The organism is Stenotrophomonas sp. NA06056, from assembly GCF_013364355.1.
In the GTDB taxonomy this organism is placed as follows: domain Bacteria; phylum Pseudomonadota; class Gammaproteobacteria; order Xanthomonadales; family Xanthomonadaceae; genus Stenotrophomonas.
The window spans coordinates 285,686-340,348 of record NZ_CP054931.1; the positions used below are offsets into that span (position 1 = coordinate 285,686).

General features: G+C 66.5%; 58 protein-coding genes and 1 tRNA gene (2 of these 59 only partly in view). 29 read left to right on the forward strand and 30 right to left on the reverse strand.

Annotated features, from left to right (window positions below; all coding sequences use genetic code 11):
* Positions 1-42, forward strand: the 3' end of a protein-coding gene (locus HUT07_RS01225) for a sensor histidine kinase (protein WP_176019372.1). The gene continues 1,383 nt to the left of window position 1, outside the view; only the last 42 of its 1,425 coding nucleotides appear in the window; its start codon lies beyond the left edge, outside the window; the stop codon is at positions 40-42.
* An 88-nt stretch (positions 43-130) separates the two neighbouring features.
* Here HUT07_RS01225 and HUT07_RS01230 read toward each other — a convergent pair whose 3' ends face one another.
* Entirely contained in the window at positions 131-922 is a 792-nt protein-coding gene (locus HUT07_RS01230) for a M90 family metallopeptidase (RefSeq protein ID WP_176019373.1), read from the reverse strand.
* Positions 889-1,161, reverse strand: a complete 273-nt coding sequence (locus tag HUT07_RS01235) for a hypothetical protein (RefSeq protein WP_176019374.1) — start codon at positions 1,159-1,161, stop codon at positions 889-891. The genes HUT07_RS01230 and HUT07_RS01235 overlap by 34 nt, the downstream gene beginning before the upstream one ends.
* Positions 1,162-1,304: 143 nt before the next feature.
* On the opposite strand from HUT07_RS01235, the gene birA reads away from it, so the two are divergent.
* From birA to HUT07_RS01260, 5 genes are all read left to right on the forward strand, one after another.
* Complete coding sequence (birA, locus tag HUT07_RS01240) at positions 1,305-2,270, forward strand: bifunctional biotin--[acetyl-CoA-carboxylase] ligase/biotin operon repressor BirA (protein ID WP_176019375.1); 966 nt, start codon at positions 1,305-1,307, stop codon at positions 2,268-2,270.
* A complete protein-coding gene (locus HUT07_RS01245) occupies positions 2,267-2,998 on the forward strand; it encodes a type III pantothenate kinase (protein ID WP_176019376.1) in 732 nt (243 codons plus the stop codon). Before birA ends, HUT07_RS01245 begins: the two co-directional genes overlap by 4 nt.
* Positions 2,999-3,007: 9 nt before the next feature.
* The gene (locus tag HUT07_RS01250; RefSeq protein WP_176019377.1) at positions 3,008-3,841 is read left to right on the forward strand and encodes an SPOR domain-containing protein; all 834 of its coding nucleotides are present in this window, start codon (positions 3,008-3,010) and stop codon (positions 3,839-3,841) included.
* Positions 3,842-3,882: 41 nt separating this feature from the next.
* A tRNA-Thr gene (locus HUT07_RS01255) sits at positions 3,883-3,958 on the forward strand.
* 223 nt (positions 3,959-4,181) lie between these two features.
* Positions 4,182-5,483 (forward strand): hypothetical protein, encoded by a 1,302-nt coding sequence (locus tag HUT07_RS01260; RefSeq protein ID WP_176019378.1) that lies wholly within the window; start codon positions 4,182-4,184, stop codon positions 5,481-5,483.
* Between the two features lie 29 nt (positions 5,484-5,512).
* On the opposite strand, the gene HUT07_RS01265 is transcribed toward HUT07_RS01260, so the two are convergent.
* Together HUT07_RS01265 and HUT07_RS01270 are read right to left on the reverse strand one after the other, a co-directional pair.
* The gene (locus HUT07_RS01265) at positions 5,513-5,917 is read right to left on the reverse strand and encodes a hypothetical protein (protein WP_176019379.1); all 405 of its coding nucleotides are present in this window, start codon (positions 5,915-5,917) and stop codon (positions 5,513-5,515) included.
* Positions 5,918-6,416: 499 nt separating this feature from the next.
* On the reverse strand, positions 6,417-7,352 hold the full coding sequence (locus tag HUT07_RS01270) for a hypothetical protein (protein ID WP_176019380.1): 936 nt from the start codon (positions 7,350-7,352) through the stop codon (positions 6,417-6,419).
* A gap of 164 nt (positions 7,353-7,516) precedes the next feature.
* Here HUT07_RS01270 and HUT07_RS01275 point away from each other — a divergent pair, with 164 nt between their 5' ends.
* On the forward strand, positions 7,517-8,287 hold the full coding sequence (locus tag HUT07_RS01275) for a DUF3011 domain-containing protein (RefSeq protein WP_176019381.1): 771 nt from the start codon (positions 7,517-7,519) through the stop codon (positions 8,285-8,287).
* A gap of 31 nt (positions 8,288-8,318) precedes the next feature.
* Here the strand turns inward: HUT07_RS01275 and HUT07_RS01280 are convergent, their stop codons facing one another.
* On the reverse strand, positions 8,319-8,666 hold the full coding sequence (locus HUT07_RS01280; RefSeq protein ID WP_176019382.1) for a hypothetical protein: 348 nt from the start codon (positions 8,664-8,666) through the stop codon (positions 8,319-8,321).
* A gap of 131 nt (positions 8,667-8,797) precedes the next feature.
* On the opposite strand from HUT07_RS01280, the gene rocF reads away from it, so the two are divergent.
* The 3 genes from rocF (at position 8,798) to HUT07_RS01295 (ending at position 10,456) form a co-directional block, all read left to right on the forward strand.
* Positions 8,798-9,718 (forward strand): arginase, encoded by a 921-nt coding sequence (gene rocF, locus HUT07_RS01285; protein WP_176019383.1) that lies wholly within the window; start codon positions 8,798-8,800, stop codon positions 9,716-9,718.
* A 167-nt stretch (positions 9,719-9,885) separates the two neighbouring features.
* Complete coding sequence (locus HUT07_RS01290) at positions 9,886-10,023, forward strand: entericidin A/B family lipoprotein (RefSeq protein WP_019661832.1); 138 nt, start codon at positions 9,886-9,888, stop codon at positions 10,021-10,023.
* A 211-nt stretch (positions 10,024-10,234) separates the two neighbouring features.
* Complete coding sequence (locus HUT07_RS01295) at positions 10,235-10,456, forward strand: CsbD family protein (protein ID WP_176019384.1); 222 nt, start codon at positions 10,235-10,237, stop codon at positions 10,454-10,456.
* A 79-nt stretch (positions 10,457-10,535) separates the two neighbouring features.
* Here HUT07_RS01295 and HUT07_RS01300 read toward each other — a convergent pair whose 3' ends face one another.
* Positions 10,536-11,348, reverse strand: a complete 813-nt coding sequence (locus HUT07_RS01300) for a hypothetical protein (protein ID WP_176019385.1) — start codon at positions 11,346-11,348, stop codon at positions 10,536-10,538.
* Between the two features lie 108 nt (positions 11,349-11,456).
* On the opposite strand from HUT07_RS01300, the gene HUT07_RS01305 reads away from it, so the two are divergent.
* From HUT07_RS01305 to HUT07_RS01320, 4 genes are all read left to right on the forward strand, one after another.
* Positions 11,457-12,752, forward strand: coding sequence for a tryptophan--tRNA ligase (locus HUT07_RS01305; RefSeq protein WP_176019386.1), 1,296 nt, complete (start codon positions 11,457-11,459; stop codon positions 12,750-12,752).
* Positions 12,753-12,888: 136 nt separating this feature from the next.
* Positions 12,889-13,185, forward strand: a complete 297-nt coding sequence (locus HUT07_RS01310) for a hypothetical protein (RefSeq protein WP_176019387.1) — start codon at positions 12,889-12,891, stop codon at positions 13,183-13,185.
* A 159-nt stretch (positions 13,186-13,344) separates the two neighbouring features.
* A complete protein-coding gene (locus HUT07_RS01315) occupies positions 13,345-14,277 on the forward strand; it encodes an MBL fold metallo-hydrolase (RefSeq protein WP_176019388.1) in 933 nt (310 codons plus the stop codon).
* A 132-nt stretch (positions 14,278-14,409) separates the two neighbouring features.
* Positions 14,410-16,062 (forward strand): M28 family metallopeptidase, encoded by a 1,653-nt coding sequence (locus HUT07_RS01320; protein ID WP_176022455.1) that lies wholly within the window; start codon positions 14,410-14,412, stop codon positions 16,060-16,062.
* A gap of 217 nt (positions 16,063-16,279) precedes the next feature.
* Here the strand turns inward: HUT07_RS01320 and HUT07_RS01325 are convergent, their stop codons facing one another.
* On the reverse strand, positions 16,280-17,614 hold the full coding sequence (locus HUT07_RS01325; protein WP_176019389.1) for an MFS transporter: 1,335 nt from the start codon (positions 17,612-17,614) through the stop codon (positions 16,280-16,282).
* Between the two features lie 222 nt (positions 17,615-17,836).
* Here HUT07_RS01325 and yedA point away from each other — a divergent pair, with 222 nt between their 5' ends.
* Both yedA and rarD read left to right on the forward strand, forming a co-directional pair.
* A complete protein-coding gene (gene yedA / locus HUT07_RS01330; RefSeq protein WP_176019390.1) occupies positions 17,837-18,742 on the forward strand; it encodes a drug/metabolite exporter YedA in 906 nt (301 codons plus the stop codon).
* A complete protein-coding gene (gene rarD / locus HUT07_RS01335; protein WP_176019391.1) occupies positions 18,739-19,638 on the forward strand; it encodes an EamA family transporter RarD in 900 nt (299 codons plus the stop codon). The genes yedA and rarD overlap by 4 nt, the downstream gene beginning before the upstream one ends.
* A gap of 115 nt (positions 19,639-19,753) precedes the next feature.
* Here rarD and HUT07_RS01340 read toward each other — a convergent pair whose 3' ends face one another.
* The 5 genes from HUT07_RS01340 to HUT07_RS01360 all read right to left on the reverse strand — a co-directional run bounded on the left by HUT07_RS01340 (position 19,754) and on the right by HUT07_RS01360 (position 27,608).
* On the reverse strand, positions 19,754-22,612 hold the full coding sequence (locus tag HUT07_RS01340) for a TonB-dependent receptor (protein WP_176019392.1): 2,859 nt from the start codon (positions 22,610-22,612) through the stop codon (positions 19,754-19,756).
* A gap of 439 nt (positions 22,613-23,051) precedes the next feature.
* On the reverse strand, positions 23,052-24,368 hold the full coding sequence (locus tag HUT07_RS01345) for an ABC transporter permease (protein ID WP_176019393.1): 1,317 nt from the start codon (positions 24,366-24,368) through the stop codon (positions 23,052-23,054).
* 13 nt (positions 24,369-24,381) lie between these two features.
* Positions 24,382-25,539 carry an FtsX-like permease family protein gene (locus tag HUT07_RS01350; protein ID WP_176019394.1) on the reverse strand — a complete coding sequence of 386 codons (1,158 nt, stop codon included), beginning with the start codon at positions 25,537-25,539 and terminating at the stop codon, positions 24,382-24,384.
* Between the two features lie 14 nt (positions 25,540-25,553).
* Positions 25,554-26,243 (reverse strand): ABC transporter ATP-binding protein, encoded by a 690-nt coding sequence (locus HUT07_RS01355; RefSeq protein WP_025878346.1) that lies wholly within the window; start codon positions 26,241-26,243, stop codon positions 25,554-25,556.
* A gap of 117 nt (positions 26,244-26,360) precedes the next feature.
* The gene (locus tag HUT07_RS01360; RefSeq protein WP_176019395.1) at positions 26,361-27,608 is read right to left on the reverse strand and encodes an efflux RND transporter periplasmic adaptor subunit; all 1,248 of its coding nucleotides are present in this window, start codon (positions 27,606-27,608) and stop codon (positions 26,361-26,363) included.
* A gap of 202 nt (positions 27,609-27,810) precedes the next feature.
* On the opposite strand from HUT07_RS01360, the gene HUT07_RS01365 reads away from it, so the two are divergent.
* From HUT07_RS01365 to HUT07_RS01380, 4 genes are read left to right on the forward strand one after another with little or no spacing between them, the layout of a single operon-like run.
* Positions 27,811-28,707: an ABC transporter ATP-binding protein gene (locus HUT07_RS01365; protein WP_176019396.1), complete on the forward strand. Its 897-nt coding sequence runs from the start codon at positions 27,811-27,813 to the stop codon at positions 28,705-28,707.
* Positions 28,704-29,486, forward strand: coding sequence for an ABC transporter permease (locus tag HUT07_RS01370; protein ID WP_176019397.1), 783 nt, complete (start codon positions 28,704-28,706; stop codon positions 29,484-29,486). The genes HUT07_RS01365 and HUT07_RS01370 overlap by 4 nt, the downstream gene beginning before the upstream one ends.
* A 6-nt stretch (positions 29,487-29,492) precedes the next feature.
* Positions 29,493-30,710 carry a sensor histidine kinase gene (locus HUT07_RS01375; protein WP_176019398.1) on the forward strand — a complete coding sequence of 406 codons (1,218 nt, stop codon included), beginning with the start codon at positions 29,493-29,495 and terminating at the stop codon, positions 30,708-30,710.
* Positions 30,707-31,309: a response regulator transcription factor gene (locus HUT07_RS01380; protein ID WP_176019399.1), complete on the forward strand. Its 603-nt coding sequence runs from the start codon at positions 30,707-30,709 to the stop codon at positions 31,307-31,309. Before HUT07_RS01375 ends, HUT07_RS01380 begins: the two co-directional genes overlap by 4 nt.
* A 702-nt stretch (positions 31,310-32,011) precedes the next feature.
* On the opposite strand, the gene HUT07_RS01385 is transcribed toward HUT07_RS01380, so the two are convergent.
* The 10 genes from HUT07_RS01385 to HUT07_RS01430 all read right to left on the reverse strand — a co-directional run bounded on the left by HUT07_RS01385 (position 32,012) and on the right by HUT07_RS01430 (position 40,537).
* Entirely contained in the window at positions 32,012-32,548 is a 537-nt protein-coding gene (locus HUT07_RS01385; protein ID WP_176019400.1) for a cytochrome b, read from the reverse strand.
* On the reverse strand, positions 32,545-33,651 hold the full coding sequence (locus HUT07_RS01390) for a catalase family peroxidase (RefSeq protein WP_176019401.1): 1,107 nt from the start codon (positions 33,649-33,651) through the stop codon (positions 32,545-32,547). The genes HUT07_RS01385 and HUT07_RS01390 overlap by 4 nt, the downstream gene beginning before the upstream one ends.
* Before the next feature lie 135 nt (positions 33,652-33,786).
* Positions 33,787-35,154, reverse strand: a complete 1,368-nt coding sequence (locus tag HUT07_RS01395) for a M17 family metallopeptidase (protein WP_176019402.1) — start codon at positions 35,152-35,154, stop codon at positions 33,787-33,789.
* 3 nt (positions 35,155-35,157) lie between these two features.
* Entirely contained in the window at positions 35,158-35,886 is a 729-nt protein-coding gene (locus tag HUT07_RS01400; protein WP_176019403.1) for an HAD-IA family hydrolase, read from the reverse strand.
* Between the two features lie 64 nt (positions 35,887-35,950).
* The gene (locus HUT07_RS01405) at positions 35,951-36,421 is read right to left on the reverse strand and encodes a hypothetical protein (protein ID WP_176019404.1); all 471 of its coding nucleotides are present in this window, start codon (positions 36,419-36,421) and stop codon (positions 35,951-35,953) included.
* 111 nt (positions 36,422-36,532) lie between these two features.
* The gene (locus tag HUT07_RS01410) at positions 36,533-37,639 is read right to left on the reverse strand and encodes an AI-2E family transporter (RefSeq protein ID WP_176019405.1); all 1,107 of its coding nucleotides are present in this window, start codon (positions 37,637-37,639) and stop codon (positions 36,533-36,535) included.
* Between the two features lie 67 nt (positions 37,640-37,706).
* On the reverse strand, positions 37,707-38,162 hold the full coding sequence (locus HUT07_RS01415) for a protein sip-5 (protein WP_176019406.1): 456 nt from the start codon (positions 38,160-38,162) through the stop codon (positions 37,707-37,709).
* Positions 38,159-38,629, reverse strand: coding sequence for a phage holin family protein (locus HUT07_RS01420; protein ID WP_089241379.1), 471 nt, complete (start codon positions 38,627-38,629; stop codon positions 38,159-38,161). The genes HUT07_RS01415 and HUT07_RS01420 overlap by 4 nt, the downstream gene beginning before the upstream one ends.
* A gap of 8 nt (positions 38,630-38,637) precedes the next feature.
* Entirely contained in the window at positions 38,638-39,000 is a 363-nt protein-coding gene (locus HUT07_RS01425) for a hypothetical protein (RefSeq protein WP_025878359.1), read from the reverse strand.
* Between the two features lie 103 nt (positions 39,001-39,103).
* Positions 39,104-40,537 carry a Do family serine endopeptidase gene (locus tag HUT07_RS01430; RefSeq protein ID WP_176019407.1) on the reverse strand — a complete coding sequence of 478 codons (1,434 nt, stop codon included), beginning with the start codon at positions 40,535-40,537 and terminating at the stop codon, positions 39,104-39,106.
* 489 nt (positions 40,538-41,026) lie between these two features.
* Between HUT07_RS01430 and HUT07_RS01435 the strand changes: the two genes are divergently transcribed.
* Both HUT07_RS01435 and HUT07_RS01440 read left to right on the forward strand, forming a co-directional pair.
* Positions 41,027-41,908, forward strand: a complete 882-nt coding sequence (locus HUT07_RS01435; protein WP_176019408.1) for a histone — start codon at positions 41,027-41,029, stop codon at positions 41,906-41,908.
* 138 nt (positions 41,909-42,046) lie between these two features.
* A complete protein-coding gene (locus HUT07_RS01440) occupies positions 42,047-42,733 on the forward strand; it encodes a hypothetical protein (protein ID WP_176019409.1) in 687 nt (228 codons plus the stop codon).
* A 15-nt stretch (positions 42,734-42,748) separates the two neighbouring features.
* On the opposite strand, the gene HUT07_RS01445 is transcribed toward HUT07_RS01440, so the two are convergent.
* Entirely contained in the window at positions 42,749-43,108 is a 360-nt protein-coding gene (locus HUT07_RS01445; protein WP_176019410.1) for a DUF1428 domain-containing protein, read from the reverse strand.
* A gap of 278 nt (positions 43,109-43,386) precedes the next feature.
* On the opposite strand from HUT07_RS01445, the gene HUT07_RS01450 reads away from it, so the two are divergent.
* Positions 43,387-43,959: an Ax21 family protein gene (locus tag HUT07_RS01450; RefSeq protein WP_176019411.1), complete on the forward strand. Its 573-nt coding sequence runs from the start codon at positions 43,387-43,389 to the stop codon at positions 43,957-43,959.
* A gap of 190 nt (positions 43,960-44,149) precedes the next feature.
* Complete coding sequence (locus HUT07_RS01455; RefSeq protein ID WP_176019412.1) at positions 44,150-44,827, forward strand: response regulator transcription factor; 678 nt, start codon at positions 44,150-44,152, stop codon at positions 44,825-44,827.
* Positions 44,828-44,832: 5 nt separating this feature from the next.
* Here the strand turns inward: HUT07_RS01455 and HUT07_RS01460 are convergent, their stop codons facing one another.
* Complete coding sequence (locus tag HUT07_RS01460; protein WP_176019413.1) at positions 44,833-45,222, reverse strand: DUF6165 family protein; 390 nt, start codon at positions 45,220-45,222, stop codon at positions 44,833-44,835.
* Positions 45,223-45,387: 165 nt separating this feature from the next.
* Between HUT07_RS01460 and HUT07_RS01465 the strand changes: the two genes are divergently transcribed.
* Positions 45,388-46,086: a TorF family putative porin gene (locus HUT07_RS01465; RefSeq protein WP_254898793.1), complete on the forward strand. Its 699-nt coding sequence runs from the start codon at positions 45,388-45,390 to the stop codon at positions 46,084-46,086.
* Here HUT07_RS01465 and HUT07_RS01470 read toward each other — a convergent pair.
* Positions 46,083-47,231, reverse strand: a complete 1,149-nt coding sequence (locus tag HUT07_RS01470; protein ID WP_343203038.1) for an MFS transporter — start codon at positions 47,229-47,231, stop codon at positions 46,083-46,085. The two genes, HUT07_RS01465 and HUT07_RS01470, sit on opposite strands and share 4 nt — an antisense overlap.
* A gap of 144 nt (positions 47,232-47,375) precedes the next feature.
* Here HUT07_RS01470 and HUT07_RS01475 point away from each other — a divergent pair, with 144 nt between their 5' ends.
* Positions 47,376-48,263: a LysR family transcriptional regulator gene (locus HUT07_RS01475; protein ID WP_176019416.1), complete on the forward strand. Its 888-nt coding sequence runs from the start codon at positions 47,376-47,378 to the stop codon at positions 48,261-48,263.
* Here HUT07_RS01475 and HUT07_RS01480 read toward each other — a convergent pair.
* A complete protein-coding gene (locus HUT07_RS01480) occupies positions 48,232-48,699 on the reverse strand; it encodes a DUF1456 family protein (protein WP_176019417.1) in 468 nt (155 codons plus the stop codon). The genes HUT07_RS01475 and HUT07_RS01480 overlap by 32 nt on opposite strands.
* A gap of 85 nt (positions 48,700-48,784) precedes the next feature.
* Between HUT07_RS01480 and HUT07_RS01485 the strand changes: the two genes are divergently transcribed.
* Both HUT07_RS01485 and HUT07_RS01490 read left to right on the forward strand, forming a co-directional pair.
* Entirely contained in the window at positions 48,785-49,279 is a 495-nt protein-coding gene (locus tag HUT07_RS01485; RefSeq protein WP_176019418.1) for a hypothetical protein, read from the forward strand.
* 88 nt (positions 49,280-49,367) lie between these two features.
* Positions 49,368-50,120 (forward strand): SDR family NAD(P)-dependent oxidoreductase, encoded by a 753-nt coding sequence (locus HUT07_RS01490; protein WP_089241353.1) that lies wholly within the window; start codon positions 49,368-49,370, stop codon positions 50,118-50,120.
* Positions 50,121-50,254: 134 nt separating this feature from the next.
* Here HUT07_RS01490 and HUT07_RS01495 read toward each other — a convergent pair whose 3' ends face one another.
* The 4 genes from HUT07_RS01495 to HUT07_RS01510 all read right to left on the reverse strand — a co-directional run bounded on the left by HUT07_RS01495 (position 50,255) and on the right by HUT07_RS01510 (position 54,369).
* The gene (locus HUT07_RS01495; RefSeq protein ID WP_176019419.1) at positions 50,255-51,142 is read right to left on the reverse strand and encodes an SPOR domain-containing protein; all 888 of its coding nucleotides are present in this window, start codon (positions 51,140-51,142) and stop codon (positions 50,255-50,257) included.
* Positions 51,143-51,163: 21 nt separating this feature from the next.
* The gene (gene argS / locus HUT07_RS01500) at positions 51,164-52,852 is read right to left on the reverse strand and encodes an arginine--tRNA ligase (RefSeq protein WP_176019420.1); all 1,689 of its coding nucleotides are present in this window, start codon (positions 52,850-52,852) and stop codon (positions 51,164-51,166) included.
* 114 nt (positions 52,853-52,966) lie between these two features.
* A complete protein-coding gene (radC, locus tag HUT07_RS01505; RefSeq protein ID WP_176019421.1) occupies positions 52,967-53,671 on the reverse strand; it encodes a DNA repair protein RadC in 705 nt (234 codons plus the stop codon).
* A gap of 71 nt (positions 53,672-53,742) precedes the next feature.
* On the reverse strand, positions 53,743-54,369 hold the full coding sequence (locus HUT07_RS01510; protein WP_176019422.1) for a response regulator transcription factor: 627 nt from the start codon (positions 54,367-54,369) through the stop codon (positions 53,743-53,745).
* 224 nt (positions 54,370-54,593) lie between these two features.
* Between HUT07_RS01510 and coaBC the strand changes: the two genes are divergently transcribed.
* Positions 54,594-54,663 carry the start of a bifunctional phosphopantothenoylcysteine decarboxylase/phosphopantothenate--cysteine ligase CoaBC gene (coaBC, locus tag HUT07_RS01515; RefSeq protein WP_176019423.1) on the forward strand. 1,193 nt of this gene lie beyond the right edge of the window, so 70 of the gene's 1,263 nt are visible here — the first part of the coding sequence; the start codon lies at positions 54,594-54,596; the stop codon falls past the right edge of the window.

Below are 54,663 nucleotides of genomic sequence, written 5' to 3' on the forward strand. Positions count from 1 at the left end.
GGCGGCGCCCGCTTCGAAGTACGCCTGCCGCCGGGCCCGTAAAAATCCGCTGCAACGGGTAGTGCCGGCCGATGGCCGGCAACCTCATGATCTTCGGTGGCATCGCCAGGTTGCTGGCCAGCGGCCGGCACTACCGTATTTCGATCTTCGGCGGCTCGCCATAGAACCGCCGCAGATGCGCAGCCACCTCCGGCAGCGCTTCGGCCAGCAGGTCCGGCGCAGAGAAGTGGTACTCGCTGGCCACCGCGAAGAACTCTTCCGGTGCTTCCGCCGCGTACGGGTCGATCAGCGTTTCCTCGCCCGCATCCACCTGCGCGCAGAACGCGTCGTACGATTTCTGGAAAGCCGCAGCCCACTCGCGTTGCCATGCGCGCGGCAACGGTGGCGTGCCGTCCATTGCCCCATCCAGCGCATCCAGCTTGTGCACCATCTCATGCACGGCCACGCAGTAGCCCTCATGCGGCGCAGCCAGGTCGGCCTGCACATCGGCCCATGAAAGAATCAACGGACCGCTGTCCCACGACTCGCCGATCAGCTCGTCATCCCACTCGTGCAGAACGCCAGCGGCATCCATGTGGCTGCGATGCACGCGGAACGCGTCGGGGTAGACGATCAGCTGCGACCAGCCTTCCAGTCCGACCTCGCCGAACTCCAGCAGTGGCAGGCAGCACAGTGCGGCCAGCAGCACGCCATCGGCCGGCTGCAGTTGCAGCTCGCCAATCGGGGAGATCGTCTTCTCATGCAGGAAGCGCGCGGTCAGCGCGCGCAGGCGTGTACGCCGTTCGTCGTCCAGGCCACGCACCCACGCTGCACGGCGGCAGGCATCGTTCCAGTGTGCGTCTTCGATCGGCCGCGGCGCCGGCCGCAGCCACTGCAGCAACGACTTGATCAGCGGAACATGCCCGGCAGGTAGCTGTGCCACTTCGGCGCACGGATGCGCTGCAGTACGTCGTCGTCACCGCCACCACCGCTGCTGGTAGCGGCCGGGCGTACCGGTGCCGGCTTGGCGGCAGCTGCGGCAGGCGCCGTGGTCGGTGTGCGCTGCGAGGCCGCATCGCTCGCCGAGTAGACGCAGGCGCCACGGCTGTCATCAAGCGCTGCTGTGGCAGACGCCGCGAAGGGCATCGTCAGCAGGATCAGGCAATGGGCATAACGGCGCATTGACGACATCCACGTTAAGGGAAGGTGAGCTCTCGATTCTAGCCCGAACCCGGCCCCAGATTGGAAGCCCGCCGGAACCGGCCCCGGCGGGCGTCGCTGGCGGCTTTCCAGCATAATTCCGTCCTGACTTTGTGGAAGCTGCCGTGGACGATCGCCAACTGCTGGCCAAACTCGCTGCCGGTCGCCTGTCCGGCGACGCCCTGGCCCGTGAGCTGGGCCAGACCCGGGCCGCCATTTGGAAGCGTATTCAAGGGCTTAGGGCCGCCGGTGTCGATGTGGAAGGGCGCGCGGGCGAGGGCTACGGGCTGACCCGGCCGGTCGACCTGCTGGAGGCCACGACCATCCGTGCCGGCCTGCCCAAGGACGCCGCCGCGCTGCTGCACGACCTGCAGGTGGCCTGGACGGTGGACTCCACCAACGCAGAATTGCTGCGCTGCAGCGCGCCCCAGCGCGGTGTCAGCGTCCTGCTGGCCGAGCGCCAGACCGGTGGCCGTGGCCGTCGCGGCCGCACCTGGGCCTCGCCGTTGGCCGCGCACGTGTATCTGTCGGTACTGCGCCTGTTCGAGGGTGGCCTGGGCCGTCTGGCTGGCCTGAGCCTGGTCGCCGGCGTCGCCGTGGCCGAAGCGCTGCATGATCTGGGCTACGCGCAGGCGCAGCTGAAATGGCCGAACGACGTGCTGGTGGATGGTCGCAAGCTGGTCGGCCTGCTGGCCGAGGGCGGCGGCGAATACGCCGGCCCGGCGCGTGCAGTGATCGGTATCGGCATCAACGTGCACATGCCGCCGGCCTTCGCCGAACAGATCACCCAGCCCTGGGTGGACCTGGACACGCTGGCCGGTGCATCGGTGGATCGCAACACGGTGGTGGCCGCAGTGCTGACACGCCTGCTGCCGGCGCTGGAGGAATTCGATCGCGAAGGGCTGGCGCCGTTCCTGCCGCGCTATGCAGCGTTCGACATGCTGGCGGGGCGCGAAGTGCGCGTGCAGCTGGATGGCCAGTGGCAGCACGGCACCGCGCTTGGCCTGGCCGATGACGGCGCGCTGCGCGTGGACATCGATGGCCGCGAGCGCCTGCTGCATGCCGGCGAAGTCAGTGTGAGAAAAGCATGAGCGACTGGTTGTTCGATCTGGGCAATTCACGCTTCAAGTTTGCCCCTCTGCACGGCGACCGCGCCGGCGACGTACAGGCCTGGGCGCATGGCGCCGAAGGCATGGCCGGACAACCGCCGCACAGCCTGCCCAGTGGGGGCACCGCGTTTGTCGCCAGTGTCGCCGCGCCGTCGTTGACCAGCGCCATGCTGGATCAGCTGCAGCGCCGCTTCGAGCACGTGCATGTGGTGCGTACCAGCGCCCAATGTGCAGGCGTACGCATTGCCTACGCCAAACCGGAAAAATTCGGTGTCGACCGTTTCCTGGCCCTGCTGGCTGCCGCCAAGGCGCAGCGGCCGGTGCTGGTGGTCGGTGTCGGCACCGCGCTGACCATCGACCTGCTTGATGCCGATGGCCAGCATCATGGTGGACGCATTTCCGCCTCGCCGACCACCATGCGCGAGGCATTGCACGCGCGCGCGGTGCAGCTGCCGGCCAGTGGTGGTGACTACAGCGAATTCGCCAACGACACCGCCGACGCGTTGGCGTCGGGCTGCGATGGTGCCGCCGTTGCATTGGTCGAACGCAGTGCCCGCCAGGCGCAGGCGCTGCTGGGCGTGATGCCGGCGTTGCTGGTGCATGGCGGAGGTGCACCCGCGCTGATGCCGCTGCTGGACGGTGCCGACTACCACCCCTCGCTGGTGCTGGATGGCCTCGCCCGCTGGGCGGTGCACCAGCCCGCAGGCTAGTATCGGCGCATGCTGACCCGTGCCCTGATCGTCGTGCTGGCGATCCTCAATCTTGGTGTCGCCACCTGGTGGCTGCTGCGCGATGAACCTGCGCGTGCGCCGTTGCCGCCGCCCCCGACCGGCGTGGCCGAACTGCGCTGGCTGCCCGGCGGGACCGATGCGGCCGTAGCCGCGCAGGTCTCGGCAGCGGCACCCACTGAAGCGCTGGTGGAGCGTGAAGCTGCCCCAGCTACCGCAGTGGCTGCTGCGCCCGCACCGGTAGCCGCGACACCTCCAGCACCCAGCAAGCCCACCGAGCCGTTGAAGGCACCTGAGCCGGTCGCCGCCATCGCCAAGCCAGCGCCGGAACCGGAGGCCGAGAAACCCGCAGCCCCGGCTGCACCGCCGCGCTGCCTGGCACTGGGCCCGTTTGCCGACCGTGCCGCCGCCACCGCTGCGCAGGGCCGTGCAGGCAACCTGCTGAGCCAGGTACGCCTGCGCGAGCAGCCCGCCGCCAGCGGCAGCGCCCGTTACCGTGTGCTGCTGCCCGCCGCCGCCAGCCGCGATGACGCGCAGGCCACGGTCAAGCGCATCGTCGCCGCTGGCCTCAGCGACTACTACATCATCAGCCAAGGCGAAGAGACCAACGCCATTGCGCTTGGCCAGTACCGCAACCGTGAGGGTGCCGAGCGGCGCATTGCCGCTGTGCAGGCCGCCGGCTTCCAGCCGCGTCTGGTGGCCAGTGGTGACGCGGGCCAATGGTGGCTGGAAGGGCAGCTGGCGGCTGCCGCCGAACCGGCCCAGGCACAGCAGCGCAGCGGTGCCGCGCAGCAACGGTCGCTGGAATGCACGCGACTGCGCTAGAATTCCCAAACCACGGCGCTGCCGTCGGCGTTTCACCCCGTGCCGCTTTAGCTCAGTTGGTAGAGCAACTGTCTTGTAAACAGTAGGTCATCCGTTCGATTCGGATAAGCGGCACCACTTCGGAAACGCCGAAACACCTTGAAATCAGGGGTTTCAACGAAAAAGGCCAACGCGGTGCACTGGCCTTTCTGCGTCCGCCGGGAAACTACCCGGATACCCAGCGACTCTTTTCCAAACATGGTTACCGCCACTCTGCGACGTGGCATGACGTCAGCCGCATTGCTGGCTGGCGCCCGCCAATGCTATGACTGCCGGCACGCCAGCCACGTACGGATACGCCATGGACGCGCGATCTTTCTCCCTGCTTGCCCTCCTGCTGACTGCCGCAGGGTCCGCGCCTGCGCAGGAGGCACCCATCAGCGATGGCGCGGGTAGGGCGTTTCAGCAGGCGCAGTCACTCTGCCAGGCTGATGCAGGGCATCTGTGGGGCGCCTCATTGTGCGGTCCGATGATGCTGGTCGATCCCGCCACGCGGCGCGTGGTCGCCTCGGAAGCCGACGCAGCGGGCGCACTGCAGGCCCAGGGCGGCCTGTTCGTTGGTCAGCTTCCGCCTGGGGCCATCATGGCCAATACGGCTGTGGAATGGTCCGGAACCCGCTGGACCCAGCTGCTTTGGCCGCTGCCGGAGGATACCGGTCTGCGCGCAATCCTGATGGCCCATGAAATGTTCCATCGCGTGCAACCCACGTTGCCGATCACGAGTCCGCCCGCTGCAGAGAATGCGCACCTGGACACTCTCGAAGGTCGTTACACCCTGCAGCTTGAGTGGCGGGCGCTCGCGGCGGCACTGCAGGCCAGCCATCCCAGCACCCGGGATGCTGCAATCATGGACGCGCTCGCCTTCCGTGCCGAACGGTACCGGCGATTCCCATCGGCGATGCAGGAAGAGGCCGCATTGGAGTTGAATGAGGGGCTGGCCGAGTACACCGGCGTCATGGTGGGTGGCGCAACACCCGAGGCGCGGATTCTGGCCGCCCTGCATGATCTGCGTGCGCACGTCGATGACCGCAGCTTCGTACGCTCCTTCGCCTATGCCACGGGTCCGGCTTATGGTCTTCTGTTGAACGAGACCGCTCCGGGCTGGCGGGACCGCCTTGCGCAGAACCCGCGAGACCTGGGAACGCACCTGCGCGAAGCGATGGGGGCCGATCTCCCGGCTGGTGCCGATGCCGTTCCGGCGGCCGCAGCGCGGTGGGGTGGTAAAGCACTGCGCGATGCCGAGGTCACCCGTGAACAACAGCGTCTGGCAGACCTTGATCGTCTCCGCGCGCGGTTCGTGGTCGGCCCCGTGCTGAGGCTGGACTTGCGCAGCATGCGTATCCAGTTCGATCCCAATGATCTTCAACCACTGGAAGGCGTGGGCACGGTCTATCCCAAGATGCGTCTCACTGATGAGTGGGGACGTCTGGAGGTGACCGGTGGCGCCGTGATGCGCAGCGACTGGAAGGCGGTGATCGTCGAAGCGCCACATGACGTCCGTTCACTGATGCAGGGGCACGGCTGGTCACTGTCGTTGGCGCCGGGGTGGTCGATATCCGCAGGGCCCCGGCCCGGCGATTACGTACTGGCGCCACCTCGATAGCGGGGCCGACGATAGCGACGCGTTCATCCTCAAGTGCCGCGTACCTGCAGCGCCACATACTCCGCCAGCCCCCGGCAGGCCAGCAGCAGTCCTTCGCGCGAGCCGTCGCCGATATCGTCTTTCTCCTCGCCATCCACGCGCACGCGCTCGGTCGCGTGATAAAGCTCCAGCAGCGACACCAGGCCTGTGGCGGCGCGATCCCGGCGCGCGTTGGCGACGGCCTCGCCGGGCGTGCGGACCGGGCCATGCCATGGCTGGCCGTCGGCCGCATCGCCGGCTGCAATCTGCTGCAGGCAGCTGCGCAGGGTGATGGCGGAGGGCACTTCGTTCGCGGCAGCGAAGGCGGCTTCCAGCGGCTGGGCCAGCTCGGGCGGCAGGCGGGTGACAGCGTCGCCGAGCGTGGCGGCCAGATACGGGTGGCGGGATTTGGACATGCGGGCATCCTCGACAGGAACGGAGGTGCCACCGGCGAAGGGTGGCGGACGATGCGTGGCTTCCAAGACCGTGTCAATGAGCCGGCGGGTACGAGACCCCCACGCACCGCCCGCCATACAGCAGCGACGGATTGTCAGCCGGCGCCGCCCACACAGGCGCGACGCCGGCCAACAAGCGTAAACAACATTGACAACGCGGGCTTGGAAGTCCCGGCTACCCGATGCAGGTAGCGATTCATCTTGGGCACGCGAAGTCGTGACGCACCAATCAATTGTTCCGATGAATTCGCTGTTCCCGAAAGGAAAATTGAATTATCGCGATTGGCTTGTTTTGCCTGCCATCTAGGCAAAAGCGACACCACGCGCAGGCCTGATCACGGCGCTCTGTCGCGAGCGCCTGCATCGCAACATCGCAGGCCACGCGCTGCCTGCACTGCAAAGCTGGCTTAACCGCTGCACCGAGCCATGCACACCCTCAGCGCAGCGCCAAGCAACGCCCCTATCGCAGCCCGCTATCGCCCGGCACCAGATGCCGCCACGGGAACACGTTCTTCTCGAAATGGCTGACGTAACCGCCCATGCCCGCCTGGATGACCATGAACTGCAGGCCCGGCCGCATCGCCTGCAGCGCCTGCAACTGCTCCGTCGACAGCGCGCTGTTACGCAGGCGGAAGCCGTGCACCGGTTCGAAAGCGTCACTAGCGAACAGACGCTCGTACGCCGCAAACGACGTCACCGCGTCGGCCTCGCGGACATCGGCCCAGCTGAACTGCAGTTCGGTGGACTCGCTGAAATCCAGCAGGCCCAGTGCAGGCAGGTTGCGCGATGCAGCCAGGTGCTCGATGAATCGCTGGGTGTCGCAGCCACCGCCAATCCGCAGCATGTTCAGATGCGGCAGCGGCACCTCGAAGAAGCTGGCATCGGGCGCATTGGGTACCACCAGTTCGGTCAGGTAGCGCGCGCGGCGGGCGAAGCGGGCGATCTCTCCGCTTTCTTCCATGATCGTGCCCGCGCGCTGGACCAACGAGGTGTTGTGGTGTTCCGGCGCAGTGGGCGTGATCACCAGCGAGCGCAGGCGCGGAAACTGCACCGGGCTGTCCAGCAGGGGAGTGAACTCCCATTCGCGCGTGCCGTTGGCACCTTCATCGCCGCCAGTGAAACACAGCGACATCACGCTCGACGCCACGGCCGGCTCGGACAGGCAGGCCAGCGTCCATTCGAATGGCGCGTCCCACGGGTTGCCGAAAAATTCCACATGCAGGCCACCGTACAGCGGGGCCACGGTCAGCCGCGTCTGCAGTGCCGACCACAACGGCCCGGCGGGGTCGTCGATATCCAGGTCGTACTCGTCTGCCTCTTCCAGGCTGAATGCATGGATGCGCTGCTGCAGTTCCAGCAATGACTGTTGCGTGTGGGGAGAGGCGGGCGAGGCCATGCGGTGGTCCGATCATCCGTGGGGTGTGGGAATGATAGCGCCCGCCCGTGGCAGAACCGGAGGCGATCCAGCTGCGGGAATCCTGATGCTCCTCACGACCTGCCCCCGTTGCTGCGCTGCATACTATCGCCCTCTGCCCCTAGGGGCCGTTTCGGGAACCGATCATGCGCCGCCACGCTGTTTCCCTTGCCGCTGCACTGGTGTGTACCGCTTTCGTCGCCCCGGCCATGGCCGCCGTACCGTTCTTCAACGCCACCTGCCCGGGTGGCCTGGATATCCACGCCGACGAGGGTGGGCCGGTCTACGTGCAGGGGCGCGAAGCGGCATTGAAGCGCTTCAATGATCGCTACTTCGAAGCGCGTGATGCGCAGAGCGGGGTGACGGTGTCGATCACCACCGCCGACGATGGCGCGCCGCAGATCAGCTACACCGGCCGCGACGGCGCCAACGGCATCTGCCAGGCCAGCGCCGCTGGCGCGCCGGCATCATCTGGGCATCGCGAACATCGTGGCAACGCTGACGACAGCGATGCGTCGCTGCCCAGCGAAGTGACCTGCGAATCCACCGACCAGCGCCAGGTATCCTGTGACATGGACACGCGTGGCAACGTGGAGATCGTGCGCCAGCTCAGCCGTACCCGTTGCGACCAGGGCAGCAACTGGGGCCTGTCGCGGCATTCGGTGTGGGTCAACGGTGGTTGCCGTGCGACGTTCCGCAACGTGTCAAAGGCCGCAGCCAACGCGCCAGCCGGCGATACCGCGCTCGGTTCGTGCAACGCAAGCAAAGGCGCACAGGGCACGCTGGTGACCCAGGTGCCGGTCGGAACCGACTACCAGGAACTGATCATCGATTATCCCGACGGCCGTTTCCTGTGCATGATGAATAACAACGGCCGGGTGCAGAGCGTGACGCCGATTCGCCGCCGCGGGAGATGAGCGTTCAGCGTGCAGCGGGCTGGGTCCGGCTTCAGCCGCAGGATCCATACAGCAGCACCCACGCCAGCGTCAGGGCGAGCATGCCGACGAAGGTCAGGCCGAACCATAGCGCCGCCAGCTTCACGTTGCCGATCAACGCCGTCAGCATACGGTTCAGCTCGCTTTTCAGAATCGGATATTCGGCGTGTGCCTTGCGCAGACGCTGCCAACCAAACCCGAGGAATACCAGGGTCGAGAACGGCACCAGCAGGAGCGTCGCCTGCATCAGCCAGCCATTCGGCGACGCATCCATCGAGCTGCTCAACAGAATCGCAAAAACGGCAATGGGCAGCGCCCCGATGAAAAAGCGCGGCCAGGCGGTGTTGATGAAGGGCGACATCGCAATCTTCCATGAGGGGCGGTCGGGTCCCGCGCAGCATCATGCCATGCGATGGCCCTGCTGCACCGCCGCGAGTGGTGTCACATGCGTCTGGCTAGACTGTGCTTCTTTTTCGTTCGCAGGAGGCACCCATGGCCCATCATCCCGCCGTTACCCTGATCGGCGTCCCCACCGACATCGGGGCGGGCCATCGCGGCGCCCGGCTGGGGCCGGAAGCTCTGCGCGTTGCTGGCCTGCCTGAAGCCCTGGAAGCGCGTGGCGTGGACGTGCGCGACCTCGGTAACCTGGACGGCCCGCGCAACCCGTGGACCGCGCCGGTGCAGGGCTACCGTCACCTGGACGAAGTGGTGGCGTGGAACCACGCGCTGATGGAAGCCAGCTACGCCGAGCTGCAGGCCGGGCGCATGCCGATCATGCTCGGTGGCGACCACTGCCTGGGCATCGGTTCGATTACCGCTGTCGCACGCTGGTGCCGCGAGCAGGGCAAGGACCTGCGCGTGCTGTGGCTGGATGCGCATTCGGATTTCAACACCAGCGATGTGACCCCGTCGGGCAACATCCACGGCATGCCGGTGGCCTGCCTGTGTGGCCTCGGCCCGGATGCGCTGACCAAGCTGGGCGGTACCTCGCCGGCCATCAAGCCTTCGCAGATGCACCAGATCGGCATCCGTTCCGTGGATCCGGACGAAAAGCGCCTGATCAAGACCCACAAGGTCGATGTCTACGACATGCGCTACATCGACGAGAACGGCATGAAGCGCACCGTGGAAGCGGCGCTGGCCGGCATCGATGAGAACACCCATCTGCATGTCAGCTTCGATGTCGATTTCCTCGACCCGAGCATCGCCCCGGGCGTGGGCACCACCGTGCCGGGCGGGGTGAACTATCGTGAAGCGCAGCTGGTGATGGAGATGATCGCCGACAGTGGCCGCATGGGTTCGCTGGATATCGTCGAACTCAATCCGTTGCTGGACAACCACAACAGCACCGCCGAACTGGCCGTGGATCTGGTGGAAAGCCTGTTCGGTAAATCGACCCTGATGCGCGACTGAGAAGGTCTTGCCTGAACGGTTGGACGAACCGTTCACACGCGCTCCACGCCCCTGCCGCCAGATTGCACCTCACGCGGCAGTGTTGGCTTCGCACCAGCCTGCCGCCCCGATCAATACAACCGAACCCCGTGATTGAGCGGTGTAGCGGCAAACCCAAGGAGAAGCCCATGAAGCGCGTAGTTGCCCTGATGCTGTTGTCGATGTTCTCGGTGGCCCTGCTGGCCGGTTGCAACACCGTTGCCGGTGCCGGCAAGGACGTGCAGAAGGCTGGTGAGAAGGTTGAGGATGCTGCCAAGGGCAACTGAGCCTGAGGTGGTGCGCACAACGGAAAAGGCCGGGATCTTCCCGGCCTTTTTCATGCACGATTGCCGGGTGTGGAAGCGGCATGTCGATACGTAGTGAACCATTCAAGCAGGTGAGCAGCGTTTTCATGGTCGGTTGACCGTGCTTCAACAGCCATTGCGGGAAGCTGCATGCACGGTAACAACGCCGTTGCATTCCAAGGAAGCCTCAGCAATGAACAAAGACATCATTTCCGGCAAGTGGTCCCAGCTCAAGGGCAAGGCCCAGGCGAAGTGGGGCGATCTGACCAACGACGATTTCGATGTGGCCGAGGGCAATGCCGAATACCTGGCGGGCCGCCTGCAGGAACGCTATGGCTGGGCCAAGGACCGCGCTGAGAAAGAAGTCCGTGACTTCCAGGACAGCGTCAGAAAGGACTATCCGGACTACAAGTAACCGGGCGACGCTCGCCCACGTTCTGCCCCCAACAGACAACGCCCGCGCCGGAAGGTGCGGGCGTTGTGCTGTGCGGCGGTCAACGTGCCGGCGGATCAGGCACGTAACGGTTGGGGAAGGCCTGCGGCTGACGGTCCAGGCGTGAGGGCGAATCGAGCAGGATGCCGCGTGCGCGCAGGTTGCGGGCGCTGTCGTAGCGCAGCTGAAGCACCTGTGCCGGACTGCGGGTGGCGCGTTCGAAATCGGTGTCACGCACCGATGAACTCTCGCGTGCGCCATGGCCGGTGCCCAGCGCAGGTGCCTGCGACTTGGCCGAGTAGCCCTCGATGCGGCTGGCGCTGGCGTCGGCGGCCGCCGAGGCTTCGGCCGCTGCCGCTGCCGGTGCCGGGCCGGCACGATCGCGCAGGATCGGCTGCGGACGCGGGTACCAGCGGCGCGCCTCTTCGAACACCGCTACGCCCACCACGCCGACGTTGTCCGGGCGGCCGGTGCGGCTGGCGTAGCTGCCGCTGGGGCTGCTGAAGACGAACTGGGCCACTTCGTCCTGGGTCTTGCGCCAGCCGGTGATGTCCGCGCGCTGGCCTGGATTTAGCACGTAACCGGTCTGCGAGGGATCGGCATCTTCGCCGGAGATGGCGTTGACCCCGTCCACCGACAGCACCACCAGCACCCGGCGCGGGCTGTCGTTGTACAGGCGCACCGCATAGCGGTGGCCGCGCTCACCGGCCACCCAGCGCTGGCCGTCGGCCGGGTAGCTGCGCAGCTCGGTGCCGCGGTCACGGTCGACCAGGGCCACGCGCACCGGCCCGTCCTGCGGCATCGGCGGGGGCAGCGGGGCCGGGCGGAAGCCGGCCAGGGGCAGGATCAGCAGCAGGGGCAGCAGGCGTTTCATCGGGCGTCTCCAGCGGGGTTGGGTGAATGAACGCGCCGAAGGCCCTGACGGGGTTGACCGAGTGCACGGTAAACTGGCTCCGTTCATAGAAGGTTTCCGCACGCAGTCATGACGACCCGAGTCCTTACCGGCATCACCCCCTCCGGCACGCCCCACCTGGGCAATTACGTTGGCGCCATCCGCCCGGCCATCGCGGCCAGCCGTGCGCCGGACATCGAGAGCTTCTTCTTCCTGGCCGATCTGCACAGCCTGATCAAGTCGCAGGACCCGCAGCGCACCCAGCGCGCGACCCTGGAGATCGCGGCCAGCTGGCTGGCCTGCGGCCTGGACCCGGAACACGTGTGGTTCTACCGCCAGAGCGACATCCGCGAGACCACCGAGCTGATGTGGTTCCTGACCGCCATCGCCAGCAAGGGCATCCTCAACCGCGCGCATGCCTACAAGGCGGCGGTGGACAAGAACCGCGAGGAAGGCGTGGACGAGGACGCAGGCGTCAGCGCCGGCCTGTTCATGTACCCGGTGCTGATGGCCGCCGATATCCTCATCTTCAAGGCCAACCAGGTACCGGTGGGTCGCGACCAGATCCAGCACATCGAGATGGCGCGCGACTTCGCCCAGCGCTTCAACCACGTGTACGGCAAGGAGTATTTCCCGCTGCCGGACGTGGTGATCGACGAGCAGGTGGCAACGCTGGCGGGCCTGGATGGCCGCAAGATGAGCAAGAGTTACCACAACACCATCCCGCTGTTCGTGCCGCGCGAGGAGCTGAAGAAACTGGTGTTCTCGATCCTGACCGACTCGCGTGCACCGGGCGAGCCGAAGGACACCGAAGGCTCGGCGCTGTTCCAGATGTACCAGGCCTTTGCCACCCCGGAACAGACCGCTGCCTTCGCCAAGGCCTTCGCCGACGGCATCAGCTGGGGCGATGCCAAGCAGCAGCTGTTCGAGCGCATCGACAGCGAACTGTCGCCGTTGCGCGAGCGCTACAACGCGCTGATGGCCGAGCCGGAAAAGATCGAAGCGCTGCTCAAGCGCCGTGGCCAACAGCTGCGTGAGCAGCTGGCGGCACCGCTGCTGGAAGAGCTGCGCCATGCGGTGGGCCTGCGTGATCTGTCCGATGCCGGCGACATCGCCAGCGAAGACGCCGGCGTGGCCCGCGTGGCACCGCCGCTGTTCAAGCAGTACCGCGAGAAGGACGGCCGCTTCTACTTCAAGCTGACCGCCGGTGACGGCACGCTGCTGATCCAGAGCGAAGGCTTCGACTCGCCGCGCGATGCCGGCCAGCTGATCGCTGTGATCAAGCAGGCCGAACAGGGCGACCAGCTGCAGAGCGAGCTGTTCAAGCTGGAAGCCGAGGTGGATGCGGTGCTGGCCGCTCTGGCCGCGCTGCGCGAAGAGGCCTGACCGTACGATGTTGTAGAGCCGAGCCCACGCTCGGCTGTTTTTCCCGCCAGCCGAGCATGGGCTCGGCTCTACAGGGCAGCCCACCACCCATGGCATGATGTCCGCGCGCCCCTGGCGCGATGACATGGAGTCTGCAATGGCCTGGTTGTCGCTGCTGCTGTTCCTGCCCTGGTTCATTCTGCTGGGCAGCCTGTACTGGCTGTTCCCGCGCCAGCCGCGTACCGCGCGGCGGCGCCTGTTCGATGGCGCCACCCTGGCGCTGGCGCTCGCCCTGAGCATCGTGGCGATGCTGTGGGGCCACCATATCGGTCTGGTACAGCCGGGCGCCGGGCCGATCTGGCCGCAGGTGCTGGCGGTGCTGTATGCCTATGGCGCATTCCTGGCGGTGTTGGTGATGGCCCTGCTGCTGCGTCCGCGCTGGCTGCGGCCTTGATGTAGAGCCGAGCCCACGCTCGGCTGCCTTCCTGCCAGACATCAGCCGAGTATGGGCTCGGCTCTACAGGATCGTCCCTCCGACCAAAGCCGCATCGATCACGCCATGCCGGCGCGCCTACCATGTGGGTCTGTTCCCGATCCTGCCAGGTGCGCGTCGATGACCGCCGATCCCAGCATCCACACCATCGATACCGGATTCCAACGGCCTGATTTCGATGCTGCTTACCTGATCATCGAAAACGGTCGTGCCGCATTCGTTGACTGCGGCACCGGCCTGTCAGTGCCGTCGATGCTGCAGGCCTTGACCGACAACGGGCTGGGCGTGGAGGCGGTGGACTGGTTGCTGCTGACCCACGTGCATCTGGATCATGCCGGTGGCGCTGGCCTGCTGATGCAGCAGCTGCCAAATGCGCGTGCGGTGCTGCACCCACGCGGTGCGCCGCACATGATCGATCCGACCCGGCTGATCGCCGGTGCCACCGCCGTCTATGGCGCCGAGGAAATCGCCCGCAGCTATGGTCGCATCGAAGCGATTCCCGAGCAGCGTGTGGTGGTGGCTGACGACGGTCGACGCATCGATCTGGCGGGCCGCGAACTGGTGCTGCTGCATACGCCAGGCCATGCGCTGCACCACTACTGCGTGTGGGATGCGCGCAGCCGCAGCTGGTTCACCGGCGATACCTTTGGCATCTCCTACCGCGAACTGGACAGTGCGCAGGGCGCTTTCATCTTCCCCACCTCATCGCCAGTGCAGTTCGATCCGGACGCGATGAAGGCGTCGATCCAACGCATGCTCGGCTACGCGCCGCAGGCGATGTACCTGACCCACTTCGGTCGTGTCGAACAGGTCGAAAAGCTGGCCGAGGATCTGTTCGAACAGATCGATGCGATGGCCGCAATCGGCCGCCAGTGCGACGGCCGTCCCGACCGTCATCGCTGCCTGCTGGCCGCGCTGCAGGCACTGTACCTGGAGCGTGCACAGCAGCATGGCTGCACACTGGACCAGGCTGCAGTGACCGAGGTGCTGGCGATGGATATCGAACTCAATGCACAGGGACTGGCCTGCTGGCTGGACCGCATCCGTCAGTAGATCCTCGCCATGCGTGGATGATCTGGACCCACGCCACGCGTGAATGACACCGTGCGCAACCCGCGCCGTCATTGCACTGTCACGTTACACTCTGGCTATTCCCAAGCCTGCCGTGGTACTGCCGTGAACCCGATGCGCGTGTTGCTGCTGTCGTCCTGCCTGTTCGTCGGTGGCCTGGCCCATGCGGCCAATGACCTGCCCGGCGGCGGCATCGATCCGCAGGCGCTGTCGCGTCATGTGCGCGTGCTGGCATCGGACGAATTCGAAGGCCGTGCACCGGCCACCGAAGGCGAAGAACGCACGGTGCAGTACCTGATCGAGCAGTTCCGCAGCTACGGCCTTCAGCCGGGTGGCGTGGACGGCAGCTGGGTGCAGCCGGTGCCGCTGGTGCGCGCGCAGCTGGATGGCCCGGCCAAGGCCAGTCTTGCCCTGAAGAGCGGCAAGCGGGCACTGGCCAATGGCGTGGACGTGACCCTGCAGAGCCTGCAGCCACGCAAGCGCGTGCAGATCAAGGATGCGACGCTGGTGTTCGTCGGCTACGGCATCGACGCACCCGAGCGCCACTGGAACGACTACAAGGACGTGGACCTGCACGGCAAGATCGCCGTGGTATTGATCAACGACGCCGATTTTGAAGCCGATGCACCGGGCGCGTTCGATGGCAAGGCGGTGACCTATTACGGCCGCTGGACCTACAAGTTCGAGGAAGCCGCGCGCCGTGGTGCCGAAGGCGTGCTGATCGTGCATGAGACCGCACCGGCCGCCTACGGCTGGGCCACGGTGAAGAGTTCGGGCACCTCGCCGCTGTTCGACATCGAGCGCGGCCAGGCCGAAGCGATGGCCCAGCACACGCCGCTGCGTGGCTGGATGCAGCGTGAGCTGGCCGAACAGATCTTTGCCGACGCCGGCCTGGATTTCGATGCCGAGAAGCGCAAGGCGATGAGCGCGGACTTCCGTCCGGTCGCGCTGGACAACGCCAAGCTGAGCGTCGATTTCGCGCTCAAGCGCGAGCAGGTGGTGACCCGCAACGTGGTGGCCAAGCTGCCCGGTGGCGAGCATGCCGATGAGGCAGTGATCTTCTCGGCGCACTGGGATGCCTTTGGCATTGGCCAGGCCGACGCCAAGGGCGACCGCATCCGCCGCGGTGCGATCGACAACGCGACCGGCGTGGCCACCGTGCTGGAACTGGGGCGGGTGTTCGCCGCCGGCCCGCAGCCGCAGCGCACGCTGTACTTCGTCGCGCTGACTGCTGAAGAGAAGGGCCTGCTGGGCGCCAGCTACTACGCCGCGCACCCGCTGGCGCCGCTGGACAAGACGGCTGCTGTGCTGAACATCGAGATGTTCAGCCCGGATGGTGCCACCCGTGACATCGCGTCGTGGGGCAAGGGCCGGGTGTCGCTGGAAGGCGACCTGGAACGCGTGGCCAAGGCCCGTGGCCGCAGCTACAGCCCGGATCCGAACCTGGAAGCCGGCTTCTTCTACCGTGCCGACCACTTCGCCTTCGCCCGCCTGGGCGTACCGGCCATCACCATCGGCCCTGGCCTGGACAAGCTGGACGGTGGTGTTGAAGCCGGCCGCGCGCTGCGCGAAAAGTACTTCGCGGACTGCTACCACCAGGCCTGCGATGCATGGACGCCGAGCTGGGATCCGGCGGGTCACGCGGCCGATACGCTGCTGGTCTACGACCTGGGCGCCGAGCTGGCCAACAGCCGCCGTTGGCCGACGTGGGAGAAGGAATCGGAGTTCCACGGCGCCCGCGAGAAGAGTGAAGCCGCCCGCCGGTAAGCGGTATCGCCGGCCGCTTGCCGGCAATCTCCAAGCAAACAGTAGTGCCGGCCGCTGGCCGGCAATCTCCGAACGCACGGGTAGTGCCGGCCGCTGGCCGGCAACCTCATGAACCTTCCGAAGGGATGCGCAGTTGCCGGCCAGCGGCCGGCACCACCACGTCTTCAGCCGCGCGGCCACCGGCATTGCACCGGTGGCCGCGATCACTACGGCGCGCTTACTTGCGGGTGCCGTCGAGCCAGTTGGGGCCCTTGTTGGTGAGGAAGAACACGTAGACCACCAACGATACCGCGATGGTCGCGGTGACGTAGATGGCGAACCAGTCCACGTGGCCCGTCTTCAATGCGCCCTGGTACAGCAGCGGCGCGGTGCCGCCGAACAGCGAGTTGGCCAATGCATAGCCGAAGCCCACGCCCAGCGCACGGATGTGGGTGGGGAACAACTCTGCCTTCACCACGGCATTGATGGAGGTGTAGCCGGTGAGGATGACAAAGCCCAGTGCCAGTGTGAGGAAGGCGAGGGTGGCATCGTGCTGGTGCGGCAGCTGGGTGATCAGGTACCAGCTGTACAGCACACCGCCCACGCCGAAGAACACCAGCAGGCTCTTGCGGCCGATGATGTCCGACAGCCAGCCGCCTACCGGCTGCAGCACCATCAGGAAGGCCAGCACACCCAGGTTGATCAGCGTGCCGGTCATCGGATCGTTGCCGGCGAACGCACTCTGGATCATCTTCGGCCCGTTCACCGAATAGGTGTAGAAGGCGATCGTGCCACCGGCGGTGATCAGGAAGCACAGCAGCAGCGGACGCCACTGGTGCACGAACAGTTCGTACATCGAGCCGGACTTCTTGTCCTTGCCCTCGCGCGCGGCTTCGATGGAGGATTCCGACAGCGACTCATCCATGCCGCGGCGCAGCCAGAACACGACCACGGCGGCGATGCCACCGATGCCGAAGGCGATGCGCCAGCCGAACTCGGAGATTTCCGGCTTGGCCCAGAACGTCAGCATCACGAACAAAGTCAGCTGGGCCAGCACATGGCCGCCCACCAGGGTGACGTAGTGGAACGAGGACAGGAAGCCGCGGCGGCCCGGAATGGCGGCCTCGGACATGTACGTGGCACTGGCACCGTACTCGCCACCGGTGGCGAAGCCCTGCAGCAGGCGCGCGAACAGCAGGATGATCGCCGCCCAGATACCGATGCTGGCAGCGGTGGGGGTGATGGCGATGATGAACGAGCAGAAGGCCATCAGCGTGACCGACACGGTCAACGCCAGGCGGCGGCCATGGCGGTCGGCGAAGCGGCCGAAGAACCATGCACCGATCGGGCGCATCAGGAAGGTCGCGGCGAAGATCGCCCACACGTACATGGTGGAGTTCTTGTCTTCAGGTGAGAAGAACTGCGATTCGAAGTACACGGCGAACACCGAGTACACGTAGACGTCGTACCACTCCACCAGGTTGCCGGCGGAGCCTTTGAGGGTGTTGGAGATGGAACGCCGCAGGGCGGCGCCATCACTGGCGGGTACAGCGGGTTGGGACGTGGTGCTCATCTGGGTGGGGATCCTCGATGCGGTGCGTCCATGCGGGAAAGATCGGTGCCAGGGGCGCGCAGTGCGCTGCCGGCCAGCCTCCTGGGTACTGCATCCCACGTCAACGCCGGGTGCCGGAAGGGCGGGCGGGACATGGATGGATGACAGCGTGCCACCACATGGGCTGCCGGACCATAACCAAAACGTCCTAAAATCCGTGTTCCCCCGGCTCCCTGGTGTGTCATGTCGGCTCCCCCCGTTCCGTCTGCGGCTGCCCCTCGGGGTGGCCTTGTCGTGTTGGCGCTGCTGCTGGTGTACGTGGTCTGGGGCTCGACCTACCTGGGCATCGCCAAGGCCCTGCATGGCGGCGCGCTGCCGCTGACGATGGTCTCCGGCAGCCGGTTCATCATTGCCGGCGGCGTGATGTACCTGGCGCTGCGCCTGTTCTGGAAGATGCCGAAACCGACCCTGCGGCAGTGGCGCAACCTGGTCATCATGGGCGTGACCATGCTGGTGCTGGGCAACGGCATGGTGGTGCTGGCCGAGCGCGAAGTGTCATCCGGCCTGGCCGCCACTGCAGTGGCTTCGGTGCCGTTGTGGATGGCGTTGTTCTCGGCCTTGCGCGGGCAGCATGCCAGCAAGGGGGAATGGCTCGGCATCGCGGTCGGCTTCGTCGGCGTGGTCTGGCTCAACGCTGGTAGCAGCCTGACGGCCTCGCCGACCGGGCTGGTGCTGCTGCTGATCGCGCCGATCGGCTGGGCGTTCGGCTCGGTATGGGCACGCGGGCAGGACCTGCCGGGCCCGTTCATGACGGCCGCCGGGCAGATGATCTGCGGTGGCGTGCTGCTGGTGGTGATCGGCCTGGTCGTCGGCGAGCGCCCCACAACGCTGCCCGATACCGGTGGCCTGCTGGCGATGGCCTACCTGTGCGTGTTCGGTTCGATCGTGGCGTTCACCGCCTACGTCTGGCTGCTGCAGAACGTACGCCCGGCGCTGGCCGGCAGCTATGCCTACGTCAATCCGGTGATCGCGGTGCTGCTGGGTGCGGCGTTGAACGGCGAACGGTTCGGCTGGCGCGACTTCCTGGCCATGGCAGTGATACTTCTGGGTGTGGTGGTACTGACGATGGCAAGGACACGCAAGCGATGAGCATGGACGAGAAAGAACAACGCCGGGGTCTGCTGGTCACCGCGTCCACCTTCGTGCTGTGGGGGCTGGTGCCGGTGTACTGGCATCTGCTGAACGAGGTGCCGTCGTTCCAGATCATCGCCCACCGCATCATCTGGAGCACGGTGCTGGTGGTGGCCTGGCTGCTGATCGCATCGCGGCTGGGCTGGTGGAAGAAGATCGCCGCGCAACCGCGCGCGCTGCCGATCCTGGCCGTATCGAGCCTGACCATCGCCTTCAACTGGGGCCTGTACATCTGGGCGGTCAATGCAGGTCACGTGATCGAAACCAGCCTGGGTTATTTCATCAACCCGCTGGTGAACGTGCTGCTGGGTGTGCTGGTGCTGAAAGAGCGCCTGCGCCGCGTGCAGTGGCTGGCCGTGGCGATCGCCGCGGTGGGCGTGGCCTGGTTGACCATCGATGCGGGTACGCCGCCGTGGATCGCGCTGGGCCTGGCCTGCTCGTTCGGCCTGTATGGCCTCCTGCGCAAGCTGGTGTTGGTCGATCCGGTGGCCGGGCTGGGGGTGGAAAGCCTGTATCTGTTCCTGCCGGCGCTGGGCTTCGCGCTGTGGGCCGAGAACGGCCACGGCGGCGGCTTCTTCGGTGGCTGGGGCTGGGGCAACGATCTGTTGTTGATCTTCGGTGGCGTGGTCACGGCGGTGCCGCTGATCGGCTTCGCCTACGGGGTGAAGCGCATTCCGTTGTCGCTGGTCGGCATCCTGCAGTACATCGCACCGAGCCTGCAGCTGCTGCTGGGCGTGTTCTTCTTCCACGAGGCATTCGACACCGGCAAGGCGATCGGTTTTGCGGCGATCTGGGCCGGGTTGATCCTGTTCATCGCAGACAACGTACGTGCGATGCGAGCCGCCAAGCGGTAGCACTGCGCAGCAGCGCACATGACCCCGCAAAAAAGAACGGCGCCCCGAGGGGCGCCGTTCTGCTTCCATCCACGGCCAGGAGAGAGTTGGCCGGGGCGGGAACGCGGTTGCAGGCTTAGAAGCGCTGCTGGTACTTCATGTACATGAAACGACCGATGTCGAAGCCACCGTAGTAGGTGAAGCTGCTGTTCGGCTGGCTGTACATGATCGGACCCTGGTGGTCGAACACGTTGTTCAGGCCCAGCGACACGGTGCCGTCCCACGGCAGGCTGTAACGCACCTGCAGGTCGTGGAAGGTGTTGGAACCCACCTTGCGGCTCGGCTGTGCATCGGTATACGGCGAAACGAAGTCGGCCATGTTGCAGTCCGGGCCACCGCCCAGATCGTACGAGCAGGCTTCCTTCATGCCCGAGTAGTAACGGGCGGTCCAGCCGATGCCCAGGTTGCCGTACTGCCAATCCAGGTTGACGGTCGAACGTACGCGGAAGTCACCCGCCCAGCCCACGCGCTGCTCCACCGGGGTGGTGGCGGCGCTGTCGTTGCGCTGCTCCAGGTAGTCGGTGTAGGTGGTGTTCCAGTTGATGGCGAACTTGCCGTACGCGGTTTCCGGCAGGCGGTAACGCACACCGATGTCATAACCGGCGGTTTCGCGGTAGCCGGCGTTGACCAGCGAGCGATCCAGTGCCGAGACCTGGCCACGGGTGGCCGCAGCGGTGGAACGGGTGAAGCGACCGCAGGCCGAATCCACACCCTGCACGTAGCACTGGTTGAGGATGTCGGTGGCCGACTCGCCCACGATGGCGTTGTCGATGCGGATCTTCCACCAGTCCAGGCTGACGTCCAGGCCCTGCACGAATTCCGGGCTGTAGACCAGGCCGACGGTCCAGGTCTTGGCGGTTTCCGGCTTCAGTTCCGGGTTGGAACCGGAGTTGAAATCAGAAGTGGCCTGCTGGCCCGGGCGGTTGGCAAGGTTGCCGTCCGCACCGGTCTGCTGACGGAAGTTGGCGGGCACATTCAGCGCCTTGCAGCGTGCAGCCACGGTCGGGCTGCTGGCGGCGATGCCGAACTTCGTATCGCACGGATCGGTGAACGAGTCGCGGCTGGACACCGCGCCGCCGTAGAGATCGTCCACGGTGGGTGCACGGAATCCGGTGCCGTAGGTGGCGCGCACCAGCAGGCTGTCGATCGGCTTCCACTTCAGGCCGAACTTGCTGTTGGTGGTCGAACCGAAGGTGTTGTAGTCGGTGTAGCGACCGGCCAGGTCCAGCGACAGCTCGCGGGCGAAGGCCATGTCGGCCAGCAGCGGCACCTGCATTTCCAGGTAGACCTCGTTGAGCGAGTAGTCGCCACGGGTCGGCTGGCCGGTGGTACCGGCGATCTGGCCCTTCTGCACCATCAGGTCCGGGGTGTAGCTGGCTTCTTCGCTGCGGTGCTCGAAGCCCATCGCACCCATGATGTCGCCGGCCGGCAAGGTGAACAGCGAGCCGGAGATGTTGGCGCTGGCAACCTTGGTGGTGCTGCGCATCTTGTCGACGAAGCGGGTGAACAGGTAGTCCTGCACGTCCTGGTTGCCCAGCGAGCCCGGGCCGGTATAGCCCATCGGCGCAGCCGGATTCCACGGCACGCAGCCGGCGATCACCGCACCCGGCGTACCGCAGCGGGCAACGTCGCCGTCCATGAAGGACGGGCCGACGGCCAGGTTGACGTGCGGCTGGTACATGCTGCCGGTGCCGACGCGCTCGCCTTCATTGCGGTTGTACATGTAGCTGACGTTCCAGTCCCAGTAACGCGAACCGGTTTCGAAGCTGCCTTCCAGGCCGAGGCTGGCACGCTTGGTTTCCAGCGTGTTTTCAGTACCGCGCGGCAGCTCTTCGGTGCGGTGCGAGAACAGCACGTCCTGGCCCCACTTGTTGAAGGTGCTGTCCTTGGACAGTGCAGCGCGGGTGCCGTTGCGCGACTGCGCGGCCGAGACCGAGTACGGGTAGCCGGCCAGGTGCTTGGTCGACTCGCGCTTGCTGTACAGCGCGTCGGCGACGATGCGCAGGTTGTCGGTGATCGAGAAGCCGCCGTTGGCGAACACCGAGGTGCGCTCCAGGCCGCTCAGCAGGCTCATGTTGGTCTTGGCGTTGGCACCGTCGGCCGGGTTCGGCGTGTGGAAGTTGCCAGCACTGCTCGGGTCGCCGCCCGGGCCAACGGTCAGCGGCTTGCCACCGACGGTGACGGTGCCCCACTGGGTGGTCGGGCTCAGCGCGTCGACGTCGTCGGCGTGGCGCGGGCCACCCGGGTAGCGGCTGAACTCGCGCGCATCGCCGAGGATTTCGTCTTCCTTGGTGCGCTCGGCGCCCACGCTGAACCAGCCGCGGTCGAAGGTCTTGCCGAAGGTGGCGCTGTAGGAGCGCTTCTGGCCGTCGCCTTCACCGTACTGGCCGACATAGACGCTGGCTTCGCCACCGTCGAAGTTCTTGCGGGTGATGATGTTGACCACGCCGGCAATGGCGTCCGAGCCGTACAGCGCCGAAGCGCCGTCGGTCAGCACTTCCACGCGCTCGACGATGGCGGACGGAATCGAGGCCAGGTCGGAGTAGCCGCCGGCGCTGACGCCCATGCGGCGGCCGTCGATCAGCACCAGGCTGCGTTCCGGGCCAAGGTTGCGCAGGCTGACATACATGCCGCCGAAATCACGCGAGGAGCTCAGCGAGGACGAACGGCTCAGGCTCGGTGCGCCGGCTGCAGTGACGTCCTGCAGGATGTCGGCAACGTTGACGTAGCCCTTCTTCTCGATGTCGGCGCGGTTGATGGCCACCACAGGCTGCGCGGTCTCGACACTGGCCTGGCGGATGCGCGAGCCGGTGATTTCGATGCGGTCGAGGTTGGTGGGGGTATCGCCGGCTTCCTGTGCGAAAGCGGGCGTGGTGCAGCTGGCGGCCAGCGCGATGACGATCGCGTTGCGCAGCGGGGTGGTCTTCAGGGACATCCGTGAAATCTCGTGTTTCAGAAAAAACATGCGTCCTTTCTATGGACGCGTGGGGTGCTGCAAACCAACGTGGGGGCCGGATTCTAGAGTGTTTTCATTGGTAACTGTTTGTCCGCGCGCGCTGTAATGCCGCGAAGATGAATCGCAACCAACAATCCACAGGTTCACTGTGCGCGACGTCACGCGCGCCGCGTTTGCGATGGGCAGAGGCACCGATAGCGGCGGTGTTGGCGCAATCTGTAGCGATGCGAGTGCGCATGCATCCATCCACGCGCGGCGTGGATCTACTAAATCCCGCACGCGCCACATCGGTAGATCCACGCCATGCGTGGATAGCCCCACAGTAGATCCACGCCATGCGTGGATGACGCGCAATGAAAAAGGGACGGAGCCTTCGCTCCGTCCCCTGCGCAATGCTCATTCAATCAATGCGTGCTGCTCAGGTCTCGCGCAATGCCGTGGTGATCGGCAGCCGTGCCGCGCGCAGCGCCGGGAACAATCCACCCACCAGGCCGATGCCCAGCGCCCACTTCAGCCCGCTCCACAGCAGTTCCGGCGACACATGGAACTTGAACACCACCGCGCTGAAGTTGCTGCCGATGGTGGACACGCTGTAGCCGTTGAACAGCAGCCACGCCACCGCGCAGCCGAGCAGGCCACCGAGCAGGGCCAGCAGCATGGTTTCCAGCATCACCGCCGTCACCACCGGCAGGCCACGGAAACCGATCGCACGCATGGTGGCGATCTCGCGTGCACGCGTGGCCACGGCGGCATACATGGTGTTGAGCGCGCCGAACACCGCGCCCACCGCCATGATGGTGCCGATCACCTTGCCGAGGATGTCGATCAGCTTGGTCAATCCGCCACCCTGCTTGCTGTAGTAGACGCGGGTGGTTTCCACGTCCAGCTTCAGGCGCGGGTCGGCGGCGACAGCGGCCTTGAATTGCTCGAAACCGGCCTTGCCGTCGGTGCGCACGCTGATCGACTGCCAGGCACTGCGCTGATAGGTCGTAGCCAGCGTGTCGGCGTCGGTCCACAGCTCCGAATCATGCGCATCGCCGGTAGCGAACACACCTACGACCGTCCAGGTCTGGTTGCCCAGAGTGAGCGTCTTGCCAACGTCCATGTCGCGGAACTGGCTTTTGGCGCCTTGGCCGACCACGATTTCGCGCAGCCCGGCGGCGAACCGGCGGCCTTCGACGATCTTGACCTTGTCATGCACGGCCCACGCCTGCGGGCCGACACCGCGGAACTGCGCGTTGACGTCGGTGCCATCGGCCTTGGAGACCAGGTTGACCACCTGCGAGAGCTCCGGCGACAGCAGCGGCCGCCCCTGTGCATCGCGGGTGATACCGGGCAGGGTGGACAGCGTGGGCACCTGTTCGCGGGTGATGACCGAGTTGGTCTCGGCCTGCGAACCGCCGCGCAGCACGATCGCGGTGGTGTCATCGCCGGTGTTGTTGAGCGTGGCCTGGAAGCCTTCGCCCATCGCCAGCATCGCCACCAGCACACCGACCACGCCGGCGATGCCGACCACGATCACCGAGGATGCACCCCAGCGCTGCGGCAGGCTGGCAATACCGATGCGGGTGGCGGCCAGCGCCAGCCGTCCACTGCGGGTGAGCGCCAGCCACAGCCCCACCAGCACCGCGATGGCCAGCACGCCGATCCACGGCAGGGCGATCCACACGGCCAGGCCGACGCCCAGCAACAGCACGGTCACCGCGTTTCCCAGCCACTTCTTGAGCTTGTTCATGTCGGTGTCCTCTTCAGCGGCCGGCGAGCGCGTCGACGATCTTCAGGCGCTTGGCGCGCAGGGCGGGCAGCAGCCCGACCACGATGCCGATCACCACGATCAGGACGATGCCCACCAGCCAGGTCGGCGTCGGTACGTGTGGCGGCAGCATGCCCATGCTCTTCGGGCTGATGGCCGGCAGGATCAGTGCGGCCAGCCCCATGCCGATCAGACCACCGAGGCCGATCAGCAGCACCGACTCCACCATCACCAGGGTCAGCACGGTGCTGTCCTTGAAGCCCAGCGTCTTCAGCGTGGCCAGTTCCGGAATACGCTCGCGCACCGCCTGGGCCATGGTGTTGCCGGTCAACAGCAGCAGGGTGAAGAACACCGCGCCCATGATCGAGGTGACGATCATGCCGATGTCGGCGAACTGCTTGACGAAGGCCTGCTGGAACGCCGACTCGGTCTGGGTCTTGGTTTCGTGGTCGGAGTTGGCCGAAATCGCATCGATCGCCTGCGCCACCCGCGACGACTGGTCCGGGTTGTCCAGCGTCACCGTGTACCAGCTCACCTGGTTCTTGATGTAGTCGTTGGATTCATCGAAGTACTTCCAGTTCATCATCAACTGGCGTTCTTCATTGGCCGCCAACGCGCGATCCTTCGAGCGGTAGATGCCCTTCAGTTCCAGCGGCCAGTCGTTGCTGCCACCGCGCGGGAAGATCGTCGCCTGCAGTGGGATGGTGTCGCCAATCTTCCAGCCGAACTGCTTGGCCAGCGTCTCGCCGACGATCGCGCCGGTGCGGGTCTGCTTCCAGTCCTCCAACTGCGCCGGGTCGATCTGCAGCTCGCGATAGACATCGAAGTAGTTGGGCGACACCGAGAAGTTCGGGAAGAAGTTCTTCGGGTCCTGGTAGATGCCGCCGAACCACATGCCGTAGGCCACGTCGCGCACACCGGACACTTGGCGCACCTGCGCTTCCAGGCGGATCGGCAGCGATTGGGTGATGGACAGGCGGGAAGCGACCACCAACCGGTTGGCACCTTCCACGCTGCCGCCGGACGAGAACGCCACGCGTACCGAGTCGAGCATGCCGAACAGCAGGAACGCGGCCACCACCGACAGCAGGGTCAGCAGGGTACGGGTGCGGCTGCGGAACAGCTGCGCCCAGACCAACGAGAAGTATTTCATCGCCGTGGCCTCCGTCAGTGGGCCAGCGGGGCGTCGGCCAGCTCGCCCTTGTCCAGGTGCACCGTGTGGGTGGCGTACTCGGCGGCCTTCGGGTCATGGGTGACCATGATGATGGTCTTGCCGTGTTCGCGGTTGAGCTGCTGCAGCAGGCCCAGGATCTCTTCGGCGGACTGCCGGTCGAGGTCGCCGGTGGGTTCGTCGCAGATCAGGAAGGTCGGGTCGGAGACGATCGCGCGGGCGATCGCCACGCGCTGCTGCTGGCCACCGGACAGTTCGTTGGGGCGATGGCTGCGGCGGTCGGCCAGGCCGACCAGGGTCAGCGCGATCTCGGCATTGCGCTTGCGCTGGGCCGCGCTGAGGTGGGTCAGCAGCAATGGCAGCTCCACGTTCTTCTGCGCGGTCAGCATCGGCATCAGGTTGTAGAACTGGAATACGAAACCGACGTGATGGCTGCGCCACGTCGACAGCTGGCCGCCGCTCATCTGGTCGATGCGCTCGCCTTCGATGCTGATCTCGCCGCCAGTAGGGTTGTCCAGGCCGCCGATCAGGTTGAGCAGGGTGGTCTTGCCGGAGCCGGACGGGCCCATCAGCGCGACGAAATCGCCGCTGGCGATATCCAGGTCGATGCCGTGCAGCACCTGCACTTTCTCGGGGCCACGCTGGTAGGTCTTGGTGATGTTGCGCAGTGAAACCAGGGTCGACATGGGTGGTTCTCCACGAAAGGCGGGAAACGGGACGTCGCGCCGGCCGTGGGCCGGGCGTAACCGAAGGGTGATGCCGTCGAGCGGTACTGCAGGTGGCGCCACGCGGGCGCCAGGCCGTTACTGCGCTTGTTTCTGTTGCACCTTGGCGCCGTCGCGCAGGGTGTCCGGCGGGTTGACCACCACCGACTCCCCCGCGCTCACGCCCTTGAGGATCTGCCGGTCCTTGCCCATCGCCTGGCCGGCTTCGACCGTGCGCTGCTGCACGCGGTTCTCGTCACCCAGTACAAAGGCCACCGAAACGCCCGCGCGCTGGACCACGGCACCGCCCGGCACGCGAACGCCCTGCGGTTTGCTGGCCGCCTGCGGCTGCGCCTGTTCCAGGAAGCTGACCCGCACGCCCATCTCCGGCACGATGCGCGGGTCTTTCACTTTCAGTGCCACCCGCACCTTCACCGTGGCCTTGCCGCGGTCAGCGGTGGGAATGATGGCGATCACCTCGGCCGGGATCTTCCAGTCCGGGTAGGCGTTGAGCGTGGCTTCCACCGGCATCTTCGGCTGCACGCGGCCAATGAAGGCTTCGCCGACCTCGACTTCGATCTCCAGCGATTCCATGTCGACGATGGTGCCGATGCCAGTACGGGTGAAGCCGCCACCGGCCGACAGCGGCGAGACGATCTCGCCGGGCTGCGCGGCCTTGGCGGTGACCACGCCGGAGAACGGCGCGCGCACGATGTTGTTGTCCACGCCAAGGTCGGCGATGGACAGCTGGTCGTTGGCGACCTTCACGTTACGCTGGGCGGTATCCAGCTGTGCACGCAGGCTGTCGCGCTGGGCCACGGCCTGGTCGTACTGCGAGCGGGACACCAACTGCTGGCCGACCAGCGCCTGCAGGCGGCTGGCTTCGGCGGCCGCCTGCTTCTGCTGCGCTTCCAGCCCGGCTACCTGGCTGCGTGCAGCCTGCAGCTGCGAGGCATACAGGCTGCGTTGCGCGTCGGCGTCGATCGGGTCCAGGGTGGCCATGATCTGCCCCTGTTCCACCCGCATGCCTTCTTCGATCATCACCTCGCGCACCTTGCCGGTGATCTTGGCCGACACCGTGGCCATGCGCCGGGCGACCACGTAGCCACTGGCATCAAGCACCGAACTGCTGGCGCTGCCCTGCTGGATGGCTACCGCAGGTGCGGTTTCCACCTCCACGGCCGGGGTGCGGCCGAACAGCGCGAAGGCGCCGGCGGCCAGCAGCACGATGATCACGACCACGGCGATCCACAGCCAGCGGCGGCCCCCACTGCCTCCACCGGAGGCCGGCGGCGGCGACTTGCGGTCGATACGGAGTTCCTTCAACAGCTCGGCAGAAGCGTTCATTCGTTCCATCACAGGCGTTCGGGCGGGTGTGACCGGAAGGGCAGGCAGCGGCGGTTCCGGCGGTGGAGCGTGCGGCACAGCATGCAGGCAGGCACAGCGATGACGGCAGTGACAGCTGTCACCCGATGACACTGACGGCGGCAACTGCGAAATGTGACCACGGCGGCACAGGATGGCAACGTCCCCGCTACCGGTACTGCCCATGGATCCGATCGCTCCGTCGCTGGCCCGCCTGCAGCAGGTGCAGGTGCGTTACCGCGACCATACCGCCCTGCATGGCATCGACCTGCAGGTCCGTGCTGGCCAGGTACTGGCCCTGCTGGGCCGCAACGGTGCCGGCAAGAGTACCGCGATCAGCGTGCTGTTGGGTCTGCGTCGCGCCGACGCCGGCCAGGTCGAGCTGCTGGGCGGCGATCCGAAGCAACGTGATCATCGGCTCGGCCTCGGCGTGATGCTGCAGAGCACCAGCCTGCCACCGATGCTGCAGGTGGATGAACTGGTGGCACAGGCCAGCGCCTGCTATCCGGATCCACTGCCGCTGGGCGAGGTGCTGCAGCGTGTGGGCCTGCAGGACCTTGCCCGGCGTCGCTACGGCCAGCTGTCCGGCGGGCAGCAGCGCTGCGTGCAGTTCGCCATCGCCATCTGCGGCCGTCCGCGCGTGCTGTTCCTCGACGAGCCCACCACCGGCCTGGACATCCAGGCGCGGCAGGCGATGTGGCAGGCGATCCAGCAACTGGTGGCCGAAGGCTGCGGTGTGCTGCTGACCACGCACTATCTGGAAGAGGCCGAGGCGCTGGCGCAACGGGTAGTGGTGCTGGAGCAGGGCAGGGTAGTGGCCGATGCGCCGCTGTCCGAACTGCGCCTGGCCGACCGCCCGCGACGCATCCGCTGCCGCAGCACGCTGGCCGCCGATGAGGTGCAGCACTGGCCGGGCGTACAGCAGGTGCAGCGCGAGGGCGAACATCTGCAGCTGCTGGCCAGCCCGGCCGAACCGGTAGTGGCCCGCCTGCTCGCCACCGATGTGCAGTTGCGTGAACTGGAAGTACAGGGCGCGGCGCTGGCCGACGCCTTCCTCGACCTGACCCGGGAGGCCGCATGAACACCGTTACCCCGACCACCGTCGCCGTGCGACCTGCTGCGGCGTGGCGTCGCGCGCTGCGCCCTTACCGAGCCGAACTGCAGGCCGAACTCCGCCGCGCCTGGCGCACCCCGGCCTTCGCCGTACCCTCGCTGCTGTTCCCGGTGCTGTTCTATCTGCTGTTCGGCGTATTGCTGGGCCGCGGCCACGCATCGTTGTACCTGCTGGCGACCTACTGCGTGTTCGGTGCAATGGCACCGGCACTGTTCGGCTTCGGCGTGCAGCTGGCGCTGGATCGCGAAGGCGGCCTGTTGACGCTCAAGCGTGCGTTGCCCATGCCGGCGGCGGCACCGCTGCTGGCGCGGTTGGCGATGGCGGTGATGTTTGCGCTGCTGGTGGCGTCGCTGCTGATCGGCGTCGCCCGTGTGCTGGGAGGCGTACATCTGCAGGCAATACAGATGCTGCAGCTGCTGGCGGTGGCCGGGCTGGCCGCGCTGCCGCTGGGTGCCATCGGCCTGCTGATCGGCAGTCACGCCAGTGCCAGTGCAGCGCCGGCGATGGTCAACCTGGTCTACCTGCCGCTGGCCCTGCTGTCAGGCCTGTGGCTGCCATTGTCGTCGCTGCCGAAGGTGTTTTCGACCATGGCACCGCTGTGGCCAACCTGGCATCTGGCGCAGCTGGCGTTGCCGGTGGTCGGGCTGCCGTCGGCGGGCGCTGTCGCCGGCCACCTGCTGGTGTTGCTGGGGGTGACCGCGGTCGCACTGCTGCTGGCGCGCCGCCGCCTGCGCCGGGTCGGCTGAACTGGCATGATCGGCAGCGATCGTCCCCGCCTGGAATCGTCCGTGCCACCGAGCTGGCTTGCGTCCCTGCTGCGCCCCGCACCGGATTCGGCGGTGGCCGACAACCTGCGCCGTGGCAAGCCGGTCTGGGCCGATGCGATCCACCTGCTGTGGACGGTATGGGTGTTCATGACCCCGGTGTTCAGCGGCGGCTACACCCTGCGCTGGGCACTACTGACGCTGGGCAGCTATCCGCTGTTCCTGCTGCTGTATGTTCGCCTGTTGTTGTCGCCGCGCCACCACGCACCGCGCTATGCGCTGGCGATGGTTGCATTGGCCACGCTGCTGGTGCCCTGGTACCCCTCCGGCATCAGCTATTTCATCTTTGGCTGCGTGATGCTGCGCGTCTGCGGGCGTGGCAGCTGGTGGGTGTATCTGCTGCAGCTGGCAGCCCTGAACGCGGTGTTCTGCACGGTGGCCCTGTTGTCGCACTATCCGTGGCAGAGCCTGGTCTGGATACCGGCGGTGTCGTTCATCATCGGCATGGTCGTGAACGTAGAAGCCGTGAACAAGGACAAGGACGCGGCCCTGCAGCTGTCGCAGGAAGAAGTGCGGCGCTTGGCTACCACCGCCGAGCGCGAACGCATCAGTCGCGACCTGCACGACCTGCTCGGCCACACGCTGTCACTGATCACATTGAAGCTGGAACTGGCACGCAAGCTGTACGACCGCAACGATGCGCGCGCACGGCAGGAAATCGGCGAAGCCGAAGACATCGCGCGTGAGGCGCTGTCGCAGGTGCGCAGTGCGGTTACCGGCATCCGTGCCAGCGACCTGGCCGGCGAGCTGGCCTCGGCACGGCTGCTGCTGGAGTGCCAGCAGGTACATCTGCAGTACGCGGTACCGCCGCCGATGCCGGTGGATGTGGAACGCGGATTGGCTTTGGTGCTGCGCGAGGCCGCCACCAACATCGCGCGGCACGCACAGGCCACGCAGGCACGGGTGGATTTCATGATGGAAGGACGACAGTTGGCGATGCAGATCCGCGATGACGGCCGGGGCGGCGTCCAGGCCGAAGGCAATGGGCTGTGTGGCATGCGCGAACGCGTGGTGGCGCTGGGCGGCCAGCTGGCGGTGCAGTCGGCGCGCGGTGAAGGCACGGTACTGACCGTGCGCGTGCCCCTGGCAGCAGCAACCTCACCGTTGCCACCGACCGCGCCACAGGTGCAGGACGGTGTCGCATGATCCGCATCGTATTGGCCGAAGACCAGGCGATGGTGCGTGGAGCGCTGTCGGCGCTGCTGGGCCTGGAGCCGGATATCGACGTACTTGGCAGTGCCGCCGATGGCGAAGCCGCCTGGCGCATGGTGCAGCAGCTGCAGCCGGATATCCTGGTGACCGACATTGAAATGCCCGGACTGAGCGGGTTGGAACTGGCCCAGCGCATTGCCCGCCATGAATTGCCGATCAAGGTGGTGATCGTGACCACCTTCGCCCGTGCCGGTTTCCTGCGCCGCGCGCTGGAAGCGGGCGTGCTGGGCTATCTGCTGAAGGATGCACCGGCCGAGAACCTGGCCGAGGCATTGCGCAAGGTGAAGCAGGGGATCCGCGCGATCGACCCGCAACTGGCGCTGGACGCGTGGTCGCAGGCTGATCCGCTGACCGACCGCGAGCGCCGCGTACTGCGCCTGGCAGGCGAAGGCCGCACTGCCGGCGAGATCGCCGAGCAGCTTGGGTTGTCGCACGGCACAGTGCGCAACTACCTGTCCGAATGCATCGGCAAGCTGGGCGTGGCCAACAGGATCGAGGCGTACCGGCTGGCACGGCAGAAGGGGTGGTTGTAGGGGACCGGTAGCGCCGGGCCATGCCCGGCGGATCATTTCCGCGCCTGCGGAGAGGTGTCACTTTCTTTGCTCGTGCACCGCGCTGCAGGAGCAGCGCGGAACGGCGTAGCCGGCCCGTAGGGTGGCGCACATGGATGTGCGCCATCAAGAAAGTAACCAAAGAAACACGCCGCCGGCCGCGAGCCGGCGCGCTTCGCACGCCGGTGCCCTGCGCTCCTCGGTCCGTCGAGGGGCGGCGCGGGAACTCGCTGCGCTCAGACACCCGCGCCTCTTCGCCCTCGCCGGACCTGCGGTGCTCGGCTCGCTCAAGGCGGACTGGAAGGCCAAGATCAACAACAAAGGCATCCACGCGCGGTGTGGACCTACTGGGTGCTGCTGTGGCCTTTGACGTTGGGTCCGCCTTCTAGCGAGCCGAGCATCGCAGGGGAATCAGGGGCGTAGAGGCGCCGATGTCTGAGCGCAGCGAGTTCGGCGCCGTCCCCTGATTCCCCGAGAAGCACAGGGCACCGGTGCGCAGCACCGGCTCGCGACCTGGCGGCGTGTTTCTTTGGTTACTTTCTTGATGGCGCACATCCTTGTGCGCCACCCTGCGGGCCGGCTACGCCGTTCCGCGCTGCTCCTGCGGCGCGGTGCACGAGCAAAGAAAGTGACACCCCTCCGCGGTCGCGGAAATGACCCGCCGGGAACACCCGGCGAACCCCGTCAATCCTTCCCGCGCGCCATCGCCTGGAACACGCCATCGCGTCTCACCCACAGGTGGAACAGCGCCGCACCCACGTGCATCAGCACCGTTGCGAACAGCACGTAGGCCAGCAGACTGTGCGCATTGCGCAGCGCGGCGTACAGCGCTGGCGTGTGCGGCACGATCGGTGGCAGGTGCAAGCCACCGCCCAGCACGATCGGGTAGCCGCCGGCCGACAGCATCGCCCAGCCGATCAGCGGCATTGCCAGCATCAACGCGTACAACATCCAGTGCGAGGCCTTCGCCGCCAGCACCTGCCACGCGGGAAGATCCGCCGGCAGCGGCGGTGGGCGGTGGCGCAGGCGGTTGTACAGCCGCAGCACCACCAGCAGCAGGATGGCGATGCCCAGCGGACGGTGCAGGTCGATCAGCATCGGCCGCAGGTGCAGCGAGGCGACCATGGTCACGCCGATGAACAGCATCGCGATGATCATCAGCGCCATCGACCAGTGCAGTACCCGTGCCAGCAGATTGAAGTGGCCGTTGCCGGTGCTCATCGTGCCGCCTCCTTCGGTTGCTCGACGTTGCCGCTGGCACGCTCGCGCTCGCGGCGGTTGAACGACTGCGAATACACCGCCGAACGCGCAGCCAGGATCGGGTCATCACTGCCGCGCACACCGCTGGGCACGATCAGCGGATCGAAGTTGAGCTGGCCGCAGGCACCTTGTTCCTGCGACTGCATGCGGTCCAGGCTGAGCACACCGGCCACCACCTGTTCACGCGATTCCGGCCACGGCACCGAGGGATCATCAATGGCATCGCCGGGCGCGGCCAGGCTCACCACCAGGTTCCAGCGCACCGGGCCGCTGGCCAGGCGATGCTGCAGTTCCTGGCTCAGAAAATCGACGCTGGCCTGTTTGCGCGTTTCCGCATCCATCTCCACCAGCGGCGCCTGCGGCTGCCAGCGCCAGCGCACCGCGCGCTTCTGCCCCTGCGCGTTGGTGAACCAGAAACTGTTGACGCTGTTGAAGGTGGTGTCGGCCCAGCTGCTGGTCCACGGCGCGGTCTTCGCCCACTGCTGGAAGGCCTGTGCGCTGGGGTACTTCGCCAGCACGGCAGCCATCTTCTGCGGGTCGGGCTTGCCGGTGGCGGGGTCGGGGATGGAGGCGCGCGTCTGCTCGTAGAAGGCCTCCGCAGTGGGCACGGCGAAGAACGGGAAGCTGTTCATCGCCATCCGCCATTCCTGGCCGTCATCGCTGACCATCTGCACCGCGATGCTGCGCACCCGTGCGGTGTTGTCGGCGCCGTAGGGGTCACCGCCGCCGATCGACAGGCGGCCCATCACCGGCACGCGCGCCTGCGAGAACACCCGCGCACTGGACAGGGTGGGTGCCTGCGCACTGGGTTCGAACCAACCGCTCACGCATACACCCTTGCTGTGCGCGCGGCGGAAGCCGGGATGCGCAGGGCCGGTGGCCTCGATGGTGTCGGTGAAGCGCTGAGCGGTCAGCCGATCGCGGCCGATCCAGCCGGCCAACCAGGCGAAAGCGAGGGCGACGGCACCCAGGATGAGTGCGATCAGTGCGATCCAGAGCAGCGGCGAATGCCTGCGGGGTGCGCCGGGCGTCTGGCCAGCGCGGGTGTAGCGGAAGAGCGACATGGTCGGAGTCCTGCCTTCACGGACGTGTGGGTGGGCGACCACCACATCCTCGCAGAACCCGGCCGGAGCCGAAATTCAATTTTTTGTCAGATTTTCCGGGTAATGCGGTGCCGACCAAGGTCGGCACCCACCGGATCAGCTGTAGCGTTGCTTCAGCATCGCCCACGCCGAACGCAGGGCGAGGGCTTCGCCACCGGCCGGGCGGCCCGGGCGCTCGCCATCGTTCCAGGCATACACGTCCAGATGCGCCCAGCGCTGGCCATCTTCCAGGAAACGTTCCAGGTACAGCGCGGCGGTCACCGAGCCGGCCATGCGCGAACCGGCGTTGGCCAGATCGGCAATGCCGCTGCTCAGGTAACGCAGGTAGGGGCGCCACAGCGGCATGCGCCACACCGGGTCGCGGGTGGCGTCGCCAGCCTGCAGCCACTGCTGGGCAACCGTGTCATCGTTGCTGAACAGCGCCGGCAGATCCGGGCCGAGCGCGATGCGTGCCGCGCCGGTCAGGGTGGCGAAGTCCAGCACCAGGTCCGGCTTCTGCTCACCGGCGAAGGTCAGTGCGTCGCACAGGATCACCCGGCCCTCGGCGTCGGTGTTGTCGATCTCCACGCTCAGGCCCTTGCGGGTGGCGATCACTTCGCCCGGACGGAACGCATCCGGGCCGATCGCATTTTCCACCGCCGGCACCAGCAGGGTCAGGCGCACCGGCAACTGCTGGGCCATCACCAGCCCGGCCAGTGCCAGCGCGTGGGCGGCGCCGCCCATGTCCTTCTTCATGTTGCGCATGCCATCGGCGGGCTTGATGTCCAGGCCGCCGGTATCGAAGCACACGCCCTTGCCGACCAGCGCCAGCGCCGGATCAGATTCCTTGCCCCAGCGCAGCACGATCAGGCGCGGTGCGCGGTGCGAGGCACGGCCCACCGCATGGATGGCCGGGAAATTCTGCGCCAGCAGTTCGTCGCCGGTGATCGCTTCAACCTGCGCACCATGCGCTTGCGCCAAGGCACGCGCGGCGTCTTCCAGCTGCTGCGGGCCCATGTCTTCGGTGGGCGTGTTGACCCAGTCACGCACGCGCAGGCTGGCGGCGATCAGGTCGGCCACTTCGCCAGTCGGTGCGGCAACCAGCTGGGCCGGCGTGCGGTTGCGCTTGCGGTAGCGGTCGAAGCGGTAGCTGCCCAGGCCCCAGCCCAGCTGCAGCAGCGCCTGTTCGGCGGCCGGCAGTTCGCTGGCCAGCTGCCACACGCTGCCTTCCGGCAGGGCATGCGGTGCATGTGCGTAGCTGTAGGCATCGGCACGATCGCCGACACCGATCACCGCGCCCGCCAGGCCATCGGCGCCGGGCAGCAGCGCAACCGAATGCGCGCCGGCGGTGAAGCCCTGCGACTTCAACCACGCCTGGGTGGCCGCGGACTGGCTGTTCTTCCACGCCTCGAACTGGCTGCGGTCCAGCACGTGCAACGGCAGCGCGGCGGTGGTGTCGGCGGTGAAACCAGTGATCTCGCTCATGCGTCAGGTACTCCGGGATTCGTCAGCGTCGGTGGCGTCGAGGTTGGCATCGAGCCAATCGGCCAGGCCGGTGAGGGTGTCGAACTGCAGGTCAGGCTGCAGCTGCGGATGGTTCCAGGTGGCCGCTTCGCGGTTGATCCAGCAACCGCGCAGGCCGGCAGCCATCGCGCCGGCCACGTCCATCTCGACATGGTCGCCCACGTGCAGCACCTGCGCCGGGGCAACGCCCAGACGGGTACAGGCAGCGTGGAAAATGCTCGCTTCCGGCTTGGCCGCGCCATGCTCGCGCGCGCCCAGCTGGAAGCTGAAGTGATGGGCCAGGCCGATCCGTTCCAGATCGGCGTTGCCGTTGCTCAACGCGGCCACCGGTACCCGCGCGGCGATCCGCGCCAGTGCGTCGAGGGCATCGGGGTAGCACTCCACCTGGTTGCGCGCGGCGTAGAACACTTCATACGCCGGTTCCAGAAGGTCCAGGCTGGCGCCACTGTTTTCCAGCGCCTCCTGGATCGTCAGCCGGCGCAGCGCGCTCAGGTCGAAATGCAGATGGGGATTGTCGCGGAACGAGCGCTCACGCAGTTCGCGCATGGCCGCCACCGGATACATCGCGGCAGTGGCGGGGCTGTGTTCACGCATCCAGTCGAACAGGACCTGGTCGATGCGGGCGCCGATCGGAGCGAACGGCCACAGCGTATCGTCGAGGTCGAGGGTGATGGCAAGGACAGGAAATTTCACCCCACCATTCTACGCCTGCGCGCGCGGGCTTTTCATGCCGCGCGGCAGGCAGGCAATGCCGCTGTCAGCGGCTGCGCAGGTCGTAGGCGCAGTACAGGATGGTCTGGCCGTCCAGGCGATCCACGTTCAGATTGTGCCGGCCCACTTCGCGCATGTAGCTGCCGGCCACCGGCGCCGGCATCTTCGCCAGCGCAGCGACCTTGCCGATCTCGGTGTTGCCGAAGTAGGCCGTGTAACTGTCCACGCCATCCTCGCCACTGGAGCCGTCGTACGCGTTCACGTGGGTCACCGGCAGGCCAAGCACCATCAGCGGCGCGGCCAGCGTGTAGCCATCGTCGTACTCATCCCTGGCCTTCCTGCCGTCAGGCATCAGCACCTTGGCCATGACATCGAACTGCTCGGGGGTGAGGTGGCGCTGGCAGGTGATGGCCTCCACCAGCTGGGTGCGGGCCACTTCCGCACTGGGCGGGGCAGCGGCAAACGCGGGCGAGGCCAGGCAGGCCAGAACGAGGCATCGACGGGTGAACGAGAACATGGGGGAAGGTTCCATCCTGGGAAAAAAGCGGGCGCATATTCTGCCAGTCCACGCTGTCCAACGGTTCCTTCCGCTTGCGCGCCCACCTTGCCGTCCACCCATGGGGGGCGATCATTCCAGCAGCCGCGCCCACCCCTGCATGCCGTCCAGCCGCGCCAGCACCAGCTTGATGCAGACCAGCAACGGCACCGCCAGCAGCAGGCCGATCATGCCCCAGGCCCAGCCGAACACCATCAGCGCCAGGATCAGCACCAGCGGCGACAACTTCATCTGCCGGCCAAGCACGATCGGTGTCACCAGCTGCCCTTCCAGGGTGTGCAGGGTCAGGTAGGCGGCCGCAGGCAGCAGCGCCTGCAGCGGGTCGCGGAACTCGACGAAGCCCATCAGCAGCATCAACGCCACGCCCAGCAGCGGGCCCACATAAGGCGCGAAATTCAGCAGCGCCGCCACGGTGCCCCACAGCAGGGCCTCCTGCAGGCCGATGCCCAGCAGCATCAGCACGCCGGCCAACAGCAGGCCGACTACGGTGTTGATCACGCTGATGGTCAATACATAGCGCGATACCTCATGCTCGATCGAGCGCAGGATGTCGCTGGTGAAGCGCTGCTGCTGCCGGTTCGGGAACAGGGCGATCGCTGCGCGCTGCAGGCTCTGGCCGTAGATCATGAAGAACAACGTCAGCAGCACAACTGCCAGCACCGAGGCGGCCAGCCGCGGCGCGCGGGTGAGCATGCGGTACGGATCATCCAGCTGGGTGCGGATCACCTGCACCTTGTGGTTGCCGTCGCCACCGGCCACGCGCGCGAAATTCTCCGCGGCCTGGTTGGCCTGCTGCACCGGCTTGGTCAGGTCCTGCACCTGGCGTGCGACCTTTCGCAGCTGCTGTGGGGCTTCCTGTGCCCAGTCCATCGCCGGGCCGATCAGCTGCACTGCCAACGCACCGGTCACGCCCAGGCCGGCGCCCAGTACCAGCAGGGCGCCGAGCGCGCGCGGAATCCACAGCTTCTGCAGCAGTCGCAGGATCGGGTTGCCGACCAGGGCGAAGAACATCGCCAGCAGGACCGGCAGGATGATGTCCTGTGCCGCCCACAGGGTGAACGCCACGGCCAGGGTTGCCAGTATCACCAGCGACATCGGACCGCGTGGACGCGAGGCGGGAGGCAGCGGCGCGGGGGCGTCCGGCGCAGGCGACGACGGGGACAACAGGGGCTCGCTCATCGACGCACCGACCGGGAAGAGAGGCCCATTATCGGCCCGCCGCGATCAACGCGGCGGGTAAGGATCGTCAACGTTCGGACAATTCGGTGGCCGCTTCGGCCGGACGCGGCCCACGCAGCTCCGAGTCGGCCTCGGGTGCCGACTGCGCTGCCGGCCGTGCTGCTGGTCGGGCCGCCGCGGGCGGCGGCTGCTCGGTGGCTTCATCCACCTGGTCGGCGGCGTCGTCTGCGGTTTCCGCTGCCTGCGCCGCCACCACGGTGGCAAACGCGGCCTGCGCGCTGGCGAACAGACTGGAGACCGAACCCACCATCTGCAGCCAACGTGCTCCGTTGACCTTGCCAGGAACTTCCAGCTTGCCAGCGATGAAACCGCCGGCCAGGCCAACCACCACGATGCGCAGTGGCGACCAGCCCTGTCGCCAGACCTGGCTGAGCACGCCCCAGTTGCCCTGGGTTTCGCCGATGCGCACGGCCATCACCTGTTCGCAGCGCTTCACCCGCCGCTGCAGTGCACCGAACTTCATGGCTTGCCCTCCGGAATCTGCACGCCTGCATCGGGATCATCGTCGGTGGGCTCATCGAACAGGCCCAAGCGGGACAACTGGCGCCGGGTGGCATGCATGCCGGTGTGGTGGAAGAAGTACGAAACCCGCCAGATCGCATAGCCGGTGACGGCCAGACTCAGCAACGAGGTGATCAGCAGGGCCTGCAGCCAGCTCAGGCCGAAGCTCTGCAGCAGCGCGATCAGGGTGGCGGCCATCAGCAGCCACGCCGAGGCGCCGAATACGATGGCGACGCCGGCCCAGGCCAACGCCCGCCCGAACGCGCTGCGCGCGAGCGCGAAGTCCGCCGACGCCAACCGGCGCAGCGAACGCAGCGAGTGCTTGGCCGAATCGACGGTCGCCCGGCCGGCAGCGCCGACCTGGCGGATGCTCTCGTCCAACGGCGGCGTGGCCGCCGGATCGGGACGTTGCGTGGTGTCTTCGCTCACGCCGCAGCTTACTTGTCGCTGCCGCGGGCCAGCTTGGCGATGATCCAGCCGGTAGCAAAGGCCACGCCGAACGAGGCCAGCGGACGTTCGCGGATCAGTTCAGCGGCGCTGTCGATCAGGTCCTTGCCCTTGTCCATCAGTGCGTCGACCTGTTCCTTCGCAGCGGCACCACCGAACTCGGCGGCAGCCAGGCCCGACAGTGCGCTGTCGGACAGTTCAGCCTTGACGTTGGCTTTGCCGATGCGCAGTTCGTCGGTCGCGGCGCCGGTAGCGCCCTTGATCGCACCGCCGGCAGCGCTGGCGGCCTGCTTCAGGTGGGAACCGGCTTCACCCAGGTGGTCCTTCAGGTTCTCGGTATTGGTGGGGCTCATCGAATCACTCCTGTTGCGATGGGGGAACGGGCGATCAGCTTCAGCTGATCTGGACATACAGCAATAGCATCACACGGGTATAGGGGGCGTTACGGCCAGGCGATCACCGCATCACCAACTGGCCCTGCTGCTGGCCATTGTTGCGCAGGATGCGCAGTACCAGGGTCGGTGGGCGCTGCTGGAAATTGGCACGCCAGCTTGCCAGGTCGGCGAACTCGCCCACCGTGGCATCGGTGATGATGTCGCCCTGCTGCAGGCCATTGGTCGCGGCGCGGCTGCCGCGCTTGACCTCGCTGACCAGCACGCCACCCACGCCGGACTGACGCAGCGACTCGGGCAGGTCGACGAAGCTGGCTCCGGTCAGGCGCGGGTCCAGGCTCTCGCCGCTGACCACGCGCGCCTGTTCCTTCAGCGTCGCCTTGATCTGCAGCGGCTTGCCTTCGCGGCGGACGTCCAGGGTCAGCACACTGCCCACCGCCGCCAGGCCTTCCACGTTGTGCAGTGCTTCGGCGCTGTCCACGCGCTGGCCGTTGGCCGAGACCACCACGTCGCCCGGCTTCAGCCCTGCGGCGGCGCCGGCCGAGCCGGCCAGCACGCGGGTCACCAGCGCGCCACGGGTTTCGCCCAGGCCCAGGCCCTGCGCGATCTGCGCGCTCAGGTTCTGGCTTTCGATGCCCAGCGTGCCGCGCACCACCACGCCATGCTTGACCAGCTGGTCGACCACGCTGCGGGCCAGGTTCGACGGAATCGCCAGGCCCAGGCCGATGTTGCCGGCCATGCTGCCCTGCGGGTTGAAGCTGGCGGTGTTGATGCCCACCAGCTGGCCCTGCAGGTTGACCAGCGCGCCGCCGGAATTGCCCGGGTTGATCGATGCATCGGTCTGGATGAAGTTCTGGTAGCCCAGCCCACGGATGCCACTGCGGCCCACCGCCGAGACGATGCCCGAGGTGACCGTCTGGCTGAAGCCGAACGGATTGCCGATGGCGACCACGAAGTCGCCCACCCGCAGCTGGTCGCTGTTGCCCAGCTTGATGTCGGTCAGGTTCTGCGCCGGAATACGGATCAGCGCGATGTCCGTGTCGCGGTCCGAGCCGAGGAACTCGGCCTTTACCGTGCGCCCGTCGGCCAGTGTCACCTGCACGTCATCGGCATTGTCGATGACGTGGTGGTTGGTCAGCACCAGGCCTTCGGTGGCATCGATGATGACACCCGAACCGAGCGATTCGTTGATCCGCTCCTGCGGGATGTCCGGGAACAGGCGGCGGAAGAACGGGTCGTTGAAGAACGGGTTGCGTACCCGCACCACCTGCTTGGTGTTGACGCTGACCACCGCCGGCATCGCCTTTTCCAGCATCGGCGCAAGCGATGGCACCGCCTGCCCGGCGACCGACGCCGGCAGCGCTGCGCTGGTGGGCAGCACTGCCGGCAGCGGAGCGGCATCGGCACGGTTGTCCAGGTGCGCATTGAGGCCGGTGGCAACGAAGCCGCCGAAGGCCGCAGCGATTGCGAGCGTAAGCAGGGTGGGGAGCGGTCGCATGGGAGTCGGTTCGCAGGCAGGGGTGGGGGCTGTTGACGCATACGGTAGAACAAGCTGAATGAGTGTGTCGCGATCTGGATAAATGCCTCATGAAAATCCGACCCGTGCCGAGGGCGCCGGGAAGGTGCTGGGCGCGCCGTGCTGCTGTTCGCGACAGTTGCGCGCGAGCGTCGCAAGGCACGCCGACAGCACCGTGATACACCGCGACACTTGCGCAGTTGCGTGCTTCCTGACCTTGCGATGGCGCTCATCGCGGCATGGATGCGCTGCCGCTGCCATTACCTGCATGGGCCTGCTGGCAGCAGGCCGGCTGCGCAGCACACTGCTTAAAAAAAGGGGTTTCCTGACTGCGGGGCGCATCAGCCGTCGCTGCCGCTTACATCAGTTGCGTCGCAACAGATGCGATTGACCGGTCGTGCCCGTTCCACGATCGCCATTGTCGGTATAGCATCGCCCCGTTTTGACAATCCAGGCCCCCAGGAGGGCAACATGAGCAACGGTAATGGTGTGTCGGTCGTGACCGACGCCGTCGAGAACGTGAAAGAAACCGCCACCAACGTCGGCGAGACCATCGCCCACGCCGCCGAAGACGCAGTGAAGTCGGTCAAGAAGACCGTCAAGCGCGCCCGCAAGGCTGCCACCACCCGTGTCGCCAAGGCCAAGAAGGTTGTGGCCAAGGTCGAGAAGACCGTTGCCAAGAAGGCCGAGAAGGCCGCCAAGTCGGTCGGCAAGACCGTCGCCAACGCCAAGAAGAAGCTGGAAGCGGCCAAGAAGAACGCCAAGGCCGAAGCGGCTGCCCTGAAGAAGGAAGTGGCCAAGAAGAAGGCGGCTGCTGGCAAGGCCGTGACCAAGAAGGCGGCTGCTGCCAAGAAGACCACCAAGGCTGCCGGCAAGAAGGTCGCCACCGTGAAGAAGGCCGCCACCAAGAAGGTTGCGACCGCCAAGAAGACCGCTGCTGCCAAGAAGGTTGTCGGCAAGAAGGTCGCTACCGCCAAGAAGGCCGTGGCCAAGAAGACCGTTGCTGCCAAGAAGGTTGTCGGCAAGAAGACCGTCGCTGCCAAGAAGGTCGTCGGCAAGAAGACTGCCGCTGCCAAGAAGGTCGTCGGCAAGAAGACTGCCGCTGCCAAGAAGGTTGTCGGCAAGAAGACTGCCGTTGCCAAGAAGGTTGTCGGCAAGAAGACCGCCGCTGCCAAGAAGGTTGTCGGCAAGAAGACTGCCGTTGCCAAGAAGGTTGTCGGCAAGAAGGTCGCCGCTACCCGCAAGACGGTCGCCAAGAAGGCTGCACCGCTGAAGAAGGCCGTCGCCAAGAAGGCTCCGGCCAAGAAGGCTCCGGCCAAGAAGGCCGTGCGCAAGGCTGCCAAGCGCAAGTAATCGCGCATGGTTCGAAGGCCCTTCCGCTCATCGGGCGGGAGGGCCTTCTGCGTTTTCGGGCGGCGGTCGGCCGCGCCCGGCGTGGATCTGCGGCAGCAGGCTGGGGCAAGATGAAGGTCTTCCGCAGGAGCCCTGACCATGCGCGGTATCGATTTCAGTTCCTGGCAGGGCGTGCTGTCCACCCTGGCCGGGTTGGTCCTGATCACCCTGCTCGGCGTGGGTATCCGCCTGCTGGTGATGCAGACCCTGCAGCAGCGCCGCGAACGCGAGAACCGCCAGATCAACGAGCGGCTGCGTACCTTGATGGCGGCCTACAAGACGCTGGGAGGTTCCTTCACCGGTGAGCTGGGGGTCGACCCGGCCCATCTGCGCGATCTGCGCCAGCGGGCACACGAAGAAGGCATCGCCGAGCCGGGCTCGGATCGGGCCAGGCGCATCCGCGACGCGGTTGAAGCGGCCTTGTCGGACATCCTGTTGCTGGGCACCGATGAGCAGGTGCGGCTGGCAGCGCGCGCTGCCAGTGAACTGGCGCAGGGGCGTCCGGTGCACACACATGACCTGGTGATCTCGCTGCGCGACTTCGTCCGCGAGGCGCTGGACCTTGCACCGGTGCCGGCCGACCTGGAGATCCCACGGCAAGGGCCTACCCGTCCCGCGGGCGGCGGTGGTGGAAGTGGCAAGGGCCGCAACGAGGGCGAAGGCAAGGGCGGTCGCACCGGTGGCGGTGGTGGCATGGGCGCCGGAATGGGGGGGCTAGGCGTCGGTGCGGGTGCTGCGCTGGGCGCGGGCCATGCGGCCGGTGAAGATGAAGCGGGCGCCCGTTGAGAACGCCCGCCCGGGTCAGCGCTTGAGTTCCAGGATCGGCACGAATCCGCCGTAGATCATTCGTGCACCGTCGAACGGCATGGGATTCTTCGCCGGGTCCAACCGCGGGTCTTCCATCATTTTCTGCATGCCTGCATCGCGTGTGGCTTTGTCCGGCCACTCGATCCAGGAAAACACCACCGTTTCGTCCGGAGCAGCTTTCACCGCGCCGAAGAAGTCGGTGGTCTTGCCGTGCGGCACGTCATCGCCCCAGCACTCGACCACGCGCAGGGCGCCAAATTCGAGAAACACCACATCGCCGCTGCGCGCATGGGCAAGGAACTTCTCTTTGTTGGCGGTGGGTACCGCCAGGACGAAACCATCGATGTAGCTCATCGCTTGCCTCCGCAATGGACCGTGCCAGGCGCACGGCCTTCAGTGGGTCGACGCCCCAGGGCGCGGGAAATCGACATTGATCGACGCGCCATTGAATCGAAGCGCGTGCGCGCACCGCGCGCGTATGCCTGAGCCTTGCTGAATCAATGCAGAAAATTCAGCAATGCGAAGACCGCTGTTTTCAGGGAGCGTTGTGGCGAATAACGGAGAATTTACATTCCCGATGCGATGGCGCCCTGGCGCTGCTGCACACCATAAGAAAGTAAAGGTGTACCCCCATGAAGAATTCGCTGATTGCTCTGGCTCTTGCCGCTGCCCTGCCGTTCACCGCCTCGGCTGCCGAGAACCTGTCCTACAACTACGCCGAGGCTGATTACGCCAAGACCGACGTTGACGGCATCAAGGCTGACGGCTGGGGCGTGAAGGGTTCCTACGGCTTCCTGCCGAACTTCCACGCGTTCGGCGAATACAACCGTCAGGAAGTCGACCACACCAACATCAAGGTTGACCAGTGGAAGGTCGGTGCCGGTTACAACGTCGAAATCGCTCCGTCGACCGACTTCGTTGCCCGCGTTGCCTACCAGAAGTTCGACCGCAAGCACGGCCTGGATTTCGACGGCTACAGCGCTGAAGCCGGTATCCGCACCGCGTTCGGCGCCCACGCTGAGGTCTACGGCCTGGTCGGTTACGAAGACTATTCGAAGAAGCACGGCATCGACATCGACAGCCAGTGGTACGGCCGTCTGGGTGGTCAGGTCAAGCTGAACCAGAACTGGGGCCTGAACGGCGAGCTGAAGATGAACCGCCACGGCGACAAGGAATACACCGTCGGCCCGCGCTTCAGCTGGTAATCGCACCGCAGCGCAGTCCTGCGCTGCTCGTGCCCCGACAGGCCCGGCTCATGCCGGGCCTGTTTCGTTGTGGTGAACCGGAACGCCATCTGACTGCCGTTCCGGGGCGATGGTGCGTTGCAATAAATTGGATTCCGCTGCCTGCGATCCCGGCCTACGGTGGGCTTTCCGTACAGCAGGATCTGCCGCAATGCCGCTTGTTGTTCCCGCTCTGCTCCCTGACCAGCCTTGCCGCCTGGCACTGCTGGCCCCGCATCCGGTACTGCGATTGGGCGTGGAAGTGATTCTGCGTCAGCACGGTGGCGTGCAGATCTGTGGCAGTGTTGCCGACGAACGCGCGCTGCTGGACCTGCTGCACCTCAACCCGGGCGGCGTCGACCTGTTGTTGATCGACGCACTGCTGCCAGGCGACGCCGGAGATGGGCTGGCCCTGCTGCGCCGGTTGTCGCAGCGCTGGCCGCTGTTGCCGGTGCTGGTGCTGTCGGCGCATTGCAATGCCAGTACGGTGACCACGGCAATGCAGGCCGGTGCGCGCGGATTCATTTCCAAGGCAACCTCGGCAGAGATGTTGTTGCGCGCGGTTGATGCCGTGGCAAGTGGCAGGCGCTTCGTGCCGCCGGAACTGCGTGCGCACCTGAACCGGCCGCGCGTGCGGCGCATGCCGGCACCCGTGTTGAAACCGTTGAGCTGTCGCGAGCGCGAAGTGCTCCGGCTGGTCCTGCAGGGCTGCAGTACCGGTGAGGTCGCATTGCGATTCGGCCGTTCGGCCAGCACCGTCAGCACGCAGAAGCGCACGGCCTACCGGAAGCTCGGCATCCACAGCGATGGCGAACTGTTCCGCATCCGCCACCTGCTTGAATGCGGCTGAGCGCTCTACTCGCCCTGGTACTGCTTTTCTTCCACCAGCGCCGAACCGGCAACGCGGTTGATCTCGTTCTTGACCTGCACGCGCTCACCGTTGGTGCCATACACGCCGCGCGCCAGCTGGATGAACGCGTCGTCGAACACCTGCGCCGCTTCCTTGTCGCGCAGCTGGTCCTGGATCTCCCACATGCGCTCGTTGATCACCTTCAGCTGCGTCTTCAGCGCGGCCAGTGCCGGCTGCGCGTCAAGCTGCTGCTGCAGCAGTGGCAGCAGGCCGCCAAGTTCGGTGCGCACGTTGGCCAGCTTGGTCGCATCGTCGATGCGCTCGGCCTTGATCTCGAGAATGGTGATCTTGTCGATCAGCTCACCGATCGATACCGGGGTCAGGATGGCGTCCACGCGGTTGATTCCTGGAAATAGGCCTGCATGATACCGCGCCCGCCATGGCAAGGATTTACGCTGAATTTGCGCTGGCGCGGCGGCATCGCCATCGAACCGTTACGGCCCTGCCATCGACACTGCCGTCCCGGCGGACAGACCGCCTTCGACGAGGAAGCAAGTGCAGTGAAGAGCAAGGGGATGATCGTGGCCACCGCGGCCGCACTGGCGGGGCTGCTGTGCGCCGGCGGCGTGCAGGCACAGGTGCAGGTGACTGGCACAGCGGCATTGACCAGCGACTATGTCTGGCGCGGCAGTTCGCAGAGCGACGGCGATCCGGCCGCGCAGGTGGGGGCAAAGGTGACCGTCGGTTCGGGCTGGTATGCCAGCGCATGGGGCTCGAATGTCTCGTTCACGCCGGACAACGGTGCACGCAGCGAGTTCGATCTCGTCGCTGGCTGGTCGGGCGCGCTGTCGCCGGACTGGAGCCTGGATGCGAACCTCACCCGTTATGTCTATCCGGGCACCGGCCGCGCACTGGACTGGACTGAACTCAATGTCACCACGACCTGGAAGCAACGGGCCTGGCTGCAGGTTGCCCACTCCAACGATGCGTTGGCCGGCGGCCGTCGCGGCACCTACGCACAGCTGGGCGTGCGGGTGCCGCTGAACGAGCGCGTGCGCCTGGAAGCAGCGGTGGGGCAGTACTGGCTGGCCACCGCACAGGGGCCGGACTACCTGCATGGCCAGCTCAGTGCGATCGCCACGCTGATGCCGGCATGGGAACTGCGCGCCACCGTGCATGACACCGACAGCGCCGCCAAGCGGTTGTTCCCGGGCAATGCCGGCGGACGCTGGGAACTGGCGTTGCAGGGCAGCTTCTAGTCGGTCGATGCCACCTTGCGTGTGCGCCACGCAGTGGGCAGCCATACCAGCAGGGCCAGTACCGCTACCGCGGTACCGGCCACGCACACACCGGTCCAGCCGAAACGCTGGTAGACCTGCGACGACAGCAGCGAACCCAGCGAGCCCCCGATGAAATAGCCGGTCATGTAACCGGCATTGAGGCGGTTGCGTGCCTCCGGCTGCAGCGCGTAGATCAGGTTCTGGTTGCTGACGTGCAGCAGTTGCGCGGCCATGTCCAGCACCACCACGCCGACCAGCAGCGCCAGCAGCGAGTGCGTCGACAGCCCCAGAGGCAGCCAGGACAACAGCAGCAGCACCAGCGCAATGGCCGTGGCGCGACCGCTCTGGCCACGGTCGGACATGCGCCCGGCCAGACCGGCAGCGAGGGTGCCGGCGGCACCGACCAGGCCGAACAGGCCGATGGTGGCGTCGCTGTAAGCATACGGCGGCTGCGCCAGCAGGAATGCCAACGGCGTCCAGAAGATCGCGAACATCGCAAAGCTGCATGCGCCGAGCAATGTGCGTTGGCGCAGTACCGGTTCCTGCAGGAACAGCGTGCCGATCGAGCGCAGCAACGCGAAATAGCCCAGCCCGGCCGTGTGGTGGAAGCGCGGCAGGCCGCGCTGCAGGGCCAGTGCGGTCAGCACCAGCGTACCTGCAGCAATCGCGTAGACCAGTCGCCAATCGCCCAGGCTCGACAGCAGGCCGGCCACGGTGCGCGCCAGCAGGATGCCCAGCAGCAGTCCGCTCATCAAGGTGCCAACCACACGGCCACGGTGCTCCGGCGCGGCCAGGGTGGCGGCGAACGGCACCAGTACCTGCGCGACCACCGAGAACAACCCGGTGATCGCAGTACCGGCCAACAGCCATGGCAATGACGACGCGCAGGCGCTGATCACCAGTCCGCTGGCCGACAACAACGTCATCACCACGATCAGTCGACGGCGTTCGAACAGATCACCCAACGGCACCAGCAGGATCAGGCCGGCCGCGTAGCTCAACTGGGCGGCGGTCACCACCATGCCGACCTGGCCGAAGGGCACGCTGAAGGCGTCGGCCATGGTGTGCAGCAATGGCTGCGCGTAGTAGTTGCTGGCCACCGCGACGCCGGTGGCGACCGACATCAGCAGGATCTGCCAGCGCTGCAGGGGAGGAAGGGAAGGGGACACGCGATGTTCCGTGAAGCAGGGCAGCACAGTGTCTGCCTGCTGCGATCATGATGGAAATGAATCATCATCATCCCTGCCATCTGAAATAGAGATACTGGTGTGAACCTCAAGCAGCTTGAGTTCGCCGTGGCCCTGGCAGAAGAGGGCAGCTTCACCCGAGCGGCCGCGCGCTGCCATGTGGTGCAGTCTGCCTTGAGCCATCAGATCGCCCATCTGGAACAGGAACTGGGCACTGTGTTGTTCGAGCGGCTGCCACGCCAGGTGCGCGCTACGGCGGCGGGCGAAGCGTTGCTGGTGCATGCGCGACAGGTACTGACCAGCCTGCGCCACCTGCGTGCGGATGTCGCCGCGGTCAGTGGTGAAGTGCGCGGTCTGCTGGCGATCGGGCAGATATCGTCACTGACCGATATCGACGTGGTGGCCTTGCTGGCGGCTTTCCAGCAGCAGCATCCGCAGGTCGAGTTCCAGTTGAGGGTGGACAAGAGCGAGACCCTGCTGGAGCAGGTGCAGTCGCGCGCACTGGATGTGGCGCTGGTGGGGTTGGCGCCGTCAGCCAATCTCGAGGGCGTCTGCCACCAGATGCTGCAGGAAGAGGATCTGGTGGCCGTGCTGGCGCCACAGCATCGGCTGGCTACGCGCCGCCGGCTGCCGTTGGCGGCGCTGCAGGATGAGGCCCTGGTGGACTTCCCGCGGGGTACCGGCGCGCGCCGGCAGACCGATGATGCGTTCGCGGCAGCGGGCCTGCCGCACCAGGTGCGTTTCGAGGTCAACCTGATGGAACTGGTCGAGCGCTTTGTCCGCCACGGCCTGGCGGTGGGTATCGTGCCGGTGTTGATCGCCGATGGTTTTGAAGGGGTGGTGCAGGTGCCTCTGCAACCGACTCCGACCCGGCGCGTGCACCTGGTCTGGCAGCGCCTGCCGACGCCAGCCGCACGCGCCTTCGTCGATGCCGTGCTCAGCCGCGCAGGCGCAGGCTCAGGCCCTTGAGGAAGTTGCGCAGCATCTGGTCCAGGCAGCGCCGATAGTTCTTGTGGCCGGGCTGGCGGAACAGCGCGCCCAGTTCGGATTTGGAGACAGTGAAGCCGACGCTGGTGAAGATCTCCATCATGTCGACATCGCGCAGCTGGAAGGCCACGCGCAGTTTCTTCAGCACCAGGTTGTTGTCGATGCGGGTTTCAACCGCGCGCGGCGCCTGGCCCTCATCCTGACCACGCAGGTGCAGGATCAGGCCATCGAGGAAGTGCGCCAGCGCACTGTCGCTCATCGGCTGGAAGCCCGGCTCGTCTTCACGCAGCAACCAGGCCTTGGCCTGCTCGACATCCACGTCGAACGCCGGATCGGCCATCTGGCACAGGGTCACCACGTGGTGGTCGCCGAGGTCCAGGGAGTAGCGCACGCTGCGCAGCACATCGTTATTGATCATGCCCCATTGTACCGGCCCTGCGGCTGTCACCGGACTGTCACCGGATTGCAGCATCGTGAGCGCTGTTCTGCAGAGACTCCCTCCGATGCGCCGGTACCTCCTCTCCATTCTGCTGGTCGCCAGCAGCTTCGTCGCCACCGCCCAGGACCGCTACGTCCCCGTTGAGCAGCGTCTCAGCGCGGCCCAGCTGGCCGAAGTGGGCCTGGACGCGACCCAGCTGCAGACCCTGAACCGCGTGCTGCGCGAGGCGGAGGCGTCTACGCCCGCCTCCACCCGGGCGCCGGTTGCCGCGAACGCCGGTGCGCCGTTGCCGGCCAACGTTCCCGCACCGGCGGCAATGCACCTGGGCCTGGAAGAGGGCCCGGTCAGCGCCCGCGTGGTCGGCGATGTTGCGGGCTGGGAGCCGGGCACGGTGTTCACCCTCGACAATGGCCAGCAGTGGCAGGTCATGAAGGGCCAGATGAAGCTGCGCAAGACCCTGCAGGCGCCGCAGATCGAGGTGGTTCCCGGTATCGCCGGGCGCTGGTTCCTGCAGGTCGACGAAGATCTGCCGAAGGCCCGTGTATTCCGCCTGCGCTGACCGCGCGCGGCGTAGCGGGCCGATCAGGCAACGCAGTCGTGGACCGACGGTGCCAGAATGGCGGTCTGGTTTCCCACGGAGTTGTCTGATGACCCGAACCGTTCTGATTACCGGCGCCACCTCCGGCTTCGGCGCCGCCGCCGTGCATCGCTTCGCCCAGGCAGGCTGGAAGGTGATTGCCACCGGCCGTCGCAGCGAACGCCTGCAGCCGCTGGTGGAGCGCTATGGCAAGGAGGTGGTGCACGCGGCCGTGTTCGACGTGCGTGATCCGATCGCAATGGAAGCGGCACTGCTGGCCCTGCCGCCGGCCTTCGGCGACATCGACCTGCTGGTCAACAATGCCGGTCTCGCCCAGGGCACCGCGCCGGCGCAGAGCGCCAGCCTGAAGGACTGGACGACGATGATCGACACCAACATCACCGCGCTGGTCACCCTGACCCATCGCCTGTTGCCGCAGCTCGTGGAGCGCAAGGGCGCCATCATCAACATTTCGTCGGTGGCCGGTGTCTATCCGTATCCGGGCGGCAACGCCTATGGCGGCACCAAGGCCTTCGTCAGCCAGTTCTCGCTGGGCCTGCGCTCGGACCTGCACGGTACCGGCGTACGGGTGACCACCATCGAACCGGGCATGGCCGAAACAGAGTTCACCGTTGTCCGTACCCATGGCGACCAGGTCGCGTCGGACAAGCTGTACACCGGCGCCAACCCGATGACCGCCGAGGACATCGCCGAGCAGATCTTCTGGGTGGCGAGCCTGCCGCCGCATCTGAACATCAATCGCCTGGAACTGATGCCGGTCAGCCAGTCGTTCGCCGGCTTCCAGGTTGCCCGCGAGGGCTGATCCGCGTCCTGGATGCGTTCTGTAGAGCCGAGCCCATGCTCGGCTGATCGCCTAATGAAGCCGAGCATGGGCTCGGCTCTACAGGCAAAAAAAAGCCGGGCAATGCACGGCTTTCTTCATTCATGCATGCAGACTCACTGCGCCTTGATCGCCATCGCCTGCAGGCCGGTGCCATCCAGCTTCTGCTTGGCTTCGGAAAGCTCACCGGCACTGCCATAGGGCCCCATGCGCACGCGGTAGACGGTCTTGCCGTTGATCTGCGCCGACTCCACGCGTGCGGCCAGGCCCATCATCGCCAGCTTGGCCTTGGTTGCCTCCGCATCGCCGGACGCGCCGAACGCACCTGCCTGCAGGATGTAGCGGGCGTTGTCGGCCGATGCCGGGGCTGCCGCAGCGCTGGCGGCGGCCGGCGCGGCTTCGCTGCGTGCCGCAGGAGCGGCGGCAACGGTACTGGCCGGCACAGTGGTGCCGGCTGCTGGCGTCGCTGCTGCCGGGCGTTCACTTACCGGGGTCGGCAGCGGACGGCTGGTGGCGGTCACCGGCGCGGTGCTGGCAACGCTCGCCGTCGCCGCAGGTGCGGCGGCCGCAACCGCCGGCACCGGCTTGCCTTCCAGTGCGGCCTGCGCGCGCTGCGCTTCGGCCTTGGCCCGGCGCTGGTCTTCGGCACGCGCGCTGGCGGCCAGTTCGGCGTCGGACATTTCCACTTCCTTGCCCGGCAGCAGGGTGTAGAAGTCGTACTGGGTGGCGGCCGGCTTTTCCGGTTCGGCCGGTTTCGGCGTGGCCGGCTGTGCGACCGGCTGGGTGCCGACATCGCTTTCGCCATCGGCCACCGGCGCCGGCTGCGCGTTCGGGTTCGGCTGCGGACCGGCGCGCAGGAAGCCATCACCCTCGCCCTTGAACAGGTTCGGCGCCGCCAGGAACACCACGGCAGCGATCGCCACGCCGGCAACCAGCCACACCCATCCGGGCGTGCCTTGGCTGCTGTTGCGCCGAGCCTGTGTCTTGCCGCGTCGTGCTGCCATGTCTACTGCGTCTCCTGAGACTTACATTTTTTCCGGGGCGGAAACGCCCAGGAGGTCGAGGCCGTTGGCCAGTACCTGGCGCGCTGCGCAGGCCAGGGTCAACTTGGCGTTGCGATCGGTCGCGTCGTCCACCAGCACCGGTGTCCCGTGATACCACGTGTGGAACGCGTGCGCCAATTCGCGCAGGTACTGCGCGACCAGGTGCGGTTCCAGCGCCACGCCAGCCGCTTCCACCACTTCCGGATAACGCGAGATCTCGTTCATCAGGGCCAGCGACGCGTCATCGGCCAGACGGCCCAGGTTGGACAGGCCCGTGTCCTGTTCGTAGACCAGGCCCTTCTCCTGCGCCTGGCGCAGCAGGCTGCAGACGCGGGCATGCGCGTACTGCACGTAGAACACCGGGTTGTCGTTGCTCTGCTGACGGGCCAGATCGATGTCGAAGGTCAGCTGCGAATCGGGCTTGCGCGCGATCAGGAACCAGCGGGTCGCGTCGCGGCCGGCTTCTTCGATGAGGTCGCGCAGGGTGAAGTAGCTGCCGGCACGCTTGGACAGCTTCACTTCCTCGCCGCCGCGCATGACGGTGACCATCTGGTGCAGCACGTATTCCGGCCAGCCCTGCGGGATGCCTACTTCCATGGCCTGCAGGCCGGCACGCACGCGCGCCAGCGAACCGTGGTGGTCCGCGCCCAGCTCGGTGATCGCACGCTCATAGCCACGCTGCCACTTCGACAGGTGGTAGGCCACGTCCGGCACGAAGTAGGTGAAGGTGCCGTCGGACTTGCGCATGACGCGGTCCTTGTCGTCACCGAAGTCGGTGCTGCGCAGCCACAGCGCGCCGCCTTCTTCATAGGTATGGCCCGACGCCTGCAGCTTGGCCACCGCTTCGGCAACCTTGCCGTCGGCGTACAGCGAGCTTTCCAGGAAGTAGATGTCGAAATCCACGCCGAACGCGGCCAGGTCCAGGTTCTGCTCGTTGCGCAGGTAGGCGACGGCGAAGCGGCGGATCGCCTGCATGTCGTCCGGGTCCTTGGCGCCGGTCACGAGGGTGCCTTCCAGGTCGACGCTGGCGCCGATCATGTAGGCACGTGCCACGTCGGCGATGTAATCGCCGCGGTAACCGCCTTCGGGCCAGCCTTCCTGGTCCGGAGCGATGCCCTTCACCCGTGCCTGGGTGGACAGTGCCAGGTTCTCGATCTGCACACCGGCGTCGTTGTAGTAGAACTCGCGCTTGGCGTTCCAGCCGTTGGCATCGAGCACGCGTGCCACGCAGTCGCCGATGGCTGCGGCGCGGCCGTGGCCGACATGCAGCGGGCCAGTCGGGTTGGCCGACACATACTCCACGCCCACCGTGCGTCCATTGCCGGACAGGTTGCGGCCGTAATCGGCGCCTTCCTTGATCACGGTGGCGGCTTCACGCTGGTACGCGGCCGGTGCCAGGTGGAAATTGATGAAGCCCGGGCCGGCGATCTCGACCTTGCTGACGTCTTCGCTGCGCGGCAGCGCCTCGACCAGCGCCTGTGCCAGCGCGCGCGGATTGCTGCGCGCGGCTTTGGCCAGCAGCATCGCGGCGTTGGTGGCGAAGTCGCCATGGTCGCGGGTCTTCGGGCGCTCGACCACGAAGTCCGGCGGCAGGGAGTCGACGGGCAGGGTGCCATTGGCGCGCAGGGCTTCGATGCCTTGGCTGATCAGGGCGCGGAGGAGATTTTTCACGAGGCCTGCTGTGAGAATGAGCGGCGGAATCGCCCATTTTAGCGCAGATGCCGGGCCCAACGCTGACCGAGGCCTGCCTGCGAGGGCACGCGGGGTCGCTTGCTGCGGCAGGGCTCACCCCACCACGCGGGCCCGAAGCGGCGGTAGAAGGCCCCGTTCAGCAAATGAAACGGGACGCCCCTCGCCCACCACGAAGTGGTCCAGCAGGCGGATGTCGACCAGTGCCAGTGCCCGTTGCAGCTCCTCGGTGATCTGCGCGTCGGCCGCCGAGGGTTCCGGGTCGCCGGAGGGGTGGTTGTGGCTGAGGATGACCGCGGCGGCGTTGTGCAGCAGCGCTCTGCGCACCACCTCGCGGGGATAGACCGGGGCCGCATTGATGGTGCCGGCGAACAGTTCCTCGCAGGCGATCAGGCGGTGGCGGTTGTCCAGGAACAACACCACGAACAGTTCCCGTGCCTGCCCGCGCAGGCGGTGCTGCAGGTAACGGCCGACGGCGGCAGGGTTGTTGCCGACTGCCTCGCCCTGCTGCAGTTCAGCGGCCAGATAGCGGTGGGCCAGTTCCAGCCCTGCGGCCAGCGTGCAGCTGCGTGCCGGCCCCAACCCGGGAAGTTTCGACAGTTCGTGGGCCGAGCGGTCCAGCAATACCCGCAGAGGCCCGTGGGCAAGCAACAGGTCGCGCGCGGTCTGTACCGCGTCCCGGCCGCCAATGCCGGAACCGAGGAACAGGGCGAGCAGTTCGGCGTCGGACAGTGACGCGGGACCCCGGGCCAGCAGTTTCTCGCGGGGGCGCTCTTCTTCGGGCCATTCATGGATGGGCATGGCACCCAGCATGGCGTTCCGCGCCGGCCGGTCCCATAGGCCCTTGCCGTGGCCGCGGGTCGGCCAAGTCCTCAGTCGTGCCGGGTCTGCAGGTAGTCGTACAGCTCCTGGTTGGTCTGCAGGCCCAGCTTGCGCATGGCTTCGGCCTTCTGCCGGCTGATCGTCTTCGGGCTTCGCCCGCAGCGATCGGCGATGGCGTTGATGTTCAGGCCCTCGGCCAGCAGCTGCAGCACTTCAAGTTCGCGTGTCGACAACGCAGCCGGTGGATGCGGAAACAGCAGATCGCGCGCCTGCAGATGACGCCGCAGATGATCGGAGACGAACACCTGGCCCGCCATGGCGGCATTCAGGGCCTGGCCCAGCTCGGGGAAGCCGGCGCTCTTGTCGACCAGACCGTGTACGCCATCGCGCAGGAGGCCATCAAGCAGCCCGGGGTGCCGCGCCCCGGTCAGTACGACCACGGGAAGGTCGGGGTGGCGCTGGCGCAGCACCGCCAGCAGTTCGGGGCCATCCGGGCCGGGGCCGGGCATGGACAGGTCGGTGAGCACGGCATGGCAGGGCTGCTTTGCCAGCAGCTGCAGCAGTCCGGCACCGTCGGCGGCGGCACCGGCCACATCCATCTGGTGGCGCTCAAGCACGATTCGGATGCCGTGCAGGACGACCGGGTGGTCGTCGGCAATGATGATGCGCGGTTGCACGGGGAGCTCCTCGGAAATCGAACGGCACAGCTGGAGGCCAGTGACGATTCTGCAAAGCGGGGACGCAAAGAGGTATAGGAAAGTTCCGAAACGGCGCGCAGCAAACCCGGAAAACACGCCAGGTCCCCGCCCATGTGCTGATAGCCGCCCGCTATGTGCTGCGTGTACCAGGACGTTGCTGGCCTTCGGGTAAGCTAACGCCCTCGTTTGCACAGGAATTCCAGGTGGCTGATTCTCCCAACGCTTCCCCGACGCGGATCCGCGCGCTGGAAGGCCAGAAACTGCTCTTGTGTG

Bases quoted from the DNA above. Each gene is read 5' to 3' on its own strand.
- HUT07_RS01235 (WP_176019374.1), bottom strand. From the start codon at position 1,161: ATGCGCCGTTATGCCCATTGCCTGATCCTGCTGACGATGCCCTTCGCG.
- HUT07_RS01245 (WP_176019376.1), top strand. From the start codon at position 2,267: ATGAGCGACTGGTTGTTCGATCTGGGCAATTCACGCTTCAAGTTTGCC.
- HUT07_RS01250 (WP_176019377.1), top strand. From the start codon at position 3,008: ATGCTGACCCGTGCCCTGATCGTCGTGCTGGCGATCCTCAATCTTGGT.
- HUT07_RS01260 (WP_176019378.1), top strand. From the start codon at position 4,182: ATGGACGCGCGATCTTTCTCCCTGCTTGCCCTCCTGCTGACTGCCGCA.
- HUT07_RS01265 (WP_176019379.1), bottom strand. From the start codon at position 5,917: ATGTCCAAATCCCGCCACCCGTATCTGGCCGCCACGCTCGGCGACGCT.
- HUT07_RS01270 (WP_176019380.1), bottom strand. From the start codon at position 7,352: ATGGCCTCGCCCGCCTCTCCCCACACGCAACAGTCATTGCTGGAACTG.
- HUT07_RS01275 (WP_176019381.1), top strand. From the start codon at position 7,517: ATGCGCCGCCACGCTGTTTCCCTTGCCGCTGCACTGGTGTGTACCGCT.
- HUT07_RS01280 (WP_176019382.1), bottom strand. From the start codon at position 8,666: ATGTCGCCCTTCATCAACACCGCCTGGCCGCGCTTTTTCATCGGGGCG.
- rocF (WP_176019383.1), top strand. From the start codon at position 8,798: ATGGCCCATCATCCCGCCGTTACCCTGATCGGCGTCCCCACCGACATC.
- HUT07_RS01290 (WP_019661832.1), top strand. From the start codon at position 9,886: ATGAAGCGCGTAGTTGCCCTGATGCTGTTGTCGATGTTCTCGGTGGCC.
- HUT07_RS01295 (WP_176019384.1), top strand. From the start codon at position 10,235: ATGAACAAAGACATCATTTCCGGCAAGTGGTCCCAGCTCAAGGGCAAG.
- HUT07_RS01300 (WP_176019385.1), bottom strand. From the start codon at position 11,348: ATGAAACGCCTGCTGCCCCTGCTGCTGATCCTGCCCCTGGCCGGCTTC.
- HUT07_RS01305 (WP_176019386.1), top strand. From the start codon at position 11,457: ATGACGACCCGAGTCCTTACCGGCATCACCCCCTCCGGCACGCCCCAC.
- HUT07_RS01310 (WP_176019387.1), top strand. From the start codon at position 12,889: ATGGCCTGGTTGTCGCTGCTGCTGTTCCTGCCCTGGTTCATTCTGCTG.
- HUT07_RS01315 (WP_176019388.1), top strand. From the start codon at position 13,345: ATGACCGCCGATCCCAGCATCCACACCATCGATACCGGATTCCAACGG.
- HUT07_RS01320 (WP_176022455.1), top strand. From the start codon at position 14,410: ATGCGCGTGTTGCTGCTGTCGTCCTGCCTGTTCGTCGGTGGCCTGGCC.
- HUT07_RS01325 (WP_176019389.1), bottom strand. From the start codon at position 17,614: ATGAGCACCACGTCCCAACCCGCTGTACCCGCCAGTGATGGCGCCGCC.
- yedA (WP_176019390.1), top strand. From the start codon at position 17,837: ATGTCGGCTCCCCCCGTTCCGTCTGCGGCTGCCCCTCGGGGTGGCCTT.
- rarD (WP_176019391.1), top strand. From the start codon at position 18,739: ATGAGCATGGACGAGAAAGAACAACGCCGGGGTCTGCTGGTCACCGCG.
- HUT07_RS01340 (WP_176019392.1), bottom strand. From the start codon at position 22,612: ATGTCCCTGAAGACCACCCCGCTGCGCAACGCGATCGTCATCGCGCTG.
- HUT07_RS01345 (WP_176019393.1), bottom strand. From the start codon at position 24,368: ATGAACAAGCTCAAGAAGTGGCTGGGAAACGCGGTGACCGTGCTGTTG.
- HUT07_RS01350 (WP_176019394.1), bottom strand. From the start codon at position 25,539: ATGAAATACTTCTCGTTGGTCTGGGCGCAGCTGTTCCGCAGCCGCACC.
- HUT07_RS01355 (WP_025878346.1), bottom strand. From the start codon at position 26,243: ATGTCGACCCTGGTTTCACTGCGCAACATCACCAAGACCTACCAGCGT.
- HUT07_RS01360 (WP_176019395.1), bottom strand. From the start codon at position 27,608: ATGAACGCTTCTGCCGAGCTGTTGAAGGAACTCCGTATCGACCGCAAG.
- HUT07_RS01365 (WP_176019396.1), top strand. From the start codon at position 27,811: ATGGATCCGATCGCTCCGTCGCTGGCCCGCCTGCAGCAGGTGCAGGTG.
- HUT07_RS01370 (WP_176019397.1), top strand. From the start codon at position 28,704: ATGAACACCGTTACCCCGACCACCGTCGCCGTGCGACCTGCTGCGGCG.
- HUT07_RS01375 (WP_176019398.1), top strand. From the start codon at position 29,493: ATGATCGGCAGCGATCGTCCCCGCCTGGAATCGTCCGTGCCACCGAGC.
- HUT07_RS01380 (WP_176019399.1), top strand. From the start codon at position 30,707: ATGATCCGCATCGTATTGGCCGAAGACCAGGCGATGGTGCGTGGAGCG.
- HUT07_RS01385 (WP_176019400.1), bottom strand. From the start codon at position 32,548: ATGAGCACCGGCAACGGCCACTTCAATCTGCTGGCACGGGTACTGCAC.
- HUT07_RS01390 (WP_176019401.1), bottom strand. From the start codon at position 33,651: ATGTCGCTCTTCCGCTACACCCGCGCTGGCCAGACGCCCGGCGCACCC.
- HUT07_RS01395 (WP_176019402.1), bottom strand. From the start codon at position 35,154: ATGAGCGAGATCACTGGTTTCACCGCCGACACCACCGCCGCGCTGCCG.
- HUT07_RS01405 (WP_176019404.1), bottom strand. From the start codon at position 36,421: ATGTTCTCGTTCACCCGTCGATGCCTCGTTCTGGCCTGCCTGGCCTCG.
- HUT07_RS01410 (WP_176019405.1), bottom strand. From the start codon at position 37,639: ATGAGCGAGCCCCTGTTGTCCCCGTCGTCGCCTGCGCCGGACGCCCCC.
- HUT07_RS01415 (WP_176019406.1), bottom strand. From the start codon at position 38,162: ATGAAGTTCGGTGCACTGCAGCGGCGGGTGAAGCGCTGCGAACAGGTG.
- HUT07_RS01425 (WP_025878359.1), bottom strand. From the start codon at position 39,000: ATGAGCCCCACCAATACCGAGAACCTGAAGGACCACCTGGGTGAAGCC.
- HUT07_RS01430 (WP_176019407.1), bottom strand. From the start codon at position 40,537: ATGCGACCGCTCCCCACCCTGCTTACGCTCGCAATCGCTGCGGCCTTC.
- HUT07_RS01435 (WP_176019408.1), top strand. From the start codon at position 41,027: ATGAGCAACGGTAATGGTGTGTCGGTCGTGACCGACGCCGTCGAGAAC.
- HUT07_RS01440 (WP_176019409.1), top strand. From the start codon at position 42,047: ATGCGCGGTATCGATTTCAGTTCCTGGCAGGGCGTGCTGTCCACCCTG.
- HUT07_RS01445 (WP_176019410.1), bottom strand. From the start codon at position 43,108: ATGAGCTACATCGATGGTTTCGTCCTGGCGGTACCCACCGCCAACAAA.
- HUT07_RS01450 (WP_176019411.1), top strand. From the start codon at position 43,387: ATGAAGAATTCGCTGATTGCTCTGGCTCTTGCCGCTGCCCTGCCGTTC.
- HUT07_RS01455 (WP_176019412.1), top strand. From the start codon at position 44,150: ATGCCGCTTGTTGTTCCCGCTCTGCTCCCTGACCAGCCTTGCCGCCTG.
- HUT07_RS01470 (WP_343203038.1), bottom strand. From the start codon at position 47,231: ATGTCGGTCGCCACCGGCGTCGCGGTGGCCAGCAACTACTACGCGCAG.
- HUT07_RS01480 (WP_176019417.1), bottom strand. From the start codon at position 48,699: ATGATCAATAACGATGTGCTGCGCAGCGTGCGCTACTCCCTGGACCTC.
- HUT07_RS01485 (WP_176019418.1), top strand. From the start codon at position 48,785: ATGCGCCGGTACCTCCTCTCCATTCTGCTGGTCGCCAGCAGCTTCGTC.
- HUT07_RS01490 (WP_089241353.1), top strand. From the start codon at position 49,368: ATGACCCGAACCGTTCTGATTACCGGCGCCACCTCCGGCTTCGGCGCC.
- HUT07_RS01495 (WP_176019419.1), bottom strand. From the start codon at position 51,142: ATGGCAGCACGACGCGGCAAGACACAGGCTCGGCGCAACAGCAGCCAA.
- radC (WP_176019421.1), bottom strand. From the start codon at position 53,671: ATGCCCATCCATGAATGGCCCGAAGAAGAGCGCCCCCGCGAGAAACTG.